The organism is Fictibacillus nanhaiensis, from assembly GCF_019801215.1.
Taxonomy (GTDB): Bacteria; Bacillota; Bacilli; order Bacillales; family Fictibacillaceae; genus Fictibacillus; species Fictibacillus nanhaiensis_C.
In genome coordinates this window covers 230,686-288,356 of record NZ_JAHVJO010000001.1, presented here as the reverse complement: position 1 = coordinate 288,356, position 57,671 = coordinate 230,686, and the positions used below count along the sequence as shown (strand labels likewise).

Genomic DNA, 57,671 nt, shown 5'->3' with positions numbered 1-57,671 from the left:
ACTCGAGTTCAACTCCATCAATATCTAATAACTTTTGATATTGTTTAACAAGAGCATTTTTAGGTTTAGTTAAGATTTCGATCAGTGCATCTTCATCTAAAGGATTTAGGTTAGAAATTACCGGTAAACGTCCGATAAATTCTGGAATTAATCCAAATCGAAGCAAGTCTTCAGGAAGTACTTTAGATAAGTATTCGCCCGCCTTCAACTCTGCTTGTTTAGAGTCGGAACTAAATCCAATAACCTTTTTGCCTAGACGGCGTTTAATGATTTGTTCGATACCATCAAATGCTCCACCACAAATAAATAGAATATTCGTCGTGTCGATTTGAATAAACTCCTGATGCGGATGCTTTCTTCCACCTTGAGGAGGAACGCTAGCTACAGTACCCTCTAGTATTTTAAGAAGGGCTTGCTGAACGCCTTCACCGGAAACATCTCGAGTTATGGAAGGATTTTCAGATTTACGTGCGATCTTATCAATTTCATCAATGTAGATGATTCCTTTTTCCGCTTTTTCTACATCATAATCAGCTGATTGAATGAGCTTTAGCAAAATATTTTCTACGTCTTCACCAACATAACCTGCTTCTGTTAGTGATGTAGCATCAGCAATTGCGAAAGGCACATTTAAAATACGAGCCAAAGTTTGCGCAAGAAGAGTTTTACCGCTTCCTGTCGGTCCAATCATTGCGATATTACTCTTTGCAAGTTCAACTTCATCCGATTTTTGTGACGAATTAATTCGCTTATAATGATTATAAACCGCAACAGATAAAGACTTTTTAGCTTGATCCTGTCCAATAACATACTCATCAAGGATCTTACGGATTTCTACTGGTTTTGGTACTTCTTTTAATTCTACATCCTCTTCTGTACCAAGTTCTTCTTCTACGATTTCTGTACAAAGTTCGATACATTCATCACAGATATATACACCTGGTCCAGCAACCAGTTTTCTTACTTGATCTTGTGTCTTACCACAGAAAGAACACTTCAATTGCCCTTTTTCATCATTAAATTTAAACAATGATATCACCCCTAAAACAATAATATGGATGAAACGCTTGACCTGTTTTCATAAATTTAAAAGCAGGCACTTTTTGATTTATTTCTACTATTTAAGCATTCCGTTGATTATGATATGGATTGTATCATACTTCCATAATAAAACGGAAATAAAAACCCTTATTCAATATGTATGGTATGGCTCTATATAAGTATGAACAATCCTGCGTGTTTTAAAACCTATTTTTCAAAGAGCAGGAGAATTTACCTAAATAATGTTATGTATTGCAAAACAAGGCACGATAAATAAGGATCGCGCCTTGTTTCTATTTGTTCTGATTCAATTAGAAATGATTAAGCCGTTTTGCTATTTTCTAGAAGGAAATCAATTGCTTTGCGTACTTTTAAGTCAGCAGCAACTGCATCGTTTCCACCTTGCATAGCAAGCATTTGCTTGATTTGTTCAACATCCATCTTGTACATTTCTGACATTTTTGCCAGTTCTGCATCAATCTCTTCTTCTGAAACTTGAATGTTTTCAGCTTCAACGATTGCTTCAAGAACTAGATTAGTGCGAACACGTTTGCCAGCATCTTCTTTCATCTGTTCACGAAGCGCTTCTTCGCTTGTTCCAGAGAACTGATAGTATAGGTCTAGGTTCATACCTTGCATTTGAAGACGTTGACCGAACTCTTGCACCATGCGGTCTAGCTCAGTATTAACCATCGCTTCTGGAATATCGATTTCTGCATTTTCAGAAGCTTTTTCGATAACCGTTTCGCGTGACTTGTTTTCAGCTTCTTGCTTCTTGCTTTCTTCAAGCTTTGCACGAAGGTCCTTCTTTAAGTCTTCAAGTGTTTCAGCATCGCCTTCAGCTTCTTTAGCAAACTCATCATTTAGTTCTGGAAGCTGTTTAGACTTGATGTCATGAATTTTAACTTTAAATACAGCAGGCTTTCCAGCTAACTCTTCAGCATGGTACTCTTCAGGGAAAGTTACGTTAACGTCCTTTTCCGCTCCTGCTTTTTCACCTACAAGCTGCTCTTCAAAACCTGGAATGAATGAACCTGATCCGATTTCTAGGGAATAGTTTTCCGCTTTTCCGCCTTCAAAAGGTTCTCCATCTACAAAGCCTTCAAAATCGATGTTTACTGTATCGCCGTTCTCAATTGCACCATCTTCTTTAACAACAAGTTCAGCTTGCTGTTCTTGTAAAGAAGTAAGTTCGTTTTGAACATCTTCATCTGTTACTTCTGTTTCAACTTTCTCAACTTCGAGACCTTTGTAATCACCAAGTTTTACTTCTGGCTTAACAATGACTTTAGCTGTGAAAACAAGGTTGCTTCCTTGTTCCATTTTTTCAATATCTACTTCTGGACGGTCAACAGGTTCGATTCCTGCTTCTGTAACCGCGTCACCATATGCTTTTGGCAATAAAATATCCAAAGCATCTTGGTAAAGAGACTCTACACCAAAACGTTGTTCAAAAAGTCTACGCGGCATTTTCCCTTTACGGAATCCTGGTACGTTAACTGTTTTTACAACCTTTTTAAAAGCTTGATCTAGAGCTGTATCTACTTCAGAAGCCTCAACCTCTACCGTTAAGACACCTTGATTACCTTCTAACTTTTCCCATTTAGCACTCATTAAATGTTCCCTCCAACATCGGTATTTCCATAACTATCATATAGATTACAACCATTCCATTATAGCATAGACATTGTGTATTTCAACAAGTTACAACACTTTCTGTTAACTCTGCAAATAAAATCTTTCCAATTCGACTAGAAGCTTTACCGCTTTTTGCAATTCTTCTTCTTCATTTTCCATTTCTTCTTCAATTCCACATAGTATGGATGCGGCTAATACAGAAGCTTCATACCATAACAGTTTATTTTCAGGCTTTGGCGAAAAAGGATAAAGAGCAAGCGTGTAATCCTTCCATACAGCAAGTGCAATGTCTAGTAATGAAGGGTTTTCTTGTTCGAGCTCGTCTTGGATTAACGTTTTTACTTCCTTATAAAAAGGATGTTCGTTTAATTCTGTAAGTTTAGCTATGTCGATTTCATCGGTCTGTCCATATTTTTCAATTTTAACGATTTTATTTATTTGGTTTTCTTTAAAATATTGAAGAATAAGACTCTTTACAGCAGGATGCTTTTTCTCATCTACTAAGAAAGATTCAAACATCGGAACGGTTATTTCAGGTCCCAGCCGTTTTAACTGTTGAACCGCAATCCACTGCGAGTCTGCTTTCTCACTTGACAGCATCTCTTTTAAAGCTAGAAAATCCGGATTAGGATTAGTCGTTGATTCCGGATCTTTTTTAACTTCTGGAACTCCCTCCTGTTCGATTACTTTTCTGCTGAATTGAAGGAGTTGGTAAAACGATTCAGCTTTGTCAGCAGGAATCTTCTGCTCTTCTAAGACTGCTTCAATTACGGAGACTACCGTTATGTATTCAGATAACTGTACTAAGATGCTTAAATAAATCTGAAGAACATCGTAATATTCCCCGATTCCTTCTTTGAGCATCCGGTCGCATCTCATTTTTGCTTCATGTAATCTTCCTAACTCAACCAAACTTAATACTAGCCCAAGGTTGCCTTGTGAATGCAAAGGATCAGAATGAAGCAATTGTTCAAAACAAGAGAGGGATTCATCGTATTTTTTGTTTTTTAATGAATCCATACCTTTTTCCAGAAGCCGTCCATTTAAATTAGGAAACCGAATGATATTGTTTTTGTTGCTCTTATCGTTTGTCATCACAACTCTCCGCTTCCGTTAATGTTTGACTAAAGAATAGCAGGTTCGTGAGGGGAACTCAAGACAGCCTAATTGCCATGTGCTCTATCAAGCGGAAATGAATATCTTTTCTAAGTGAAATAAACCTATTGTCTTAACAGATTTTCTTTATCACATAAAAAGTGGTCGACATCACATAAAAAACATCTATCATCACATAAAAAATGACTGCCATCACATAAAAATGGCACGTCATCATATAAAAAAATTTCCGTTACATGAAGAGACAGTACCCTTAAGAAAAACCCTTAAAGAAGAAAGATTCTTCTTTAAGGGCATTTTGACCTAACTTATTCTCTTCAAATTCAGCTTATCTGCCATCCCCTTGTACAAGGACCACTTTACAGGATCGACATTTCCTCCACTTACAATAATCCCTGTTTTTTGATCAAGTACAAGGTGGCTGTAAAACAGGACTGCCGCAAGACTTGCTGCGCCTGCTCCCTCCACGACCACTTTTTCTCGTTCAAGCATAAACATCATGGCGTATGCGATTTGTTCTTCAGTAACAGTGACCATTTCATCTACATATTTTGAAATCAAAGGAACCGTAATCTCTCCAGGTTTAACAACCGCGATCCCATCCGCAATCGAACTGCAGCGAGATAATGATTTTTTAGAAGTACCTGTGAAGGCTTGAAATACAGCACTGGCGTTAACAGATTGCACACCGACTACTCTCACGTCTGGTCTTACTGATTTCACTGCCAAAGCGATGCCTGCTAATAGCCCTCCACCTCCGACAGGTACGACAATCGTTTTTAGTTCTGGGTTTTGCTGAAGCATTTCTAGCGCAACAGTACTTTGCCCTGCAATCACGTCATAATCGTCAAATGGATGAACAAATACACCCTCGTTCATCGCTTTTTCTCTTTTAGCGGCTTCATATGCTGCTTGATAATTGTCACCTTCTAAGACAATATTTGCGCCATATGATTTTACTGCTTCGATCTTGGAAAGTGGTGCATTTTCCGGCATAAAGATTTTTGATTTGATGCCACGCAGTGAACAGGAAAGTGCCAATCCTTGTGCATGGTTGCCTGCTGAAGCAGCAATAACACCTCTCGCACATTCTATTTCATTTAGTGTTGAAATCTTATAATAAGCTCCTCTTAGTTTGAAAGAGCCCGTTTTCTGCATGTTCTCAAGCTTCATATACACCTTTCCACCCGTCCACTTGTTTAACGTTGTGGATTGTTTGAGCGGTGTACGGTGCGCAATCTTAGACACTTCCTCCATCGCGTGGAATAAACGTTCCCCTGTGATTGTTAAATTCCCATTGTCCGTTCACAATCCTCTCATCTTCATATTTTTTTATGTTCGCTTCCTGTTGAAGGGTTACAGATATTTCATCCCATCCGTTCAGAAGCATCTTCTTCCAATACGGGTCAAAATCAAAACGGAATATTTCTCCGTCCGCTTTCGCCACAAACTGTTCTTTCAAATCTACTTTCAGATTTTCAATAACCTGTTTTGAAGAATCTTTACCAAGCTGTTGAATTTCATTTTGCGATAGCCTGATCGGCAATATTCCATTTTTTACACAGTTGTTAAAAAATATATCAGCAAAACTTTCTGCGATAATTACTTGAAAACCATAGTCCTTTAGTGCCCATGGTGCATGCTCTCTTGACGAACCGCACCCGAAGTTTTTACCTGTAACTAAGATGGAAGCTCCTTTTGTTTCTTCTTGATTTAATTCAAAAGCCGCGTCTTCCCTCCCATCAGGGAGGTATCTCCAGTCATAAAACAAAAATTCACCGTATCCTGCTTTATCAATTTTTTTTAAAAATTGCTTTGGGATGATTTGATCGGTATCTACATGATTGCGGTCAAGGACTGCCGCACTACCAGAATGTGATTTAAACCCCGGCATAACGGTTCACCTCCAGTTGCTGATCAGAGAGGAGAGAACGAACATCTGTAAATTTACCTTTCAAAGCAGCGGCAGCGGCCATAATTGGACTAACTAAGTGCGTTCTGGCCCCTTTTCCCTGCCTGCCGGCAAAATTTCGGTTTGAAGTGGATGCACATCTTTCACCTTCTGGAACGATATCATCATTCATCCCTAGGCACATCGAACACCCTGATTCACGCCATTGAAATCCTGCATCCAAAAAGATCTTATGCAAGCCAAGTTTCTCTGCTTCTCTTTTAACCGACTGTGAACCGGGTACAACGATTGCATGAACATCTGGGTGAACTTTCGAACCCTCTACTACTTTAGAAGCTTCGATTAAATCACTGAGTCTTGAGTTTGTACAAGACCCGATAAATACATGTTGAACAGATATCTCATCTATTCTTTCATTGCCTTTAAAACCCATATAAGTGAGAGCATTATGCAAAGATTGTTTTTCTTCGCTAGAGGATGAAGGATTCTCTGCTGGTATGTGTCCACTGACCGGAAGACACATAGACGGAGTCGTACCCCATGTGACCATCGGTTCGATCTCTGAAGCATTGATTTCGATGGTATGATCAAACGTTGCTTCCGGCTCACTTGCAAGCTTACTCCAGCTCTCACATTTCTGTTTAAAATCTTGATTTTTCGGGGCAAAGCGCTTACCGGCAATATATTCATAAGAAATATCATCAGGAGAGATAACCGATGCTTTAGCACCTGCCTCAATTGACATATTACAAAGTGTCATTCTTTCTTCCATTGAGAAACTTCGGACTGTACTTCCAGAAAACTCGATGATATATCCGGTGCCCACATTGGTTCCATACTTTGCAATAAACCATAAAATCACATCTTTTGCTGTGACGCCAAAACCTAATTCCCCTTCAATTCTGACGTTCATCTGTTTCGGTTTATTCTGCCATAGAGTTTGAGTAGCAAGTACATGCTCCACTTCACTCGTGCCGATTCCAAATGCCAGTGCTCCAAAAGCGCCATGTGTGGATGTGTGGCTGTCTCCACACACGATCGTTTTACCTGGCAGAGTCAATCCCAGTTCAGGTCCAATAACGTGAACGATTCCTTGCTGTTCAGAATTTAGTCCTTCGAGCTGGATACCAAATTCTTCACAGTTTTTTTCAAGTGTTTCTACCTGCAAGCGGGATGTCTCATCTTTTATATTGAAACGGTCTACTGTCGGGATGTTATGATCCATCGTGGCAAAACATAAATCCGGTCTTCTAACTGTTCTGTCTTTTTCTCTTAATCCAGCAAACGCTTGAGGCGATGTCACTTCATGAATTAAATGCAGATCAATGTAAAGAAGGTCTGGTTTATTTTCTTCTTTTACAACAACATGGCTATCCCAAAGTTTATCTATTATTGTTTTACTCAAAGAAATTCCTCCTTACACATAAACCTCTAGAAGTGTTGCGCTTGTTGAATCCTCAAGCATTCTAAAATGTATTTGATTAACCATTTCTTTTGTCGTAACGAGAGTGCCCGTTCCATCATAAATATCCTGTGTGCGATAACCCGCTTGAAGAGTTTCAAACACAGCCAATTCTACAGCTGTCGCTTCTTTTTCTAATCCAAAGGAATGGCGAAGCATCATCCCAACACTTAGAATCATTCCAATAGGATTTGCTTTTCCCGTTCCTGCAATATCAGGTGCTGAACCATGGATCGGTTCATAAAGGCCTGGACCGTTCTCACTAAGAGAAGCAGAAGGCATCATGCCTAGGGATCCGGTAATTACAGAAGCTTCATCAGACAAAATATCTCCGAACATGTTTTCCGTAACGATTACATCGAAACTTGAAGGATCACTTATCATTCTCATAGCAGCATAGTCTACCAGCACGTGCTCTGTTTCTACATTTGGAAATTTTTTCGCCGTTTCTTCAACGATCTCTCTCCACAACTTGCTTGTTTCAAGAACGTTTGCTTTATCGACAGATGTTACTTTCCTTCTTCTCTTAGCAGCCAGTTGATACGCTTTTTCTACGATCCTCGTAATTTCTTCTCGTGTATAAGATAATGTATCAACTGCCCCGCCCACGTTCCTAGTCTTTGGTTCCGAGAAATAAATTCCGCCTGTTAGTTCTCTAACAAAAACAAAATCCGCTCCTTTTACCCTGCTCGATTTAAGAGGAGATAGATGTTCAAGACCAGGAAAGACTTGAACAGGTCTTACGTTCGCATAAACATTTAATGCTTTTCTTAATGCTAATAACCCCTGTTCTGGACGGACATTCCCTTTATCCCATTTCGGACCGCCGACTGCTCCTAGCAGAACAGCATCACTTCCTTTACAGAATTCCAATGTGTCGTTCGGCAAAGGTGTCCCTTCCTGGTCAATAGCAGCACCACCAAATACTTTAACAGTTGTATCAAATTGATGATTAAACCTCGTTCCTACACCTTCCAGCACTTGTAAGGCACTCTTGACCACTTCTGGTCCGATACCGTCACCAGGCAAAACTGCTATCTTCTTCTTCATCTAACATCCCTCCTAAATTTTAAATGCTTATTCTTTCGTAACTCTTCTTCTCTGAATGTAGCTGCAGTTTATTAAAAGCATGCACATAGGCTTTTGCCGAAGCTTCCAAAACATCTTGAGCAGTACCACTGCCATTAATTTCATGACCGTCACTTATGATCTGAACAAACACTTGTGCAAGTGCATCTCTTCCTGCACCAACAGATTGAATTCTATAGTCGGTTAGCTTGAGGGTCGAAGGCAGCATCTTGCTAAGCGTATTGTAGATAGCCTCAACACTTCCAGAGCCCGTTGCCGCGTCTTGAATTAACGTGCCATCTGGTGTTAACAGCCTTAATGTAGCTGTTGGAATTTGATTCGTTCCGTAGTTTACTTGAATATCTTTTAACTGATACAACGGCACTTCCGGCTGAATTTTATGATCGATCAACAATGCGAAGATGTCTTCTTCTGTCATCTCTTTTTTTCGATCAGCTAACTGTTTGAAATCTTCAAATAGTACTTTTAGTTTGCTGTCATCAGGATGAAATCCTAGTTTGTGCAAGTAATCCTTAAAAGCATGCCTTCCTGAATGTTTACCGAGTACTAGCTGATTTGACGGAACTCCAACAAGCTCTGGTGTAATAATCTCATACGTTGATTTTTCCTTTAATACACCATCTTGATGAATACCTGACTCATGAGCAAAAGCATTCTTTCCAACAACTGCTTTATTTGGAGGAACCGCAATACCAGTCAGTCTGCTTACAAGCTGGCTCGTGCGACTGATCTCATTTAATTTGAGGTTCGTTTTTGCTTTATAAAAATCCTCACGAATGGCTAGTGCTACTGCGATCTCCTCTAGAGAAGCATTTCCAGCTCTCTCACCGATTCCGTTAATCGTACATTCAACCTGATTAGCTCCGTTCTCGATTGCCGACAATGAGTTAGCTACTGCCATTCCAAGATCGTCATGACAATGAGCTGACAGAATAGCGTTTTCTATATTTGGAACGTTATTTAAAAGATAGCGGAAGATTTTTCCGTATTCTTCAGGATTCGTAAAACCAACTGTATCGGGTATATTAATGACCTTTGCTCCTGCTTCAATGACCTTTTCAACGATGCGAGCTAGAAACACGAGATCTGATCGACAAGCATCTTCAGCTGACCATTGAACGACCGGAAATTTTTGCAGAGCATATTTTACAGCTTCAACCGCCGTCTCTACTACTTGATCAGGTGTTTTCTTTAATTTATAGGTCATATGGATAGGAGATGTTGCAAGAAAAACATGCACTCTTGGTTCGGCAGCGTTTTTTAGAGCTTCCCATGCATAATCAATATCAGCTCTGTTGGATCTCGCTAAACCAGTAACTCTTGAGTTTTTTACAGTAGAAGCTATTTTTTTAACAGCTTCTAGATCTCCTTTTGAAGCAGCAGGAAATCCCGCCTCCATTACATCGACACCTAGTCGTTCGAGCCTTTTAGCAATTTCGAGTTTTTCAGCTGTATTCAGATTGACACCAGCTGTTTGCTCCCCATCACGCAATGTTGTATCAAAGATTTCAATTTTTCGCACTTAGGGCAGCCTCCTTCTTTCGTTTGGCTTTAACGAATGGCATCATTGCTCGTAATTCCCTCCCTACCTTTTCAATAGGATGGTTTTTCTCCTGGTTGTTCACAACATGGAATACAGGTCGGTTAGCCTGGTTCTCTAAGATCCATCCCTTGGCAAACTCACCAGATTGAACGTCCTTTAATACTTCTTTCATAGACTCTTTTACTCTTTCGTCAATTACGCGTGGTCCTGATTGGAAGTCACCCCACTGTGCCGTATCTGAAATGGAGTATCTCATACCCTCTAATCCGCCTTCATACATGAGGTCAACAATTAGTTTAAGTTCATGTAAGCATTCAAAGTAAGCAACTTCCGGCTGATAACCAGCTTCTGTAAGTGTTTCAAATCCTGCTTTTACTAGAGAAGATAACCCACCACAAAGGACAGCCTGTTCACCGAAAAGGTCTGTTTCTGTTTCTTCCTGAAAGCTCGTTTCAAGCACACCCGCTCTAGCAGATCCAATTCCTTTTGCATAGCTGAGAGCTGTTTCACGAGCAGTGCCTGTAGCATCTTGGTAAACCGCAAAGAGTGCCGGAACCCCTTCTCCCGCTTCAAATGTACGTCGCACTAGATGTCCCGGGCCTTTTGGAGCGACTAAGAAAACATCTACATTCTCAGGTGGTACCACTTGGTGATAATGAACATTGAATCCATGAGCAAATACGAGGGCATTACCTGCTGCTAGTTCTGGAAGGATCTCATTTTTGTATACTTCTGGCTGCCTTTCATCAGGAAGTAAAACCATAACAACGTCTGCAAGCCTGGCTGCTTCACGAACTGGATATACGTCAAAACCGTCTTTCACAGCTTCATCAAATGATCTACCTTCACGCACACCGACAACAACATCATATCCGCTGTCTTTTAAGTTCAATGCATGTGCATGACCTTGTGATCCGTAGCCAACTACCGCTACCTTCTTATTCTTTAACACATCATTTGTTAGTTCGTTTTCGTAATAAACTTTAGCCATTTTAATGAGTCTCCTTTACATAATAGAATAGGGGTGAAGTTCAAGTACTTTCTTTTGTGTTCCACGAGGTATAGCCGTAAGACCAGTTCTTGAAATTTCTTTGATGCCATAGGGTCGAAGCAATTCAATCAGTGCATCTATCTTTTCACTGTCACCTGTCACTTCTAAAGTGACGTTCTCTAACGAAACATCAAGAACTGTTGCCCTGAAAGGTTCGATGAGCATTTTTATTTCACTCCTAGTATCAGGAGTCGTTAATACTTTAATAAGTGCAAGCTCCCTTGAAACAAGAGCCATATTCGTTAAATCTCGAACTTTTAATATATTGATCTGCTTATGAAGTTGTTTCACGAGCTGTTCTGCTTTTCTGTCATCTTCTACCCAAACTGTCAGAGTCACTTTTGAGACAGCTGGGTCTTCTGTATGGCCTACTGTAATGTTCTCAATGTTAAATTGGCGTTTTGTCAGCAACCCGGTTAAACGGTTCAATACACCGCTTTCGTTTAGTACCGTTGCTGAAATGATGCGTCTCATCCTCTCACTCCAATCATTTCATGAAGTCCTTTTCCTGGAGCAATCATCGGATACACATTCTCGTCTGCGGTAACGATGCAATCCAGAACAAAAGGTTTCTTTGATGCAAGAGCAGAAGTTAAAGCTTCTTTTACTTCATCTTCAGTTTCAGCAAGTTTCCCATCAATTCCATAAGCAGAAGCTAACTTTACGAAGTCAGGTTGAATATCAAGAAGAGAATGTGAGAATCGTTTCTCATAAAAAATTTCCTGCCACTGTCTTACCATGCCGAGAGATTTATTATTGACAATCACGACGATTACAGGCAGCCCCCAATCTTGGAGTACACCCAGTTCCTGAAGTGTCATCTGAAATCCGCCGTCCCCAACAACTGCGATGACCGGCAGTTCTGGTTTCCCTACTTTTGCACCGATTGCTGCTGGAAAACCGAAGCCCATCGTTCCTAAACCACCTGATGTAATCCATCTGTTCGGGTCAGAAAACCTATAATATTGTGCAGCCCACATTTGGTGCTGTCCTACATCAGTTGAAACGATTGCTCCTCCTTGTGTAACTTCGTGCAGAATTTGCATTAATTTCTGTGGTTTCAGCTCTGACTCATTTGTTTTGTAAGTTAGCGGGTATTCACTTTTAAATTGCGAAAGCTGTATGACCCAATCGTTATAGTCCCCCTTTTCGTCTGCGATCTGATTTATAGCTGACAGCGTTTCTTTAGCACAACCTACAATTGGAATTTCCGTTGGAACATTCTTTCCGATTTCAGCAGGGTCAATATCAATATGAGCAATCACCGCTTTTTTGGCAAAATGATCAAGATTTCCTGTTAACCTATCATCAAATCTTGCACCCACACCTATTAAAAGATCACAATCGTAAAGGGCCATATTGGCGGCATATGTGCCATGCATGCCTGCCATACCTAAGCACAGCGGATGTTCTGCAGCAAAGCCTCCCAACCCTAAAAGTGTTTGAGCAACTGGAATCTGATGATACTCAGCAAATGCTGCTAATTCTTTTTCTGCCTTTGCTGCTAATACCCCAGCTCCTGTTAAAAGAACAGGGTTTTTAGCTTGTAGGAGCGCTTCATTTAACCTCTTAACTTGAAGGATATTAGGCTTTAACGTCGGCTGGTATCCCGGGAGATGAATGCAAGCAGTTTCTTTTATTTCAGCTGTTTTTACCGCAACATCTTTCGGTATGTCGATTAATACAGGACCTTTCCGCCCTGTATTTGCGATATGGAATGCTTCTTTCATGATTCTTGGTAAGTCCTCCGCTCGTTGGACTTGATAATTATGCTTTGTGATCGGCATCGTAATCCCGACAATATCAGCTTCTTGAAAAGCGTCAGTCCCAATTACATTCGTTGCTACCTGGCCTGTAAAGATAACAAGAGGAATCGAATCAATCATTGCGTCAGCGATACCTGTGACTAAGTTGGTCGCACCTGGTCCTGATGTAGCAAGGACAACTCCTGGTTTTCCTGTCACTCTCGCATATCCTTGCGCTGCATGAATTGCTCCTTGCTCATGTCTTGTTAGTACATGCTTCATTTCAGCTTTGTAAAGCGCATCGTAGATTGGGAGTACTGCGCCTCCCGGATAACCAAACAATACGTCTACTTCTTCATTCTGTAATCCTTGTATAAATAGTTCAGCACCAGAGACTAATGAAGTTTCAACTGAATTTTTTTCAGCCACCCAACTGGCCTTCATTTTCATTCCTCCTTTAACTTAGAACCTTTGTTATATAAAGGCTGTTTTCGCAAACATTGTTATTCCTGGAAGTAGTTGATTTCCGTTCCAGGATGCTCGCTTTCCGCGGGGCGTGCGGTGAGCCTCCTGGACGCTTTGCGCCCATAGGAGTCTCACCTGTCCCGCTGATCCCGCAGGAGTCTCGCACCTTGCTCTCCAATCAACTTTGCATTGAAGAGAATGAACCGATTCAAAAGCAACAATCTTTTTGAAAAAAACCAAATAAAAAAACTTCCCCACCCAATTGGACAGGTTAATCCTATCCAAAGGGGTGAAAAAGTTTAATTTTTTCCACGGTACCACCCTTTTTCACGGCACATGTTGTCGTTTCATATACGTGCCGCCTCGTGACGGACGAGCCGTCATTTGATAACAAGCGATAAAAATGGAGTATCGCTTGGCCCTTCCTACTTAAGATTCTTTCAAAAGGACACTCAGGAGGGATGTCCTGGTATTAGGAATAACCGGTTCACAGCAACCCCGGCTCTCTGAGTATTCCACATCTACCATTATTCTCCGTCATCGTTTTATTGTATTAAATTTTCAAGATTCCTCCAGTATTAGCAGATGTTACGAGGGCTGCATACCGAGCAAGATAACCTTTCTTGATCTTCGGCTCAGGTTTCACCCAGCTTTCTTTTCTTTCTTTCCAATCTTCTTCAGTTAATAAAACTTGGATGGATCTATTTACAAGATTGATCAAGATCGGATCTCCATTGTTTACAAAAGCGATTGGTCCGCCTTGCGCGGCCTCTGGTGATATATGACCGATAGAGATTCCTCTGGAAGCACCAGAAAATCTGCCATCCGTTATTAACGCTACTTTAGTGCTTAACCCTCTTCCTGCTATAGCTGATGTAGGAGAAAGCATCTCCGGCATTCCCGGGCCGCCCTTTGGTCCTTCATATCGAATGACCACGACATGGCCTTCTCTAACTTCTCCGTTATTGATTCCCTGTATCGCCTCTTCTTGGGATTCATAGACGATCGCTTCACCTTGAAAAGTTTTTATGGAAGGATCAACAGCTCCGACCTTAATGACACAGCCATCTGGTGCAATGTTTCCGTAAAGAATAGATAAGCCGCCAACTGGTGAATAAGCGTTCTCTTTTCTCCGAATAACATCATCATCTAAAATTTCAGCGTGACGCACTCGTTCCTCCAGCGTTTTCCCAGTAATCGTTAATCGATCGTTATGAATAGCACCTTCCATTTTGCAAAGTTCATTGATGATAGCACTTACACCACCTGCCCTATGAACATCTTGCATCGAATAATCTGAAGCTGGGCTGATTTTTGATAGATAAGGTATTCTCTCTGCGATTACATTAATTTGAGATAAGTCGTACTCAATCTCAGCTTCATTCGCTATTGCAAGCATATGAAGTACGGTATTGGTTGAGCCTCCCATCGCCATATCCAATGCAAAAGCGTCATCAATCGCCTCTTTTGTGATAATATCTCTAGGCTTAATGTCATTCTTCACAAGATCCATTAATGAAATTGCAGCCTCTTTAATCAATTTTTTCCTTTCATCTGATGTAGCTACAATTGTGCCGTTTCCTGGCAATGTAATTCCGAGCATCTCCATAATGGAATTCATACTGTTCGCGGTAAACATACCCGAACATGACCCGCAAGTCGGACAAGCACTCGTTTCAAGTTCCAGCAGTTCTTCGCGAGTCATCTTTCCGGCAAGATGAGATCCTACCCCTTCAAAGACTGAGGCAAGGGAAAGCGATTTACCAGCCATGGATTTTCCAGCTTCCATCGGACCTCCTGAAACAAATACGGCTGGTACATTCGTACGAACAGCTGCCATCAGCATACCAGGGGTGATCTTATCGCAATTTGGTATATAAAACACACCGTCAAACCAGTGGGCGTTAATCACGGTTTCTGCTGCGTCTGCAATGACTTCTCTGCTTGGGAGTGAATACCTCATTCCTATATGCCCCATCGCAATACCGTCATCTACGCCGATCGTATTAAATTCAAAAGGTATTCCGCCTGCTTCCCTAATGGCTTCTTTTACCCATTCACCTACTTTGTTGAGGTGCATATGACCCGGAATAATATCAACATAGGAATTACAAACACCGATAAATGGTTTATCCATATCCTCAGGTGCAACTCCCGCTGCGTGGAGAAGACTTCTGTGCGGGGCTCTATCGATTCCTTGTTTGATCATATTGCTGCGCATATCTGTAACACTCCTATACTTCTTTTATCCCGCTTGTACGGTTTGATTGGAATAAACTTTCACACCTTCTTCTACTACTTTTTCTCTAAAGGTTTTTAAAAGTTTATTTGTATGATTACCTGGAGTACCGGTGCCGATAACTCTGCCATCCACTTTTACAACTGCAATGACCTCAGCAGCCGTACCGGTTAGGAAAACTTCATCTGCTACATAAACATCGTGTCTCGTAAATGGCTCTTCCACCATGTTGTAGCCTTGGTCACGTGCAATCTCTACAATCGCGTTTCGCGTGATTCCTTCAAGAGCTCCTAAGTAACCGGGAGGTGTCTTAATGGTAGTTCCTTTTATAATAAATACATTGTCAGCTGAACCTTCCGCGACATAGCCTTGATCGTTTAGCATAAGTGCTTCACTTACACCTGCAAGACTCGCTTCGATCTTGACTAAAATATTGTTTAAGTAATTTAGTGATTTTACTTTAGGACTTAATACATCCGGACGATTTCTTCTGCTTGCAACTGTTATGATTTCTAAACCAGTCTCATAAAGTTTCTTTGGAAATAGAGCCAGTTGCTCTGCAATTACGATGACACCTGGTTGGCCGCATGTGAAAGGATCCAGTCCTAAATTCCCTTTTCCTCGTGAAATAACTAACCGAATATAAGCATCACGATATTTATTTTTCTGGAGCGTTTCGACAATGATGTCTGTTAACTCTTCTTTAGTGTGTGGAATTTTCAGCATAATGGATTGAGCAGATTCGTATAAACGCTGAAGATGTTCGTCTAATCGATATACATTTCCGTTGTAAACACGAATCCCTTCAAACACCCCATCTCCATATAAAAATCCATGATCATAAACTGAGACTTTTGCGTCATCCTTTAATACGTACTCACCATTAACGTAAACCCATTGCTCCTGCATCGTGATCCTCCTTTTCTTTACATTTTGAATTATTAGAATTTTTTAAATATAAGGTAATAATTGTTGACAATATTACGCCCATATTTGTGGTGGGTCAACCATGAATTTTTATGAAAACACCCAATTCTGATTTTTCTGATTATTTGTATACGCTTTCATTCCCATGGATAAGCACAATAAGAAAAATTCACCGCTTAATGTAAACATTTTTAAAGCGCTTACAATAATGTTTTTAAAAACACACAAAAAAACACGCTTCATGTCCTATAAGGGAGAACATAAAACGTGTTGAGTTATGTAGTAATTAAAAGTTATATGGCGTCCCAGGAGAGATTCGAACTCCCGACCGTACGCTTAGAAGGCGTATGCTCTATCCGGCTGAGCTACTGGGACATATGTATTTGAGCCCATTTCGCATAGCAATGGCGCTTTCCGCAATTACCATGCGCTGCGGGCACACAGTGATTTGCTCCACCTGTCGACCGTGGATACAAATATGTTTATAACATGCATTTTAAATGTAAGATCTGTTAACTTCAGATGTAACTCTTTTGTGCCATTTGAACGTGAGAAAAACAAATGGAGCGGGTGATGAGAATCGAACTCACGACCAGAGCTTGGAAGGCTCTTGTTTTACCACTAAACTACACCCGCAGACATAAAGACCTTGTCGCGACGACATAACTAAATATACACAATATCCCGACACAAGTCAACCCATTTCTTATTTTTTCTTATATTTTCTCAAGTTTGCAGCGTAAATTGCTTTGAAAGCTGCTCTATACGTCTGCCATCTAATGAGTAAAAAGAAACGTTTACTTCCTTATCATCAACTTCTAATAAAGCATATGTCTTTTCAAACGTCCCTCTCGGCAATCGTATATTGCCTGGATTAATGAACACCATACCTTCACGTTCATATGCTTCAGCTATGTGCGAATGCCCAAAGCAGGCAATGCTGGCTCCTGTTTCTTCAGCTCTATAGCCAAGAGCAAGATGTGACATTTTCACGTCATATAAGTGGCCATGTGTGATATATATACAGGTAGTATCTAACATTTCAATAGCTTCTGTTGGAAAATCTTGACCGAGATAATCCATATTTCCTTTTACAGTAACAAAACCGGACAATTCAGGGGCAGATGTTTGCAGTTCAGAATCCCCGCAATGGATCATTAAGCCAACTTCTTGTTCATGTCGCTCTTTCAGCTGAATTAATTCTTTTTTTAATCCATGGCTGTCACTAACGATCAAGGCTTTTGCCATAGCATGTCCTCCTCGCTGATATAGTCTTTCAATTTTCGTAACGCGAGTGCTCTGTGACTGATTTTATTTTTCTCTTCTTTCGATAATTCCGCCATTGATCGATTTAGATGTGGAAGAAAGAAGATCGGATCATATCCGAACCCTTCTGAGCCGCGTCTTTCTAATAAGATTTCACCCTCACATTCCCCTCTTATGACAAATGTTTCACACTCAGGTCTCGCAAACGCAAGTGCACAGACAAACCGTGCAGTTCTATTCGGTTGGGCAACTTGTTTTAATTCATCCAATACTTTATCCATATTCTGTTCATCACTCTTTTGGCTTCCCGCATATCTGGCAGAATAAACACCAGGTCTTCCTTCCAATGCATCGATTTCAAGCCCGGAGTCATCTGCAATGACGGGTATATTCATTCTTGTACTAATGGTTTCAGCTTTTAATATGGCGTTTTGTTCGAACGTTGTTCCAGTTTCTTCAACTTCCGGGCAATCTTCAATATCTAATAAGGATAATACCTCAATCCCAAATTCTTTGAACATAGATTGAAATTCATTTACTTTTCCTTTGTTTTGCGTAGCAATCAATATTTTCATTATGTAAACCTCACTTTCACATCATAAAAAAGAGACGAATCCTCGTCTCTTCACTTTATCATAAAGATATACTTATTTAAAATTCACCCGTGTTCACTTCTTTAGGACGTGAAACTGGGGCTGTAAGTTCTTTTCCCTTTTCAGTGAAGATTTTTGACTTCCCATCCACCTGAATGGCTACTTTCTTTACCTCTGATAGCTCTGTTAAGGAAAGAACAATTGAATTTAATACTTCATCCGCAATCATACTTTCTTCTTTGTTGTCTATTAAAGCACCATTGAAATTCAATGTTACTACGCCATCCTTCACAACTGGTGTGCTTAACAGCCTTACATCCGTTCTAAAATCAGTAAGAAGATTACTCTCTGCTGAAGGACCATCAATAAGATGTTCGATCGTTGCTGTAACCTTATCCGTGCTCTCTTTCGCTACACGTCTCGTTACAGGTACATAATAGGTTTGGTCTTGTGTTTGTGCTAAAAAGTAAAGAGTGACAAACTCACTGTTTGTAATATCCGCAACATTTCCGTTCTCTAGATTGATGCCATCGACCCTGCTGACCCCTTCACCTACTGGCGTGTTGTTAACAGGCATTGAATTTTGATTCTTTCCTTCAATCTGTATTTTAACCTTCTTAATATTATCAAACTGCGTAAGCGTGAACGTTATCGCTTGAAGAATCTTAAGTTCATCTTTAGCATGATATTCTGTAAATTCTTTCGAAAAGTTCGCTACAGCTGTTCCTTTTTTTATATTCACCGATAAAACTTCCGTATCTGCAGGCAGTACTGCTTGAAAGCCATTTGGAATAATATTTGTGACAGGTCCATCCTTCACGAGATATTGTAAAACCTGTTTTGCCGTCTCATCGTTTTTCGGAAGAGCTAAAACTTGAGGTACAACCATACCGTTGCTGTCAAATAGAAATAGCTGACGCTTTTGAGTCTTTTGGGCATTTACAGCCTTTTCTTTTTTATTAAGGGACTTCCCTTCTTTTACATAGTTCACCTTTGGGGGATCCAGCTCTGTTCCTGCTTTCTCTCCCCCTAATCCACACCCTGATACCAGTAATGAAACTGATAACAAAAGCAGTGGCGCTCCTGATCTTATTGTTTTGCGCATACTTTCCCTCCTCAAGTGGTTTGTACAATTATGTATACGAGCTATCCTCCTCTGTTAGACCACTTGTACAAAAATAAAAAGGAACAGAATCGTTAAAACGATTCTGCTCCCTTTTTATAATGTGATGCATTCTACTCTGTCTATTTTTCGATTGAGCCAATGGTTCGCGATCTCTAAGAAATGGCTGCTTTCTGCTGTTGCTAAAAACCTATGGTTCGGTCTGGTGATTCCTGTATTTAACAAACCACTATGATCTAATATGACAGAAACTTCACGAGCTGTTTCCGCGCCCGAACAAATGAGTGTAATATGCTTCCCCATGACCTGCTGGATAATCGGCCGTAATAAAGGGTAATGGGTACAGCCTAATATTAACGTATCGATTGAAACATCTCTTAATGGATGGAGCGTTTCTGAAACGGCATTTAAGGTTTCCTCACCTGATAGCTTTCCTTGTTCGACAAGCGGCACAAATAGCGGACATGCCAAACTTTCCACGATTACATCATTTCGAATCTGCTGTAACGCGTATTTGTATGCACCGCTAGTAATCGTTCCAACTGTGCCGATTACAGCAACATGGTTATTTCTTGTTACCTTTAATGCTGACCTCGCTCCAGGATGAATGACTCCTAAAACGGGAATATCCAGCTTCTTTTTCGCTTCTTCTAAAACTGCAGCAGTAGCCGTATTACAAGCTATTACGAGCATTTTTATATCGAGTTCCAGCAGAAAATGAATCATATCCCACGTGTACTTTCTTACTTCTTCAAAAGGTCTTGGTCCATAAGGACACCGTTTCGTGTCGCCTAAATATATAATTTCTTCTTTCGGGAGCTGCTTCATAATCTCTCTGGCAACCGTTAAGCCCCCAACTCCAGAATCTATTACTCCTATCGGTCTATTCAAAACATCGCCTCATCTCTATATACATGCTGAAAAACAAAAGGCGTTTATCATTGTTTCTATTCTGCTAATATTTTTATGAAATTGCAATGAAAATCGTTCAAAAGTCATGAGTTTTTGTGAAGATTTTGACTGCAAACGCCCTATAAAATGAAATAAAAAACGTAACGACAACGACAATTTATTTCAACATTCGACATCTAGAGGGTATGGAAAAGGACTATGGATATACCCCATAGTCCACTTTATTACGTATTAAAAGTTTGTTTCAACAAACTTTATTACGTCTTCCATTGTATCCATTTCAAGAATTTCATTGATATGCGTACTAATCTTCTCTTTAGATAGCCCTCGAATCTGGCTTCGTGCAGGGAGAACAGAAGTTGCACTCATTGAGAATTCATCCAATCCTAAGCCTAAAAGAATCGGAATGGCAATTGGATCTCCTGCCATCTCACCACACATACCTGCCCACTTACCTTCTTTATGAGCGGCATCAATCACCATTTTCACAAGTCTTAAGATAGCAGGATTGTATGGTTGATAAAGATAGGATACCTGCTCATTCATTCGGTCAGCGGCCATAGTATATTGGATCAAATCATTTGTACCGATGCTGAAGAAATCTACTTCCTTAGCAAAAGTATCGGCCATTACAGCTGTTGATGGAATTTCAACCATGATTCCTACTTCAATATTATCTGATACTTCAGTTCCCGAATTGATAAGTTTATCTTTTTCGTCCATTAAGATATTTTTAGCTGATCGGAACTCTTCAAGGGTTGCAATCATCGGGAACATGATTTTTAAGTTACCATGTTTACTTGCACGCAGCAAAGCTCTAAGCTGTGTACGGAAAATTTCTTGTTCTTCCAAGCAAAGGCGTATGGCACGGAAACCTAAGAAGGGATTGAGTTCTTTAGGGAGATTCAAATAAGGAAGCTCTTTGTCCCCGCCTATATCTAACGTACGAATAACGACAGGTTTACCTTCCATCTTTTCAAGAACCTCTTTATAAGCGCTGAATTGTTCCTCTTCTGTTGGAAGCTGGTCGCGGCCCATATACAAAAATTCTGTACGGTATAAGCCAACACCTTCAGCACCGTTTGCTAAAACACCTTTAACATCAGCTGGAGTACCGATATTTGCAGCAAGCTCTACTTGAACATCATCTGAAGAGAATGTCTTTTCGTTTACAAGCTTAGCCCATTCTTCTTTTTGTTTTTCATATTGCGCCTTTTTTTCTTGATAGGTTGCAATCTCATCTTGAGATGGATCAATGATAACATGTCCATCTAATCCATCAATGATGACCATCACACCATTTTCAATTTTTTCAGTAATAATCTTTGTTCCAACAACGGCTGGAATCTCCATAGAACGAGACATGATCGCAGAATGCGATGTTCTGCCTCCAATATCTGTTGCGAACCCTTTTACAAATTGACGATTCAACTGAGCTGTATCTGAAGGAGTTAAATCTTCTGCAAGAATGACAACCTCTTCAGAAATACTCGCAGGAGTTGTAAACTGAACGTCCAATAAATGAGCTAATACACGTTTAGATACGTCCCGGATATCTGCTGCTCGCTCTTTCATGTATTCATTGTCCATCTGTTCAAACATATTAATAAACGTTGAGGAAACGTCATTCATCGCTGATTCGGCGTTTACTTGTTCGTTTTCAATCTTTTGTTTTACAGCATCAACAAGCTCTGGATCACTAAGAACAAGAAGATGGGCAGCAAAAATAGCTGCCTTATCTTCACCAAGTTCTTCATTAGCTTTATCTTTAATAACAGAAAGTTCTTCCTTCGACGTGTCAAGCGCTGCCTGAAAACGTTCTATTTCCTTTGAAGTATCCTTGATCGATTTTTTATCAATCGTTAGTTCGGGATTTTGAAGAACGAACGCCTTTGCGATTGCAATGCCGGCTGATGCTGCAATACCTGAAATTTTTTCAGACATTACTCACCAAGTCCTTCCTTTTTCATAACATCTTCTAAAGAAGTTAAAGCCTCTTCTGCATCAGAACCTTCTGCTTTGATCGTAATTTCTGCTCCAGATTGAATCCCTAAGCTCATCACACCCATGATGGACTTCAAGTTAACGCTTTTCCCATTATAATCAAGCGTGATATCTGAGCTGAACTGGCCTGCTTGATTTACTAAAGTTGTTGCCGGGCGTGCGTGGATTCCTGATTCACTTGTTACTTTAAATGTTTTTTCTGCCATTGTTTTTTACCCCTTTATTTTTTGAATGTAATAATATTTTCTTCTTCTATGGTGACTGTTCCTGTTTTTTCAACTGAAACCGTTTCGCCAGATAAGTTTGTAAAAACAATTGGTGTAATTACAGAAGGTGCATTTTCTTTCACATAGTTTAAATCAACCTTCAATAACTTCTGACCAGCTTTCACCTTGTCCCCTTCAGAAACAAAGCTTTCAAACCCTTCACCTTTTAGTTTGACAGTGTCAATTCCAAAATGGATTAGAATTTCTTTTCCGCTATCTGACAGAATACCGATCGCATGCTTAGTCGGGAATACATTGATTATCTTTCCATTAACAGGAGATACGACTAGACCTTCTGATGGTTCGATCGCAAAGCCATCACCCATCATTTTGCCTGAGAACACTTGATCAGGTACTTCTGTTATCGGAATTATTTTCCCTTTAATAGGTGATACGAAACGTTCTTCTGAAGTAATTGAAGAAGTTGGATTAGCAACAGACTTGTCTTCTGTATCAGCTAACTCACCTTGTTCAGGAATCTTTTCACTGTTTTTAGGTTTAGCGACCGTTTTGCCTTTCATAATATCCTGTATTTCACTCTTGATCGTATCAGAGCGGGTCCCAAAAATGGCTTGAATATTGTTCCCCATCTCAAGAACACCGGATGCTCCTAATTTTTTCAACCGTGCTTTATCAACTTCTTTTGGATCATTTACAGATACACGAAGTCGTGTGATACAAGCATCAAGATTAGATATGTTAGACTCTCCGCCCAAACCTTCTAAAATATTCGCTGCTAAAGAATCTTTATTTGACGGTCCGACGTTTGTTTCAACTTCGTCATCAACGATCTCACGTCCAGGTGTTTTTAAGTTCCACTTACGTATCGCAAATCGGAAACCAAAGTAGTAGATAACAGAGAAAACTAAACCTACTGGGATAACTAGCCACCAATCCGTACGATTCGGTAGTACTCCGAACAATAAGTAGTCAATGACTCCACCTGAGAAAGTCATACCTATTTTAACATTAAGCAAATGCATAGTCATAAAAGAAAGTCCTGCGAAAATAGCATGAATACCGAAAAGTACTGGTGCTACAAAAAGGAACGTAAATTCAATCGGTTCTGTTATCCCTGTAAGGAATGATGTTAATGCCGCAGAACCCATGATACCTGCTACTACTTTCTTTTGTTCCGGACGTGCTTCATGATACATAGCAAGCGCCGCTGCAGGAAGTCCGAACATCATGAATGGAAACTTACCTGTCATGAATGTCCCGGCTGTTAATTCTGCATTGTCTTTTAATTGTGCAAAGAAAATCGCCTGATCTCCACGTACAAGTCCTTCTGCTGCTGACTTATAAGAACCAAACTCAAACCAGAAAGGTGAGTAAAAGATATGATGAAGACCAAATGGGATAAGTGATCTTTCAATTACACCAAAGATAAATGCTGCAATTGTAAGATTTGAATTAATCATACTTTCAGAGAAAGCGTTTAGCCCATTCTGAACAGGCGGCCAAATGAACGTCATTGCAATACCAAGAGCTAATGCTGATACAGCTGTAATAATCGGTACAAAACGTTTACCGGCAAAAAAGCCTAAATATTGAGGAAGCTCTATGTTATAAAACCGCTTATACAAATACGACGCCAGAATACCTACAATAATACCCCCAAACACACCTGTTTGAAGTGTCGGAATTCCAAGCACCATCGCATAGGATGGATCAGCTTCAATCATTTCAGGTTTTACACCTTCAATTACACTCATCGTAACGTTCATGATTAAGTAACCGATAATGGCTGCAAGACCTGCTACACCTTCACCGCCAGCAAGTCCAACGGCAACACCTACCGCGAATAACAACGACAGGTTTCCGAAGACGATTCCACCTGATTGTTCCATTACATCAGCTACGAGTTGGAACCAGTTCGCATCTAAAGCTGGAATTAGCTTAATCAACGCTTCGTTTTTAAACGCATTACCAAAAGCTAGCAACAAACCAGCTGCTGGCAGAATGGCTACCGGCAGCATTAGTGCCTTACCAACGCGTTGAAGTACACCAAACAATTTTTTCAACATGGGAAGTCCTCCTTTTTTTATGATAACCCTTCCATTTACTTCCGCAAAAAACAAAAAAGACATAAATAAAGAACATGCGCATAGTACCTAATCAGATATTAATATATCCTAATTAAGCAATTGCTACACTTTTGTTCCATACTTATGCCTGATCGAATCAGTAACACGTAAAAACGGTGTATCTATATTTAATTACTCGTTACGTTTTGTTTAATTGTCATATCGCGAAAGCCTTTGCAAATGCATTGTTAAATAAACTGCTTCTGCATGTGGCACGGGTTTGCTCAAGGTATTCTGCATGACCTTGATTAACTTCCACGCCAAATTGTAGCATACCGGATATTCTTCTTTCAACACTTTTGCCAACTTTTCTTGTTCTTCCATTATATCTCCAGCTGATATGCGTTCGATAGCATGCCTCAAATGCCTCACTAACCGTAAATAATTAATACTTTTCGTATCAATCGTGATGTCGAGAGAGTGCCGAATCATTTCCATTAGTGTGTTGATGAGCTGTGAATGTTTTTTTATATCTCTCACACTTTTATTCGTAATCGCACTATGAATATGAAGGGCTACGAATCCGACTTCCCCTTCTGGGAGATGAATTTGAAGCGATTTATTGATTACCTCGATCACTTCTTCGGCGACAGTATATTCTTTAGGATACAGTGTCTGTGTTTCAGTTAAAAACGGATTTTTTATATCTAAACCTTGTTGTAGCCGTTTTATAGCAAAGGCGATATGATCCGTCAACGCCACATGGATATGCTCATTTAGATCATTCTCAAAGCGGTTGCCGATATGGACAATCACATCATTGATTAGTTCAACTGTATCCTCTTCTATATAACTTAATAAAGTTTTATATTGTTCCTGCTCGTTTTCATTTTTTAAAACAAATAGCTTGTCCACTTGTTCATGGGAAATCGATTCGCCCTGTTTTTTAGCGAATCCGATACCTTTACCGATTACAATTCGTTCGTTACCCGAAAAATCGGTTACGATTACAACATTATTATTAAGTACTTTTTTAACTTGAAGGCTTTCATTCATGATTTTTCACCTTTTTCATTAGCTGGGAAAGAAACGATTAACATCGTAACTTTCATCATATCTGAAAAAAGGTATAAAAATCAATTACACTTTTTTACTGTGAAAAAACTTGGCTGACGTAAAGCACAATATAGTCAGCCATACTTGCACATATTACATATTAAATCGCCTTGTACTAGTTAAGCAGCGAAAACTTGAGAAATTTCTACATTTTAGTTTGCATACTGAAAACGGCTTTCATTTTTGAAAGCCGCTTTCTGACTAAATCTCGAGTTCTCCAAGCCTCAATAACTCTACAACGGCTTGAGAGCGTCCTTTAACCCCAAGCTTTTGCATGGTATTCGAAATATGGTTTCGAACTGTTTTCTCACTAATAAATAATTGTTCCGCAATTTCTTTTGTAGTCTTGTCTTGGACTAGTAGTTCGAAAACTTCTCTCTCTCTTTTTGTAAGTAGAGGCTTCGGTCGGTAGTGTTTATCTTTCAATGAATTCACCCCTCCTTGCTAGGGTTTAGGAACCGCCAACGAATATTGGAAGTATTTAGTCAACATATAGTATGTAAAAACACAGATGTAAGTGACTTGGTTAACTTAAAAAGTATTAATTATATGAAGGAAACAATTAAAAAAAAAGCCCATTTTTTAAATGAAGGCTTTTTGACTAAAATTTGAGAATGCCATTTTCAGATCTTCACTCCACTTTGATGGTCGCCCGGTTTGCTTAGATATTTGAACAATTGCTCCTCTACCGGTAAAAACTGGCAACTTTTCTTTATTCAAACCTAAATAATGCAAGTCAATGGAAGAAGATCCTACTTCATTCATTTTAACAAAAATTGTTAATTTCTCGTCATATCTTATTTGCGAAAGATAATCACATTGCAGATCGGCCACAACCGGGATCTCAGTGGCATCTTGCGCTCCCCAGGACTTCATGAGGTCTAATTCTTTAAAAAGTGCAATCCTTGCTTCTTCCATATAAACAAAGACATTTGTGTTGTTTACATGTCCAAACCCGTCGATTTCACCAAACCTCACATGCAGCTCATGAAAAAAGTGAAAGCCTGCTTTCCATTCATCCAAATCTAAAATATAATCTTGCCTTGCCATGAATGCACCACCTTTTTTTGAAGGCTATTTTCGTAAACTTTGTTGCTTTGAAGGAAGTTGATTTACGCTCTAAAATGCTTGCTTTCCACGGGGCGTGCGGTGAGCCTCCTTGGCGCATTGCTCCATTAGGAGTCTCACCTGTCCTGCTTATCCCGCAGTAGTCTCGCACTTTGCACTCCAATCAACTTGTCAAAGAAGAGAATAAAAAATATCACCATCAGAAACATTCTTGTAGAAAAACAGCCTTTATGAAAAAGACTCCCCCCTTATTTGAGAGAAGCCTTTTTTACTTTATTTATCGATCACTGCCAAAGAAATTTTTAAATGCTTGGAAAGTCGTGTCACGATTAAGTGCTGCAATTGATGTTGTTAATGGAATCCCCTTCGGACAAGACTGAACACAGTTTTGTGAATTCCCGCAAGATGCAAGTCCTCCGTCATCCATGATTGCATTTAAACGTTCTTCTTTATTCATTTCTCCTGTCGGATGTGCGTTAAATAAGCGTACTTGAGACAGTGGTGCTGGTCCAATGAAATCTGATTTGCTGTTTACGTTTGGACAAGCTTCCAAACAAACACCGCAAGTCATACATTTAGAAAGTTCGTACGCCCACTGACGTTTTGTTTCTGGCATGCGGGGTCCAGGACCAAGATCATACGTACCATCAATCGGTATCCACGCTTTCACGCGTTTAAGCGCATCAAACATTCTGCTTCTATCAATCGCCAGGTCACGAACAACCGGGAACGTCTTCATTGGCTCAAGACGAATAGGCTGTTCTAATTGGTCAACAAGGGCTGTACAAGATTGTCTAGGTTTCCCATTGATAACCATTGAACACGCACCGCAAACTTCTTCTAAACATCCCATCTCCCACGTTACAGGAGTCGTAGCTTCCCCTTTTGCATTAACAGGGTTTCTTCGAATTTCCATAAGAGCTGATATAACATTCATATTTGGACGGTGCGGAATCTCAAACTCTTCTAAATATGGGGCAGTTTCAGGGTTATCCTGTCTTGAGATGATGAATTTCACCATTTTTGTGCTCATACTTACACCCCTGCCTTCTTCTTAGAATAGTCACGTTTACGCGGTTGAATAAGCGAAACATCTACATCATCATACTCAAAATCCGGTCCATTTGTTGCAGGATTAAATTTCGCTCGTGTTGTTTTTAAATATTTTTCATCATTACGTTCAGGGAATTCAGGTTTATAATGCGCGCCACGGCTTTCGTCACGGTTTAGTGCACCAAGTGTAATGACGCGAGCGAGCTGCAACATATGCCAAAGCTGGCGAGTAAAGGATGCACCTTGATTGCTCCATTTAGATGTATCATTGATGTTGATGTTTTTGTAACGCTGCATCAATTCCTGAATCTTTTCATCCGTTTGCTTTAATTTATCATTGTATCTTACAACTGTAACATTATCAGTCATCCATTCTCCTAGTTCCTTATGGATGACGTAAGCATTTTCTGTTCCATCCATCGAAAGAATGTTGTTGTAAACTTCTTGATCTTTTTTCACTTGATTATCAAAGACCACAGAAGATACATCTTCAACTGTTTTTTCTAAACCTTTGATGTACTTAACTGCAGATGGACCAGCTACCATACCGCCAAAGATAGCAGATAGAAGCGAGTTGGCTCCTAATCTATTCGCTCCGTGGTATTGGTACTCACACTCTCCTGCTGCAAAAAGCCCTGGAATATTAGTCATTTGATCGTAATCTACCCACATGCCACCCATTGAATAGTGAACAGCAGGGAAAATTTTCATCGGAACTTTACGAGGGTCATCCCCCATAAATTTCTCATAAATCTCAATGATTCCACCAAGCTTAATATCGAGTTCCTTAGGATCTTTATGAGATAGATCCAGGTATACCATGTTCTCTCCGTTTATTCCAAGCTTGAGATCTACACAAACGTGGAAGATTTCTCGTGTTGCAATATCACGAGGAACAAGGTTACCATATGCAGGATATTTTTCTTCAAGGAAATACCAAGGTTTCCCGTCTTTATACGTCCATACACGCCCACCTTCACCGCGAGCGGATTCACTCATTAATCGAAGCTTATCGTCTCCAGGAATGGCCGTTGGGTGAATTTGAATAAACTCCCCATTTGCGTAATGAACACCTTGCTGATAAAGTGCGGAAGCCGCTCCACCGGTATTAATAACAGAGTTCGTTGATTTACCAAAAATGATTCCAGGTCCACCAGTTGCCATAATTACGGCATCTGCAGGGAAACTTACGATCTCCATCGTTTTTAAGTTTTGTGCGGTTACTCCGCGACATTGGCCTTCATCGTCTAAAATAGCAGATAAAAACTCCCAGCCTTCATATTTTGTAACCAGTCCAGCCACTTCATGACGACGCACTTGCTCGTCAAGTGCATATAAAAGCTGCTGACCAGTTGTCGCACCAGCAAACGCCGTTCGGTGATGTTGAGTTCCTCCGAAGCGGCGGAAATCAAGTAATCCCTCTGGTGTTCTATTGAACATTACACCCATACGGTCCATTAAGTGAATGATTCCAGGTGCGGCATCACACATTGCTTTTACTGGAGGCTGATTTGCTAAAAAGTCACCGCCATAAACTGAATCATCAAAGTGTTCCCATGGTGAATCCCCTTCACCCTTCGTGTTTACAGCACCGTTTATACCGCCTTGTGCACAAACAGAATGCGAACGTTTTACAGGAACAACTGAAAAGAGGTCAACATTAACACCAGCTTCAGCTGCTTTAATCGTAGCCATTAATCCGGCGAGACCTCCGCCAACAACAATAATTTTCTGATTACTCAATTCGTCTCACCCCTTTTAGATAAATGCAAAAATTGTACGTACACTAACAATGGCTAAAAGAACAAATACACCCAGTGTTACGTAAGTAGAAATCTTCTGTGAACGAGGCGAAACAGTGAGGCCCCAGCTGACAAAAAACGACCATAATCCATTTGCAAAATGAAAAACCGCGGACAATACACCTACTAAATAAAACGCAACCATAAATGGAGAACTTAAGATGTCTTGCATCATAGAGAAGTTAACATCAGCGCCCAATGCTGCTTGTACACGTGTTTCCCAAACATGCCATGCTATGAAAATCAAAGTGATAACACCTGTTATACGCTGAACAAGGAACATCATGTTACGGAAATACCCATAGCTGCTTACATTGTTTCTAGCCTGGAATGTAATATAAAGTCCAAACACCGCATGAAACAATAATGGTAGATAGATAACAAACGTTTCTAAAAAGAAACGAAACGGTAAATTTTCCATAAAATGTGCTGCGGCATTAAAATCATCCACACCTTTTGTTGCAAAATGGTTTACAACTAAATGCTGAACGAGAAAAAGCCCAATAGGAATAACTCCTAATAGTGAATGAATCCTTCTGTTAATAAAATCTTTACTGCCAGCCATTCTCTTGCCCCCTTTAATTTTAGCCTCTCTGGCTGCTAATCTTCTGTTTCTCTCCATCTCTCGTGTAAGCGTTTTAAGTTTCCTCTTTAAGAGGATGAGTGTTAAACAAGTAGTTTAATCAACTAGCAACATGTCCATTTTACTCCCATCGTTTGACACCGTCAAGAAAACGCTAACAAGTTAATTTAGATATCTTATTGGTACATCAACGTTTTTTGTAAGGAACATTTTCGACAAATACTGATTGTGCTATAGAGTTTGCCATGTATAGCCGTTATAATAAAAAATAGAAAGAAGGGATGCAGAATGTTTAAACAAAAGACAAAAGAAGAAAACGCCCCTGCCGAAAAGCCTTCTGTTTCAGCTTTTGGGTATGAGATTCTTCGCAGCGATCTATTACCTGAACTTCTTGGGAAACAAGAACGACATATTTTATATTGGGCAGGCAGACATCTAGCCAGAAAATACCCTTTACATACGATGGAAGAAGTACATGCTTTTTTCAATGAAGCTGGCTGGGGTAACCTTGAAATGATAGAAGCCTCTAAAACAGAAATGGTTTTTTCCTTGCATTCTATACTTATTGAACAAAGAATCGAAAATTTTCGTCACCATACCTTCAGCTTAGAGGCAGGTTTTCTCGCAGAACAAATCCAACTTCAAAAAAAATGTACAACGGAAGCGCTAGAGTCGGTAAAACGCAATAAAGTTTCCATAACCGTTCAATGGGACAAAAAGGATACCATTGAATAAGTAAAAGCCGGTATCAACCGGCTTTTTTTCTTTTGAAGAACTTATTTACTTTGCACAGGAACACGAGCATCCAACTCGAAAACATCGTGCAGCGTTTCGATTGATTTAATCATGTCGTCTTGTTTTACGACAGTTGAAACTTTAATTTCTGAGGTGCTTACCATTTTAATCATTACATCTTGATCAGATAAGGCTTTGAACATTTTAGCTGCTACTCCTGGATTGGAGATCATTCCTGAACCAACAATTGAAACTTTAGCAAGATCTCCTTCATAGCTTATAGATTCAAACCCTAGCTGATGTTGATGAGCGGCAAGTACTTCTTGTGTTTCACTTAGAGAACTTGATTCGATGGAAAATGAAATGTTTGTCTTTTCCTGGTTCATCACATTCTGAATGATGATATCTACGTTTATTCCATTACTTGCTAGTATCGTGAATAGATCCGATAAAGCATTTATTTCGTTTGGTATGTTAGAAACTGTGATTTTTGTAATATTTCCTTCAAAGGCTAATCCTCTTACCATTAAATTCTGTTCCATCGTTGCTTCCTCCTCAACTAATGTTCCCCGCTCTTCACTCATACTTGATCTGACTTCTAAAATAATCGAATAATTTTTTGCGAACTCAACAGCACGCGGATGCAGGACACCGGCTCCTAGATTGGCCATTTCAAGCATTTCGTCGTAGGAGATTGAAGGGATCTTTCTTGCTTTAGTCACTACACGAGGATCTGTCGTATAGACTCCTGTTACATCTGTATAAATATCACAGCGATCTGCTTTTAGCGCTGCTGCTAATGCCACTGCAGTTGTATCAGACCCACCTCTGCCAAGTGTGGCGATATCGTTTGTTTCTGTTATCAAGCCCTGAAAACCGGCTACCACCACGATATTTCCTTCTGCAAGCAAACTGTTAACCCGGTCTGACTGTATATTTAGAATCCGTGCATTAGCATGATTATTTTCAGTCTCAATTCCAGCCTGCCAGCCTGTTAATGAGAGTGCTTTATAGCCCTCTTGCTGCAAAGCTAACGTTAATAAGGCAATGGTGACTTGTTCGCCAGTTGTTAAGAGCATATCCATTTCTCGTTTTGATGGATTTTTACTGATCTGGCCTGCCAGTTTAACGAGTTCATCCGTCGTTTTCCCCATGGCGGATACTACTACTACGACCTCATTGTTATTTTCAACTTCTTTAATAATCTTTTTTGCAACGTTTTGAATCCGTTCTACAGAACCAACGCTTGTACCGCCAAATTTTTGTACGATTCTCCCCATGTTCTCTCTTTCCTTTCCTGATGCTATTTTTCTATCTCTCTTTTAAAACAAAAAGCAACAATAAGGAAAAAACCCTATTGTTGCTATATCCGCAGCAAGCCAAGTTTGTTTTCCCCGAGTGAGATAGTCCTCCACACAAACCCTGGGGGGATTTGAGTGACAGCTCTGTATTTATTCAATACAGGTCCAGCATAAAAAATCAGAAGTTTTTTTACACTTCGGCAAAAATCCCCTTTCCTCCATCTTCATAAGAGCTTCTTCTCTTCAGATGGTCTACTATTGGTTTTTGCTCCTCTACCATCACTTCAAATGAAGCATGGCATTTTTATAAAGTTGGGTTCATTTTAACAAAGTTGTTTCATAACTGCAACTACTCTTCAGATAAAAAAGCTTGTGTGATTTTTTCAGCTACTGTTTTGGGAACACCCGCTCCTTGAATTTCATCAACTGTCGCTTCTTTTAATTTCTTTAAAGAACCAAAATGACGGAGAAGCATTTTCTTTCTTTTATCCCCGATCCCTTCAATTCCATCCAAAGTAGATTCAAACATACTTTTGGAGCGAACTTTTCGATGAAAAGAAATCGCAAATCGGTGTACCTCATCTTGTACCCTTTGAAGCAGATAAAATTCTTGGCTGTTCCTTGGTAAATGTATCATCTTAGGTGGATCTCCAAGCCATAATTGAGAGGTACGATGTTTCTCATCTTTAGCTAGTCCTGCAACGGGAATAAATAAATTAAGTTCGTTCTCTAAAACATCTTGAGCCGCTGAAACCTGCCCTTTTCCCCCATCAATAAGGATTAAGCTTGGAAGCTCTCCTTCTTCTTTAAGCATCCTTGTATATCTTCTGCGGACTACCTCTTTCATTGACGCATAATCATCAGGTCCGTCTACAGATTTAATCTTATACTTTCTGTAATCTTTTTTATACGGTTTTCCATCTATAAATACGACCATTGCAGAAACTGGATCCGTTCCATGAATGTTTGAGTTATCAAATGCTTCGATCCGATATGGAGATGCGATTCCCATTCGTTCGCCTAAATTCTCGACCGCTTTAATTGTTCTCGCCTCGTCCTGCTCAATTAAAGCAAACTTCTCATTTAAAGCAAGTGTTGCATTTTTCGTTGCTAATTCTACAAGTTCTTTCTTTTGCCCCTTTTTCGGCTGAAGGACCTTCACTTGCAAAAGTTCTTGAACCATATGTGCATCTACCTGCTGCGGCAAAAGGATTTCTTTTGGAAGTAGATGATTTTTTTGCAAATAAAATTGTCCGATAAACGTAAGCAGGTCCTCATGGGCTTCACCGTAAAACGGAAAAACGGAAATATCCCTCGCTATGACTTTTCCTTGACGAATAAAAAAGACTTGGACACACATCCACCCTTTATCAAAGTAGTATCCGAATACATCGCGATCCACTAGATCAGATGTCATCATCTTCTGTTTTTCCATTACAGCTTCTATATGTTGAATTTGATCACGCAGCTCTTTTGCACGTTCGAAGTTAAGTGCCTCAGATGCTTCTATCATTTTTTCAGAAAGCTGACTCTTTACTTCTTGATAACCGCCATTTAAAAATTTTATAATACCTTCTACCAGTTTTTTATTTTGTTCGTCCGTTACATCATACACACAAGGTCCTAAACATTGTCCGATATGATAATAAAGACATACTCTCTTTGGCATGGTGTCGCATTTTCTAAGAGGGAATATACGATCTAAAAGTTTTTTCGTCTCTTGGGCAGCATATGCGTTTACAAAGGGGCCGAAGTACTTTCCGCCATCTTTTTTTATTTTCCTCGTATAGAGAAGTCGAGGCTGTTTTTCAGAAGTTACTTTCAAATAGGGATAGCTTTTATCGTCTTTAAGCATGACATTGTAACGTGGATCATGTTTTTTAATTAAATTCATCTCAAGAACGAGGGCTTCCATCTCTGTAGAAGTAACAATATATTCAAAATCTCTGATCTCACTGACTAATCGCTGTGTTTTCCCGTCATGTGATCCAGAAAAATATGATTTAACCCTGTTTTTTAATACTTTCGCTTTTCCGACATAGATTACTTTTCCGAATTCGTTTTTCATTAGATAGCAACCAGGCTGGTCAGGAAGCAGCATCAGTTTTTGTTTGATCGAGGTCAATGAACATCCCCCCTTTTTTGTTATCATTTTCCTCTCATCATACCATGAACGTCAACATGATTACTCCATAACAAACATCATAGCGATTATGTCTAGGATAGAAAAGGATTTCGACATTATTTCCTAGAAAATAGTTTTAAAAGCTTTTTTTACATTCTTTCTCTCGACAAATTATATTACTCTTCTCCTATCATGTCGTCATTTTCGCATCATTATAGGCTAGGTTTGCAATAAAAAAAACCTGCACATGCAGGCTTTTTTTTCTTATTCATTTATTTCATAGGTTGGATGACTTGACTGTTTTTTTACCGGCCGTCTCATTTCTTTTAAGATGCCTGGAAGTACATTGCCTAAATATTTTTTAAATGTGATAAATGAAGTTCCTGTTGTTCTTACCTTATAGGTAATTGGAACTTCTATCATTCGAAAGCCTTTACGGACAAGATTAAGCGTTAAGACTTGTGCGTAATTATAATCATGAATGATTTCGGCATCTCGCATAGCCTCTCGATTAAACGCACGCATACCTGATTGTCCATCGCGGATCCATCTTCTTAATAATACACATTGCAAAAGAGTAAAAACGTAATTTCCTAGACGACGATGAAGTTTCATACCAGAGATTGTCCCTAAAAACCGTGACCCCATTGCATAATCTGCTTTATCTCCCAACAATGGCTGAATCAATTCAGGAATTTCATCTGCTGGATACTCATTATCGGCATCTATCATGACAGCGATATCTGCTCCGTTTACATAGCAGGATTGCAATCCGGTTCGGACAGCCGCTCCTAATCCTCTGTTTTCAGAGTGGGAAACATAATGATCTGCACCAGCTTTTAGTGCAATTTCTCTCGTCTGATCCGTACATCCGTCATCAATGACCATCACTTCGACATCGACCGCAGAATGGAAGTTCCGTGGGATCTTTTGGATAACCTCTCCAATCGATTCTTCTTCATTAAAAGCAGGTAAAAAAACAATCACTTTTGTTGACTTTATCATTGTCTCATCAATCCCTGCTTTCTTTAATGGCTTGTTTTAATACAGGACCTCTGCTGTTCTTCGGAAAAGGGGCTCCTAGCAAGTGAGCAATTGTTGGAGCAAGTGACACTAAACTGTGTTTTTCATTAACGGCAATACCTTTACGTATATGCGGACCATGCATGATGAATGGAACAAAGCGTTCTCCTTCATCTAGATGTCCATGACCCCCAATACCATCAGCTTGTCCATGATCTGCACATATGATTAAAGTTGTATTCTTCATATGGCCTTCTTCATTCAGGTAATCCACAAAATCTTCAATCAGCTGATCAGCTTCATTGATCTTTTGAAGATATTCGTCATAGAAGACACCTCTGCTGTGTCCTGTTTGATCAGTTGCTATCATTTGTACAATGAGTAAGTCTGGATTCTCATTTTCCATAATTCCCTTGGCGCGCTTCATGATAGATGGATCTGCCACATCATTATTCATAACAGCGGTTACGGTTTCTACATCATTGCCCATCGCGTCAACCAAATGAGCGATTCCTAACAATTTCCCTTTTTTACCGACTTTTCGCAACGAATCAAAGATACTTTCTACTTTAATTCCTAACCTCCAAACCATATTGGATGTGATCCCATGCTCACGCGGATATGTCCCCGTAAACATGGATGAAAAGCATACGACTGTTCTTGCTGGGTAGACGGTTTCCATCTGTCTGTATTCGGTACCTTCTTCTCTTAACTTATCCAAATAAGGGGTTTTTGCTTTTTCAAAACGATCTTTTCTCATACCGTCAACTACGATTACAACCACTTTATCTGATTTTGCTTGAATTTCTTCTTTTGCAGTAAATTCTTCATACTCTGATGGTTTCCAGTCAAACAAATAACGGTGCAAAATCCATGCGAATATAGCAAATCCAATTGTAACGTATAATACCGGCGTATAATCAGAGAAAGTGAAACCGAAAGCTCCAACTTGTTGAAAAAGATAGTGCCATACGGTAAGCAACATAAATACTTTCGGCAGCTGTTCTTGTGCATTTCCACTTGTAGAATCACTGTTCTTTAGTACAAGTTTCCAAAATCTTGTGAAGTTTAGCCACGTTGTTCCAATTCTTAAATGATAATAAAGAGTTCCCCAAAAAAATACAGTGAAAAAGAAATAAAGTCCGGCAGCCAACATCCATAACGATAATGGCGGAGCATTAAGAAGCAAGAGACTTGCGATTAAAGGAATAAAAAGATAATTTCTTAAAAACAGCGGAAAATCATACACAAAACAGAGAGCGAATAATGGAAGTGTTCCCCCTAAACTTAATAAAAAGGAAAACCAAAAAGAGGTTTCATTCCATTCACCAATCGTGAACATCAAGAATACCCCCGTAGTAAAGATAGGAGTAAAGGGCTTTCCTTCGTTCAAGAGATTCCAGCAGCGAGCTGCGACTTTTTCAAATTTTGATGCTTTCTTCATGATTGTTTAACCTCTTTCTTTTGTTTCAAGCCACACTTTACGAAAAGATACAGGCGCTTTCATTAGCGTATAAGCCCCTGCGAAATATGAGAACACAAATTTAAATAAATGGCTGATGATTGCAACCTGAAGGGCGAGTTTAGGAGTAACCCCTGTCGCAGTTAAAGCGGAGGACATGGTCGCCTCGTAAGTCCCTATTCCTCCAGGAGTGAAATGAAAAACTTGACCGGCAATCGTGATTGCATTTATCCATATACTTTGCCAAACAGGTCCATCAATTGAAAACGAAAGCAATGTTCCGTAAACAACGATACTTTCAAGAATCCAGCTAAGAGCTACTATAAGGATGATGAAAGCGGATCTAACCGAAATAAATCTCAGTACTAATTTTCCCGACAACGGCTTTACTCTTAAAATCCTTGTCCTCAAAAGAAACGCAACAAAGAGAGTAAAGCAGATTACACTTACAAATATATAAAAATACTTGGGAGCTAATGCCACTCCGATCAAAGATCCAAACACCAAAGAAATGGTACCCAACACTAGCAAATCATATATCCTCATCACGATGACGGACTCAATGATTTCTTTTCTGCTTACGTTTGTCTTTAGATTGCTTAGATAACCTATTCTAAACAAATCTCCAGCTTTAACTGGCAACAGATGATTAAAGAACAAACTGTAAAACAAACCGTAGATATAATGTTTAATACTAATTTCTCTCGATAAATACATTCTCCAACTAACAGCTCTTAACCAAAAAGCTGTAAAGTAACCACCAGCCATAGTTATTAAAAGAATAGGAGATGTCGCGAGATTCATTAACCCATGTAGGAACAAATCGTAACTAAAGTAGTTCATGGTTAACCAGAAGAATAACAATAAAAGACTAATAGAAACAATCATTCTTATTGCTTTAAAACCTCTCATACCGTTTAGCCCACTCAATCGTCCGTCCGATTCCTTCTGCAAAAGAAATGGAAGGCTGGTAATCTAATTCTTCATTAGCTTTTTTTATATCAGCCCATGTCGTTTGTACATCACCTAAACGATGGGGGAAATGGATGGTTTCAAACTGAGGAAAGAACAGGCGGAACGTTTCAACAAGTTCTTCGATGGTTACAGGATTTCCACTGCCTAAGTTATACACCTGATGACCATTCGGATGCTGTATAACCGATTGAATGCCTCTTATAATATCGTCAACATACGTATAATCACGTGCAGTTTTTTTTGAGAAAATGGTAAGCGGCTCATCATTCAACAGTTTTTTTACGAATAACGGTATAGCCATGTCTGGTCTTCCCCACGGTCCATATACAGTAAAAAACCGAAGGATGCTTAAATGATAACCGTATAGATGACGATAAGCATGACAGAAGGATTCAGCTGACCATTTAGAAGCCGCGTAAGGTGATGCAACAAATCCTCTTGCATCACTCTCTTTTACAGGATGATAGCCTTGATTCCCATACACAGAAGAAGACGAAGCAAAAATAACGTGTTCAACCTTTGTAAGTCCGGAAGCTTTTAAAATGTTTACTGTGGCTTTAATATCAAGATCTATATATTCATGTGGATTTTCAATAGACTTTGGAACTCCTGGAATTGCGGCTAAGTGGATAACGGTGTGAAATTGCTTTTGTTCAAAAAGCTGAATGACTCTTTTTTCCTCCAAAAGGTCGAGCTCTATAAATTCAAAACCATCTCCAGCCATCTTTAACTGATCCATCTTCCTTTGACGGCTATAATAACCGTGAAAGGAGTCGATGCTAATGATGTGTAACTTTTTATTTTCGTTTAGGGAACGAAGCAATTGACTTCCAATAAAACCTGCTCCTCCTGTTACCAGTATATTCACGCTGGTCAATCCTCCCTAAAACTTTTTAATGATAATGATTTTCATTACCGTTGTATTATATCGATAATCCCTATTATCGTCAACTTGATGAAACAGAAAAAAGCCCGGTAGCCCGGGCTTTATAGATAGCTTACTTATGCTTGTTTAAGAGTTCTACTAACGCTTCTTTTGGTTGGAAACCTACAACTTGATCAACTACTTGACCATCTTTGAATACAAGCAATGTAGGAATACTCATAACTCCATATTTGCCAGCTGTTTCTTGGTTTTCATCAACATCCAATTTAACAACCTTTACTTCTTCAACCTCTTGATCGAGCTCTTCAAGAACAGGAGCGATCATTTTACAAGGTCCGCACCACGGCGCCCAAAAATCAGCAAGTACTAACCCTTCACCTGTTTCTGTATTAAATGTTTGATCTGATGCATTTACAATAGCCATTTATTGGCCCTCCTTTTTAATTAACAAAGTGTAAACAAAGTATATCACCACAAAATACACAGTTGCTAATAGTTTGCTCAACTTTATCGTACCCAAGTTTTATAACTGACAAACGTTAAATGGTTTGCGCTCCATCTAAATGCTTTTGACAGTTGAATAATTCGCATGACCACCGGATATGGTTATGTTTAAAAACGGATAAAGAAGTGTTATTCAATCCATACCATCTATCCGTTTTATCCTCTAAAAGATCCTTATAGATCCTCACAAGGAGTGCACCGTGTGTGACAATCAATACTTTTTGATTCTCATGGTTCAAAACGATCTCTTGAAGAACAGATTTCCAGCGATGATCAGCCTCTTCATTTCGTTCCCTGCCTAACTCCAGCTTATTCCAATCCTTTCCCCATCGCTCCACCCGCTCTTCTTCTGTTGTACCCTCAGTCTCACCAAATGAGATCTCACGGAGCCTTTCATCAGTAATCACAGATAACCCTGTAGCTTTTTCTATCGCTGTTGCAGTTTGATGGGCTCTTGATAATGGACTAGAATAGATAACATCCCATTTTTCAGCTCTAAATCTCTTAGCTAACAAATTGGCCTGATTCAAACCTTGTTCATTTAATGGAATATCCATACACCCTTGAGCTCTTTTTTGAATGTTCCAATCTGTTTCTCCATGACGGATAAAAGCAACAGTTGTCATTAATTCTCCCCCTGCATCCTTATGTAAAAAAACGTCCAGTAGATGAATGAACTGGACGTTTTAGATTCTTTAATTATACTAACACCTTTTTGAATTCTTCTGTTAACAGCGGTACAACCTCAAACAAGTCTCCTACAATTCCGTAATCTGCTACAGAGAAGATGCTTGCTTCCGGGTCTTTGTTAATTGCGACAATGACTTTCGAATTGGACATACCTGCTAAATGCTGAATTGCACCCGAAATTCCGCATGCAATATACAAATCAGGTGTTACAACTTTACCTGTTTGTCCGATCTGAAGAGAATAATCACAATAATCCGCATCACAGGCACCTCTTGAAGCACCTACTGCTGCTCCTAAAACGTCTGCGAGTTCTTGCAATGGCTTAAATCCATCTTCAGATTTCACACCACGACCACCAGCTACAATGATTTTTGCTTCTGAAAGATCTACCCCAGTAGATGCTTTTCGAACAACTTCTTTTACAATGGTTCGTAAGTCTTTAATTTCAACGGAAACCGATTTAACTTCCCCCGTACGAGACTCGTCTTTTTCTAGAGGTGCGATATTGTTTGGTCTGACGGTTACAAAAACAAGACCATCCGAAATCAGCTTTTTCTCAAACGCTTTCCCAGAAAACACTGGACGTGTAAATACTGTATTCTCACCTGCTTGCTCAAGTCCCGTCACATCTGAGATGAGGCCAGATTCTAATCGTGCCGCCAGTCTTGGGGAAAGATCTTTTCCTAATGAAGTATGACCGAAAACAATCGCTTCAGGCTTCTCTTCATCGATGATTTGTTTCAAAGTTTGAAAGTAACCATCTGTGGTATAGTTTTTGAGTTTTTCATTTTCCGCTACTAACACGCGGTCAGCTCCATAATGGATCAGATCGCTTGCAAGAGAATGTACCGAGTCACCACACAAAACAGCGAAAACTTCTCCTCCACCAGATATTTCTTTTGCTGCAGCGATTGCTTCAAATGAAACGTTACGCAGTGCACCGTCACGAGATTCTGCGAGTACTAAAACTTTTTTAGCCATGATGTCTCCTCCTTATATTACCTTTGCTTCGTTTCTTAAAAGGGATACAAGTTCTTTTACTTGGTCAGCCTTTTCACCAGATAAGATTTTGCCCGCTTCCTTTTTAGGTGGAAGATAGACTTCTACCGTTTTTGTTTTAGCTTCAACATCATCTTCATCGATATCAAGATCATCGAGTTCCAATGTTTCCAACGGCTTTTTCTTCGCTTTCATGATTCCCGGAAGAGATGGATAACGCGGTTCGTTCAAACCTTGCTGAGCTGTCACTAAAAGGGGCAGAGAAGTCTCAATTTTTTCAAGATCTCCTTCTACGTCACGTTCAATATTTACAGTCGTTCCATTCACTTCTATTTTCGTGATCGTCGTTACATGTGGGATATCAAGCAGCTCAGCTAAGCGTGGACCTACTTGACCTGTTCCATTATCAATTGCAACGTTTCCGCCTAAAATAATGTCATATTCTTTATCTTTAAAATAAGCTGCCAGAACAGATGACGTAGTAAACTGATCTTGGCTGTCCAAATCTTCATTTGAAATAAGTACGGCTTGATCCGCACCCATTGCTAAAGCGGTCCTTAGCTCTTTTTCAGAGTCTTCATCTCCTACGGTCACAACCGTAACGGTCCCGCCATGTGCATCTTTCAATGTGATCGCTTCTTCAATTGCGTACTCATCATAAGGGTTGATGATGAATTCCGCACTGTCTTCTGAAATTTTGTTGTTGGTAACTGCAATCTTTTCTTCTGTATCAAAGGTACGTTTTAAAATCACATAAATATTCATTGGTTTTCCCTCCTAATTTATCGGTCCTGAAATACAGGTTTTCTTTTTTCAATAAAAGCTTGGATGCCTTCTTGGCCATCATGGCTCTTAAACGCTTTACCGAACAGTTCTTGCTCTTTCTCTGCACCTTGTTCATATAGACCGTTTCGAGCGTAATTCAAAAGTTCTAACGTATATTTAAGGGATACAGCACTTTTCTCAGAAAAGCTTTCAGCCATTTTGTAAGCCCTTTCAAAGAGTTCTTCAGCTGGAAAAGAGTCGTTTGCTAATCCAAGGGTTACCGCTTCTTTTCCTGAAATTGGTTTACTCGTTAGAAGCATCTCACATGCTTTTGGTACTCCTACAAGTTGAGGAAGCCTTTGTGTTCCTGCAAAACCTGGTACAAGACCGAGAGTAAGCTCTGGAAGACCAAGCTTTGCATCTTCTGCAACAAGACGGACGTGGCAGCTCATCGCAAGCTCCAACCCACCACCTAATGCAGCCCCATGTATCGCAGCGATTACAGGCTTAGAAAATTGTTCTATTCGATTGAAAACATCCTGGCCTTTTTTTCCTAATAGCGCAAAACCTTTTTCATCTGGTACTTCAGTGAATTCTTTAATATCTGCTCCTGCTGAGAAGAAGCGCCCTTCACCTAAAATAACGACTGTTTTAATGGTGTTATCCTGTTCAATCTGATCAAGCGCTTGGTCGATCTCCTCGATTACGCCGGTCGAGAGGGCGTTTGCAGGTGCTCGATTTAATTTAATCGTTGCAATCTTATCCTGGATAACCACTTGCAAATTTTTCACTTTCTAGCCTCCTCTTTATAAAAATCAATCTGGATGCTGCCGCCTGACTGACAGACCGTTTACAAGCATTTGATGGATAGGCCCTGCAAGCGAAGGCAAATCATATCGATGATCATTCATCACCCAGTTTGTAGCGGTCTCATCAATTGTTCCAAATATCATTTGTCTTGCCAGCCTGTAGTCCATATCGCTTACAAACACACCTTCATTCATGCCATCCTTTAAAATGGTATCGATTAAATTTAAATATCTCTTTAATACTTCACCAATTTTAGCACGAAGCTGCCGGTTTGTTTGACGCAGCTCTAATTGAGTTACGATAGATAGTTCATAGTCAGCTGTTAATTGTTTAAAATGCATCTCAACAAGTGTTTTAAGTTTATCAATCGCTGTATCACTGCTTTTAAGCTCGCTTTCTGTTTTTGCAATAAAGGTCCCCATTTTTTCATTAAAAACAGAAACGAGCAAATCTTCTTTGTTCTTAAAATAAAGATAAATGGTACCATCAGCGACACCTGCTTCTTTAGCAATCTTTGAAACTTGGGATTGATGATAACCATGTTCCGCGATTACATTTACAGCTGCATCAATGATTTTTTCATACTTTGGACCTTTACGTTTCATAACCATCGCCTCATTTGTGTATAACACAATCGAACATTACCGAAAATGAATGATTGTTCATTCATAATTGTAAAACAAATCTTTCTTTTCTGTCAATTTCATTATGTCATTTTTTTATCAATATTGACAAGCTTTAACGTATTTTTATTATTGAGAAAGGAAAAAAACCGCATAATGGCGGTTTTTTTAGATCATTGTTTTGCTTTTTCTCTTTCCTCTTCAAGAAGTACTCTTCTTAAAATCTTTCCTACCATCGTTTTTGGAAGCTCATCTCTGAACTCATACAGTTTAGGAACTTTAAAAGATGCTAGGTGCTCTCGGCAATATGCGTTCAGTTCCTCTTCCGTGCACTCTGCTCCTTCTTTCAGGACAAGAAAGGCCTTTACTGTTTCCCCGCGATATTTATCAGGAACTCCAACGACAACAGCTTCTTTCACCTTTTCATGCTCGTATAATACCTCTTCTACTTCTCGCGGGTATATGTTAAACCCGCTTGCGATAATAAGGTCCTTTTTACGATCAACAATGTAAAAATACCCTTTTTCATCCATGTAGCCCATGTCCCCTGTAATGAGCCAATCATCTCGAAAAACAGATGCCGTTTCTTCAGGCTGATTCCAATAGCCTCTCATCACTTGTGGTCCGCGAACAGCTAACTCCCCTATCTCGCCAGGTAGAGCCCACTCACCTGTTTCTTGAGAGATAATAGCGGCTTCGGTGTTTGGCCATGGCAGCCCAATACTGCCTTTAACTTGATTACCATAGATTAAATTGGCATGGGTAACAGGAGATGCTTCCGTTAATCCGTATCCCTCAACTAACGATCCTGAAATGACAGCCTGAAACTTTTCTTGGACTTCTAATGGTAAAGCTGCCGACCCGCTGATACATGCCTGAATGGAAGACAAATCATATTTCTTAAGATCAGGATGGTTAAGGAGAGCGATGTACATAGTTGGTGCTCCTGGAAAAAGCGTAGGACGTTCTTTATGGATCGTCTTTAACACTTGAACAGGATCGAATTTAGGAAGAATAATCATTTGGGCTCTTGTGATTATGCCGAGGTTCATCACACAAGTCATCCCGTAAACATGGAAAAAAGGCAATGCTCCAAGGATTTTTTCTTCACCCTCTCGATTCTTGAACATCCATGCATTACATTGCAAAGCATTGATTACGAGATTTTGGTGTGTCAGCATTACCCCTTTAGCTGGGCCTGTCGTTCCTCCTGTATACTGCAATAAAGCAAGATCTTCATCTGGAGATATACTTACTTGCGGTTTTATAGGCTGTGAACGCTTAAGAAGCTGTGAAAAGGAATGTACCTCGTGATTATAAGAGATGTCAACAACCACAGTAGGGTTTTGCCGTTTTTGAATAAATGGATAAATCAGGTTTTTGGGAAATGGCAAATAATCCTTAATGGAAGTCATAATTACATGCTCTAATGAGGTATCCTTACGTACTGCAGAAATTCTTCCAAACAATAAATCCAATCCAACAAGCACGGTTGCACCGCTGTCAGAGAGTTGATGGCGTAACTCTCTTTCGGTATATAGCGGATTCGTCTGTACAACGATACCTCCCAAGAGCAAGGTACCATAGTATGCAATTACTGCCTGTGGACAGTTTGGCAGCATGATTGCTACCCGATCTCCTTTTTCCACTCCCAGTTGTGATAGGGAATGAGCAAACCGTAAGCTGCTTTCATATAGCTCACCGAATGTTAATGTTTTGCCTAAAAAATGTACAGCAGTATTGTCTCTTTTCTCTTCTGCTGCTGATTCTAAATACGCGAATAAAGGTTTGCTGTCGTAATCAAGATGTCCCGGAATTTCACTTGGGTAACTGTTAAGCCACCTTCTTTCCACTTGCATCTCCTCCTTTAATTCACGCCTTCCTTCAAAAATTCTATATCTTTATTCCTATTATATTGAAAACGCATACAATATTATATACTTTTTTAAAAATTTTAAATTATCGGTTAAATATGAATGCAAAAAACCAGATCTCTTTTTGTGAGATCTGGTTCATTCTAAGTAAAGAAAAGTAAATAAACGAAGCCTGCAGCAATAAATACGCCACTTAAAACAAATAATACTTTAAATAATGTTTCCATATCTTATCCCTTCAATTATTCGATTCCTTCGCCAATTACAAAAGAAAGGCCGATTGAGATAATCATGGATATAAATCCTACCGCTCTGTTATCATTTTCAATTTCTTTATCGATCTGAAATTTCGGTGTCAAAAATTCAAATATAAAATAACCGATAAGAAGCAGGATAAATCCATAAATACCCCACGTAATCATCATAAGTAAAGAATCATTTTGCGCAATGGAATAACGAAAAATATTGGCGATTCCAAAAATTTTCCCTCCAGTTGCTAAAGCTACTGACAGATTCCCCTTTTTTATTTCAACCCAGTTCTTATACCGAGTTACAATTTCAAATACTGCCAAAAACAAAACGAGGCACAGTACTACCACACTGTAGTTTGCTGCTGTTTTCAAAAAAGCATTTCCCATAAAATCCATCAACAGTTCCCCTTTATCTAAAGTAAACTTTGATTATTTTAACACAGCTACTGTTACTCCGCCTCCACCTTCACCAGCAGCCCCCATCCGAGTAGACTTCACATTTCTGTGCGATTTCAGAAGTTCTTGAACACCTTTTCTGAGAGCACCTGTTCCTTTACCATGAATAATATATACCTGATTAAAACCTGCCATCAATGCCTCATCTAAATAACGGTCAACCTCAAGCATAGCATCCTCATACCTTTTTCCTCTCAGATCCAGTTCAGGACGCGATGAATCGGTTGAACCTGTTACCTTTACGAACGATCGAGGCTCATGTTTTGCTTTAGATTCTTTTACCCATTCTAAGTCCCTTTCAGAAACATTCATCTTGAGAATGCCAATTTGAACTTGATACTCTTTATTGCTCACTTTTTCAACGATATGTCCTTTTTGCCCTACACTTAAGACCCTCACTTCATCACCAGGCACATATTCTGTTTTTGTAGAGACAGCTTTCGGCTTCTTATTCTTAGCTTTCGTTTTCGGAACTGCTTGTTCAAGTCTTTTTTTCGCTTCGATTAATTTATGCTCTTTAATTTGACCGCCTGCTTTTTGAAGTTCACGAATTTCAACAATAATTTCCTCTGCTGTTATACGTGCATTTTCAACTACCTTATCTGCTTCTTGTTTTGCTTTATCGTATAATCGTTCTTTTTCATTTTGGAAAAGCTCCATCTCACGTTCTAATTCTTCTTTAATCGCTTCTGCTTCTCGTCTTTTTAATTGGGCTTCTTCCATTTCTTTCTCTGCTTCTTTTCTGTTGTCTTCTAGCGATCTGATCATGTTGTCTATCTTGTTTTCATCTTCGCTGATTTGTGAACGTGCAGAGTCAATGATATCTTGACGAAGACCAAGTCTCTTTGATATTTCAAAGGCGTTGCTTCGACCCGGTACACCGACTAAAAGACGGTACGTTGGGCGGAGCGTCTGGATATCAAATTCAACCGAAGCATTCATAACCCCGTCACGATTATAAGCATATGCTTTTAGCTCACTATAATGGGTTGTAGCTACAACACGTGCACCTCTTGCAAAAACAAAATCTAGAATGGAGATCGCAAGCGCTGCTCCTTCTTGAGGATCTGTACCTGCACCAAGTTCATCAAAGAGAACGAGTGATTCATGGTCCATCTTGTTCAAAATATCTACAATATTAACCATGTGAGACGAAAACGTACTCAAGGATTGCTCGATTGATTGCTCATCCCCAATGTCTGCAAAAATAGTTTTAAATACAGCCATTTCAGATTCTTCCTGTGCCGGTATCTGCAATCCACATTGAGCCATTAATGTAAGAAGACCGATTGTTTTTAATGTAACAGTTTTCCCCCCGGTGTTTGGGCCGGTAATAACGAGAGATTGATATTCTCCGCCAAGCTTAACACTGATCGGAACAACCGAGTCTTGTTCAAGTAAGGGGTGTCTGCCATAGTGAAGAGATATATAGCCTTTATCGTTCATGATAGGTCTTGTACATTTTAGTTCATTCGCAAATCTAGCTTTTGCTAATATAAAATCAACCTCTGCTAAAATATCAACATTCAATAGGATATCATCAGCACTCTGTGCAACTTGCACTGTAAGTTCTCTTAAAATCTTTTCTATTTCACGCGTTTCCTTCGCCTTTGTCTCTTTTACTTGGTTGTTTATCGATACGACAGATTGAGGTTCAATAAACAATGTCGCCCCACTAGCTGACTGGTCGTGAACCATTCCGCCAAAGTTGCCTCTGTACTCCTGTTTAACAGGTATAACAAATCTGTCATTACGTATCGTGATGATAGAATCAGATAACATTTTTTGATAACTTGAAGATCTGACGATAGATTCTAGCTTTTCTCTTACTCTCGCTTCAAACGTTCGAAGCTGCTGACGGATTGCTCTAAGTTCATTGCTTGCACTATCCATCATGTGGCCGTTATCATCAACACAGCTCTTAATAGATTGTTCAAGTTCATGAAAGGGAATGATTCCTCCGGCAGCATCCTTCAGTATTTCTAGCTCAATGCCATCATCAACCAATCCCTCAATAAATCTCTTAAATCTTCTTCCGCCGTAAAGGGTAGAAGCAATATCCAAAAGGTCTTCTTCATTAAGGAGACTTCCTATTTTAGAGCGTTTGACATTTGATCGAATGTCAAAAATACCCCCAAAGGGGACTTGCCCTTTTAACCGAAGAATCTTTACGCCTTCATCTGTCGCTTCCTGTGCATCGTTCACTTCTTCTAAAGTTGTAGATGGTACAAGTGCATCGATCTTATTCATTCCTAACGTACAGCTCGCGTGTTTTTTTAATCGTTCTATTACCTTTTTTAATTCCAAGACACGTAACATTTTTTCTTGCATGTTCTTCCTCCTGATCCGAGGATATAGAGCTATTTTTTACGGTTTAAGTAGGCTTCCAATTCATCTAGTGTCATTGTGTTTAACACGGATCCTTTTTTTATAAAACCTTTACGTGCTACCGCTGCCCCAATCTCCATATGTTTCATCGTTTCTTTATAATGTGCATCCGTATTAATGCAAATTTTCACACCAAGGTCTTGCGCTTTTCTTAACCATTCATGCGAAAGGTCTAACCGGTTAGGATTTGCGTTAAGCTCGATTGCTGTATCTGTTTCATAGGCAAGCTGCAGCAATAAATCTACATCAACGTCATAACCTTTCCGTCGGCCAATCAGCCTGCCTGTCGGATGAGCAATTAAATCTACTTTTTTATGATGAAGCGCTGTTTTCATCCGCTCCATGATCTTGCTTTGATCTTGTGAAAACGCCGAATGAATACTTGCTATAACAAAATCCATTTCTTCCAAAACATCATCATCATAATCTAGTGTACCATCAGGCAGAATGTCCATCTCAATTCCTGCCAATATTTTAAAATTGCTGTACGTTTTGTTAAGCCGGTCAATCTCTTTTCTTTGCATACGAATTCTCTCAGGTGTAAGGCCATTTGCCACCTTCAGGTACTGAGAATGGTCTGTGATAGCCATATATTGATAACCGCGGTTTCTTGCTTCTTCAGCCATTTCCTCAATAGAGAAGGCCCCATCACTCCACGTAGAATGCAGGTGAAGATCTCCCTTTATATCTGATAATTGAACAAACTCATACGCTTCTTTTAACAGATCAAGTTCTTCTCCTGTTTCTCTTGCTTCTGGGGGTATAAAATTCAAGCCGAAATCATTGTAAAATTCCTCTTCAGATTGAAAGGTCCGTATTTCACCTGTCTCTGTATTTTCTACACCATACTCACTAATTTTTTCACCTCGCGCTTTAGCAAGCTGCCGCATTTTAACATTGTGCTCCATTGAACCTGTAAAATGATGCAGTGTTGTTGCAAAATGGTGAGGCTCTACAATTCTAAAATCCACAGAGACTGATATTTTTTCACCTAGCACGAGAGATACCTTTGTTTCTCCGCTGGCAATAATATCTGTCACTCCCTGCAGTTTTAATAATTGTTCTTTTACTTTACCAGGAGATTTAGTAGAAATAATAAAATCCAAATCTTTAATCGTTTCTCGATAGCGTCTAAGACTTCCCGCTCTTGAAAAGGATTCAACGTATTTCATTTTTTTGAGTTGTTGTTCAATTTCCTCTGCTATTGGAAGCATATAAGCGATTGGAAGTCTTTCGGGTCTTTTTCCTAAATCCTTTAAAGAAGCCAAGATTTTTTCCTCTGTCTTTACGCCAAAGCCAGCAAGTTCCCTGACCTTTCCTGCTTCACATGCTTCTTTTAATGATTCTATATTCGTTACGCCTAACTCTGAATAAAGTTTCGATATCTTTTTGCCGCCTAGATTTGGAACCTGCAGTAAAGGAATAAGTTCAGAAGGCACCTTTTCCTTCAGTTCAATGAGAAGATCTGACTCACCTTTATCCATCATTTCGATAATAACTGTTGCTGTTCCTTTACCGATTCCTTTTATTTTAGAAACATCGCCTATCTCATCCATCGTGTGTTCATTACTTTCAAGAGCATTAGCCGCTTTTCGATAAGCGGATACTTTGAAAGAATTTTCTCCTAAGATTTCGAGATAAAGAGCAATTTGTTCCAGTGTATGGACAATTTCTTTTTTATTAGCCATTCTATACTCCCCTCCAAAGTGCTAAGTAAAAAAACTTCTCCAAAAAGGGAGAAGTTTACGCCATATGTTTCATCCACATTTCCTTTACGGACTCAGAAAATACGGGGGTGTTTTTGACCATTCCCTGTGCGATCCATGAATTTTCATAATGCGCCTGAAAAGCCTCAAGTGGCACAAGTGTTGAAACATAAAGAAGAAGAAAAACGATTAGATACACTTCTACAAAACCTAATAGCCCACCAAGCCATCTGTTCACCGTGTGCAGAATTGGCAGATGTGCCAAAAAATCCAGCATTGAACCTATAATCTGCAGGATAATCTTTGTTGCGAAGAACAATATCGCAAAAGCAATCGCATTGTAATAAGCTTGTTCCATCGAGATGCTATTTAGCAAAAAGGAAACAGAACTATCATTAGATGAAGGATACGGCACCCATAATTCAAGCTTTGGTGCTAAATCATCATAATAGAGATATGCAACGATATAAGCTGCTATAAATCCTATCAAATGCACAAGCTGCATGATAAATCCGCGCTTTAACCCTATGAAAAAACCACCCAGTAATAAGACAAACAAAATGAAATCCAGCATGTTAACTTTCCTCTTTTCCAATTCTTTGTTGCAATTTTTTCAGCTCTTCTTTAATCTTTAAATATTCACTCATCGTATTTACTGCTGTAAGTACAGCAAGTTGTTTAGTATCAAGAGTACGGTTATGAGATTGAATTTCTCTCATCTTTAAATCTACTTTATCAGCTACTAAATGAATGTGGCTGGAAGTTTCGGTCCCTGCAACTACATAACGCTGTCCATAGATCTCGACCGTCGTACGGTTTTTATTTTTGTCTTCCGCCACGAAATAACCTCCTTATTATGAAAGGATCGTATAAAAGATTAATACTCTATTCTTTATCTTAACAAAAATCGGACATACTTGAAAATGTTTCTGTATTATTCCCATCATTTTTTTGATATTTTTGGAAAATGAATAACTACGCAGGAGGAACACCATATGGCTCATGTTGTTAAAAAAATGACTCCCTCTGAAATTTTAGCGATGAAAAAAGAACTCTCGTATGCCATTTCAGATAAGACTCCTCCAGGAGCAGTGTTTACCGCTAAATTAGTGGAGTGTACGGTGACAGCTTACAATTCGGGAAAAGTATTGTTTCAAGGTAAACAAGCAGAAGAAACTGCTCAAAAATTTGCTGGACAGGTATCTCAGGCAAAAGTAAAAAGTAAAAATACTGTTAAACCACCACATAGCTATGCACCACCTGACAATGTGGCTTCGTTATCGATAATCGGCAGCGACGAAGTAGGGACTGGGGATTATTTTGGCCCAATGACGGTAGCTGCAGCTTATGTATCCGCTAGTCAGCTTCCGCTTATAAAAGAATTAGGAGTAAGAGATTCCAAAAATCTAAATGATAAACAAATTATTCAGATTGCTAAAGAGCTTATCCACACCCTACCTTACAGCCTGCTCGTTTTGCCAAATGAAAAATACAATGAGCTTCAACAAAAAGGAATGACCCAAGGAAAGATTAAAGCGTTGCTTCATAACAGAGCACTGCAAAATGTTAGATCTAAAATTCCGAACGAAAAACTGGATGGCATACTGGTGGACCAATTTTGCGAACCTGGGGTGTATTTTAATTACCTGACAAAGGAAAAAAATCTATTAAAAGAAGGCATTTATTTTGCTACGAAAGGAGAATCTGTTCATCTAGCCGTAGCGGCAGCTTCTATATTAGCAAGATACAGCTTTCTAAAAGAGATGGATAAATTAGGATCACGCTTTCACACCGTTCTTCCAAAAGGTGCAGGGCCACACGTTGACGTTAAAGCAGCTGAGTTGGTTGAAAAATATGGTGAGGGTGTGTTTGATACCGCGACGAAAAAACACTTTGCCAACACGCAAAAAGCCTTGAATCTACTAAAGAAAAAGAGAATTTAATCAAGCTAGCGGCTGACTCGAGGAGCGCATGATTACCTTAGGATGTCAGCTTTTTTTTGTGCACATTTCATACCAAAGTTACGTTGAATCGTGTTCTTTTTCGTTTGAATACTAAAAAAATGGGGGAAACCTTAATAACAATAAAAACCAAATCGAGGAGGAAACAGAATGGTGCAAACTGTTAAAAATCAAAAAGGATACGAAAATGATGGATATGAAATGGAACAAAACAGCAAGCTTTTAAAAGGTATAGTCATTGGCGGCCTCATTGGCGGAGCATTAGCCTTAATTGATTATAATACGAGATCAAAAGTAAAAAATACAGCTGTAGGATTAAAGGATTCTTCGAACAAAATGATAACAGATGTGAGAGAGAATCCAGGTGAGGTTAAAGATCAAATGATCACCCAATTTAAGAGTGCTGCTAGAACTTTAAAAGAAGCGATTAATGATGCACAAGAACTTTACGAGCGCGTGAATGAAGGTGTCTTTGGAAACATTAATACACTTAAAGAAATATCGAATGATGCCTTTTCAACGGTAAAAGAAGCAAGAGGTGAGCTCAGCCATATCAGCTCAAAACTAAAAGAAGCAGGAACAGAATTAACAGAGAATCCCCTCAAAACAAGCCATTCATCACAAAGCAACACATTAAGCAACTATAATACCGGTTTACCTGAAAAGAACGATCAAGATGCGGTTTCAGTCGGCTCCACTTCACAAAATAATCGCAGTAATCTCTAGCATTTACTTGAAGCAGTCCACCAAAAATGCATATGGTAACAAAAAAACTGGCTCCACTAAAGGTCGACTTTTCAACCTTTGTGAGCCAGTTTCACTTTTTTATTTTCTTAATTGTGCTCCAAAGCGTTCTTCTAAACTTTTTAGTACACGGTCGTGTGCGGATACAACTTCATCATCTGTTAAGGTGCGTTCAGGATCAAAGTATTTCAACGAGAAGGCAAGTGATTTTTTTCCTTCTTCTACTTTTTCTCCTTCATACAGATCAAACAAGTTTACTTCTTTTAACAGATCACCGCCTGCAGCTTGAATCACAGTGAACAGATCACCTGCTGGCAGTTCTTGATCGACCACTAATGCAATATCTCTTGTGATCGAAGGATAGCGAGGCAGTGTTTGATAGACCATCTGTTGAATTTCAGAATCAATAAGACGTGTAGCATTTAATTCAAATACAAATGTATCTTTTACATCCAATCCTTTTTGAAGAGCAGGGTGAAGCTGGCCGACAAATCCTACTGGAATCCCATCCAATTTAACAACTGCCGTTCTCCCAGGATGCATGTTTTCGATAATTCCCGATTCATAGGTTATACGTTCAGAAAGATTGAGCTCACTCATGAGTCCTTCCAAAATTCCTTTTAACACGAAGAAATCTGCCGTTTTTCTTTCTCCTTGCCACAAATGTTCGTTGAATACCCCAGTAATAGCACCAGACACAAACACATATTCTTCAGGAAGGTCAGATAATACTTCCTGACGATTAATAAAAACAGAACCCATCTCATAAACAGCCAGATCTTCTAAAGAACGGTTACGGTTATATTGAAGAACTTCGAGCAGTTGAGGCAATAAGCTCATACGCAATGTACTACGCTCTTCACTCATCGGATGCGCGACTGAAATCGGATAGACTTGTTCTTCCCCATTGAATGAAAAATGCGTTGATTTTTCAGGAGTAGTCAAAGCGTAAGTCACCGCTTGATAAAGACCTGCTCCCTCGAGATAATTACGGATTCCACGGCGCTTTGCCTGATTCTGCGTTAAACCTCCAGGACGTGCTTCTGTTAGAAGGTATGTCGTCGGAATACGGTCATAGCCATAGATTCTGCCAACTTCTTCAATCAAATCTGCTTCTATTGTAATATCAGGTCTTCTGGATGGAACAACGACCTCAAACTCTCCATCGGCTTCTTTATAAGAAAACCCTAAACGGTCAAAAATAGCAGACGTTTGTTCTGGTGTGATTGATGTTCCAAGCAAGGCATTCATTCTTGAAACGGCCATACTCACTGTATATGATTTCACTTCACGCTTACCAGCTTCAACGATTCCGGCTGCAACTTTCCCGCCAGCGATTTCTGCCATTAACTGAGCCGCTCTTATTGCAGCAGCATAAACGCGGTTACGGTCGATACCTTTTTCGTACCTTGAGCTTGCTTCGCTTCTCAAGCCTAGATCTTTAGAAGCTGCTCTCACACGAGCTGAAGAAAAATACGCCGCTTCTAATAGAACGTTTGTTGTATCTTCTCCTACTTCACTAGTAGCTCCACCCATTACACCTGCTACAGCGATCGGTGCAGTACCATTCGTGATCACTAAGTGAGTATCTTTCAATATACGATCTTGATCATCCAAGGTTTGAATGTGTTCTCCTTCAGTTGCACGGCGTATAACAATCTCTTTAGAACCTAAACGATTGTAATCAAAGGCGTGCAGCGGCTGTCCGTATTCAAGAAGCACGTAGTTTGTAATATCAACCACGTTATTGATCGGACGAATTCCAGAAGCCATTAAACGATTCTGCATCCATAAAGGTGAAGGACCGATCTTTACATCACGAATAATCATCGCGCCATAATAAGGGTTATCCTCAAATGATTCAATGTTCACGGAAATAAAATCTTCCGCTTTCTCTTCAGTATTTGTGAAAGATGTATCCGGAAGCTTTACTTCTTCCTTTAAAATTGCTGCCACTTCATAGGCAACGCCTAATACATTCAGACAATCTGCACGATTCGGAGTCAGGCCAAGTTCCAGCACATGGTCGTTTAAGTTCAAATATTCTAAAGCATCACTTCCAGGCTCTGCGTCAGAAGGCATTACAAAAATACCAGTTGAATATTCTTTTGGTACAAGCTTCGTATCCACTCCGAGTTCTTGCAGAGAACAAATCATTCCAAGTGATTCTTCGCCGCGAAGTTTCGCTTTTTTAATTTTAAAGTTGCCTGGCAGCACAGCTCCCGGTACAGCAACGGCTACCTTTTGTCCTTGTGCCACATTCGGAGCACCACAGACAATTTGCGAGATTTCACCTTGCCCGATATCAACTTTACAGACTCTAAGCTTATCAGCATTAGGGTGCTGGCTGCATTCTTTTACATGTCCAACCACAACACCACTGATTCCTTTATTTAAAGGTTCGACCATTTCAACTTCTATGCCGCTTTTAGTAATTTTATCCGCTAGTTCAGCAGGACTAATTTCTACATTTACATAATCTTTTAGCCAATTATAAGAAATTAACATCAAATTCCCCTCCCCGATTTAAGCATTTTTGAATTGTTTTAAGAACCGAATATCATTCGCATAAAAATGACGAATATCATCTATGCCGTATTTCAGCATCGCGATACGTTCTGGACCCATCCCAAATGCAAAACCAGTGTATTTCTTTGAATCAAATCCAGCCATTTCAAGCACATTTGGATGTACCATTCCTGCTCCTAATATTTCAATCCAGCCTGTTTGCTTACAGATTGAACAGCCTTTACCACTGCATTTGAAACAAGAAATATCCATTTCTACTGACGGTTCAGTAAAAGGGAAAAAGCTTGGGCGTAAACGTATTTTACGATCTTCTCCAAACATTTTCTTAGCAAATGTTTCTAAAACGCCTTTTAAATCGCTTAAACGAACATTCTGGTCAACAACAAGGCCCTCAATTTGCATAAACTGATGAGAATGTGTGGCATCATCATTATCACGGCGATATACCTTACCTGGTGAGATAATCTTCACAGGACCTTGCCCTTCATGCTTTTCCATTGTACGAGCCTGAACGGGTGATGTTTGCGTTCGAAGTAAGATGTCTTCTGTAATAAAGAAAGAATCTTGCATATCTCGGGCAGGATGACCTTTTGGAAGGTTAAGCGCCTCAAAGTTATAGTAATCCGTTTCAACTTCCGGACCTTCTGCGATCGTAAAGCCCATGCTCAGGAACAGATCTTCAATTTCAGTAACAACAGCTGTTAATGGATGTGGATTGCCTTTTTTTACAGGTCTTCCGGGCAATGAGACATCTAATGTTTCACTCGCTAGCTTCTGAGCAATTGCGGCTTCTTCTAGTTCAGCTTGTTTCTTATCAAGTTCTTGTTGAATGCTGTCTCGAACTTCATTCGCATACGCACCGACAACGGGTCTTTCTTCTGCAGACAATTTACCCATTCCTTTTAACACTTCAGTAATGGGTCCTTTTTTACCTAAATAAGCTACTTTTACAGCTTGAAGATCTTTTAGATCAACACTTTCATTGATTTTATCGATCGCTTCTGATTTCAATGCTTCTAAACGGTCTTTCAACGTATACCCCTCCTTAAAAATATAAAAAACTCCTCATCCAATAAGGGACGAGGAGTTCGCGGTACCACCCAATTTAACAATGAAAAACACACTGTTCACTTCATTTTTAATAACGGCTCTTCACCGGTCAGCCCTACTTCAAATTGTTTCAGGTGACAACTCAGGAGTGAATTCAATAGTACCTACCAAAGAAATGCTCACAGTCCAGGACATTTCCTCCCTTTTTGGCGGAATCATTATTTACTCTTCTCCATCAATGCTTTTTCAATTATTTTCATTTATCTTGTTCCATTATATATGATAAAAATCAAGAATTGCAACGGGTCTCATCGAAAAGTGAATAAAATCCTATCTTTTTCGCTGAAGCTCATATAAAAGAATGCCCGTTGCAACGGAAACATTCAAAGATTCAGCTTGTCCGAAGATCGGAATCTTTACATTCATGGTTGATTCATTCTGTAAAGATTGCCTTACACCTTGTCCTTCATTCCCCACAATTAAGGCAAATCCCTTCATTTCTGGAATTTCTCTCATATCCACGGCGTCTGAAAGAGAGGAAGAAAGGATAGGCACTTCAAATTTTTTGCACATCTCAATAACCGTTTTTAAATCTGCTTTTACAATAGGTAGATGAAAGAGCGAACCTTGAGTGGACCGGACGGTTTTACCATTATAAAGATCTGCCGTTCCTTCACCTAAAAATACACCATCAAGTCCTGCACTGTCTGCCGTTCGAATTATCGTACCAAGATTCCCTGGATCCTGCACTCCGTCGATCAAAAGGAAACGACCATGTTCTGTAAGAATGTTTTCTTGGGTTTCCATCATTTCACATACTGCGATAATTCCTTGAGGTTTTTCCGTTTCAGAAAGCTGTTTCATTAACTTTGCAGGAACGGTCCATAAGGTAAATTTCTCTTTCAGCCATTCCTCTTTTATCTCAAAGTTTTCTTCAACCACAACATGTTGAAGCTTAGCGCCAGACGATATGGCTTCTTCAATCAGATGAGGGCCTTCTAATAGATATGTTCTTGTTTTTTCTCTTTCTTTTTTTGTATGTAATTTTTTCCATTGCTTTAAGGAAGCATTGGATTCTGATTCAATGTATTTCATTTCTGAAGTACTCCTTTAAAATGTTCTTTTTTATTGTCATAAATAATTTATTCATAAAACATGATTAGAACGTACACAATAAAAAAAGAAAAAAATTAGATAGAGGTGCTTATCCCATGAATATGGATCTAAGAAAAGCAGTGCTGCATAATGTTACAGGCAATAATAAAGAACAATTGCAAGATACGATTGTAGATGCGATTGAAAGCGGAGAAGAAAAAATGCTTCCTGGCTTAGGTGTCCTTTTTGAAGTCATATGGAAAAATTCCGATGAGCAAAAAAAGGAAGAAATCTTAACAACTTTATCAAATGGTTTAAAATAAAACCCGGTGCACCGGGTTTTTTGCTTTTTAATACCCTGTATCTTGTCGCTCATGGTTCACAAGATTTTTATCTAAATAGGCACTCTCTATTTCTTTAAAAGTAAACCCGAGCTTTAATCCAAGTCCCAAAAAATCATCAAAGAACTGGATAAAATCTTCATTTAATAAAGCTTTAGAACCCGATTGGTAGAGCGAGAGAAACATTTCGTCTAGCTCTATCTTGTCCATTTTTTGTTTAAATTCAACCTCATTTGGCAACTGAAGGTTTGTAAATCCCATATCCAATCCAATCGACAGTACAAAATGCAAGCCATCTACATATTCTTCAAGAACGATTTCCTTTTCAGAAGGAGGT

General features: G+C 39.5%; 52 protein-coding genes, 2 tRNA genes, 1 riboswitch and 1 other annotated feature (2 of these 56 only partly in view). Of the genes, 4 read left to right on the top strand and 50 right to left on the bottom strand.

Annotation, left to right across the window (positions count from 1 at the left end; all coding sequences use genetic code 11):
- The 28 genes from clpX to KUV80_RS01290 all read right to left on the bottom strand — a co-directional run.
- Window positions 1–1,030: the 5' portion of an ATP-dependent protease ATP-binding subunit ClpX gene (clpX, locus tag KUV80_RS01425; RefSeq protein WP_222460909.1), read on the bottom strand. It extends 245 nt beyond the left edge of the window; the window shows 1,030 of its 1,275 coding nt (coding positions 1–1,030); the start codon lies at window positions 1,028–1,030; the stop codon falls past the left edge of the window.
- Window positions 1,031–1,362: 332 nt separating this feature from the next.
- A complete protein-coding gene (tig, locus tag KUV80_RS01420; protein WP_222460908.1) occupies window positions 1,363–2,655 on the bottom strand; it encodes a trigger factor in 1,293 nt (430 codons plus the stop codon).
- A 105-nt stretch (window positions 2,656–2,760) separates the two neighbouring features.
- Window positions 2,761–3,774 (bottom strand): hypothetical protein, encoded by a 1,014-nt coding sequence (locus KUV80_RS01415; RefSeq protein ID WP_222460907.1) that lies wholly within the window; start codon window positions 3,772–3,774, stop codon window positions 2,761–2,763.
- A gap of 324 nt (window positions 3,775–4,098) precedes the next feature.
- Complete coding sequence (ilvA, locus tag KUV80_RS01410; protein ID WP_222460906.1) at window positions 4,099–5,052, bottom strand: threonine ammonia-lyase; 954 nt, start codon at window positions 5,050–5,052, stop codon at window positions 4,099–4,101.
- Window positions 5,036–5,689 (bottom strand): 3-isopropylmalate dehydratase small subunit, encoded by a 654-nt coding sequence (leuD, locus tag KUV80_RS01405; RefSeq protein WP_222460905.1) that lies wholly within the window; start codon window positions 5,687–5,689, stop codon window positions 5,036–5,038. The genes ilvA and leuD overlap by 17 nt, the downstream gene beginning before the upstream one ends.
- Complete coding sequence (gene leuC / locus KUV80_RS01400) at window positions 5,676–7,112, bottom strand: 3-isopropylmalate dehydratase large subunit (RefSeq protein WP_222460904.1); 1,437 nt, start codon at window positions 7,110–7,112, stop codon at window positions 5,676–5,678. Before leuC ends, leuD begins: the two co-directional genes overlap by 14 nt.
- Window positions 7,113–7,124: 12 nt before the next feature.
- Window positions 7,125–8,219 carry a 3-isopropylmalate dehydrogenase gene (gene leuB, locus KUV80_RS01395; RefSeq protein ID WP_222460903.1) on the bottom strand — a complete coding sequence of 365 codons (1,095 nt, stop codon included), beginning with the start codon at window positions 8,217–8,219 and terminating at the stop codon, window positions 7,125–7,127.
- Window positions 8,220–8,238: 19 nt separating this feature from the next.
- A complete protein-coding gene (locus tag KUV80_RS01390; RefSeq protein ID WP_222460902.1) occupies window positions 8,239–9,780 on the bottom strand; it encodes a 2-isopropylmalate synthase in 1,542 nt (513 codons plus the stop codon).
- Window positions 9,767–10,792, bottom strand: a complete 1,026-nt coding sequence (gene ilvC, locus KUV80_RS01385; protein WP_222460901.1) for a ketol-acid reductoisomerase — start codon at window positions 10,790–10,792, stop codon at window positions 9,767–9,769. The genes KUV80_RS01390 and ilvC overlap by 14 nt, the downstream gene beginning before the upstream one ends.
- 15 nt (window positions 10,793–10,807) lie before the next feature.
- Window positions 10,808–11,326: an acetolactate synthase small subunit gene (ilvN, locus tag KUV80_RS01380; RefSeq protein ID WP_222460900.1), complete on the bottom strand. Its 519-nt coding sequence runs from the start codon at window positions 11,324–11,326 to the stop codon at window positions 10,808–10,810.
- Window positions 11,323–13,041, bottom strand: coding sequence for a biosynthetic-type acetolactate synthase large subunit (gene ilvB, locus KUV80_RS01375; RefSeq protein WP_246624999.1), 1,719 nt, complete (start codon window positions 13,039–13,041; stop codon window positions 11,323–11,325). Before ilvB ends, ilvN begins: the two co-directional genes overlap by 4 nt.
- A gap of 574 nt (window positions 13,042–13,615) precedes the next feature.
- Window positions 13,616–15,283, bottom strand: a complete 1,668-nt coding sequence (gene ilvD / locus KUV80_RS01370) for a dihydroxy-acid dehydratase (protein WP_222460898.1) — start codon at window positions 15,281–15,283, stop codon at window positions 13,616–13,618.
- 24 nt (window positions 15,284–15,307) lie between these two features.
- Window positions 15,308–16,210, bottom strand: coding sequence for a branched-chain-amino-acid transaminase (ilvE, locus tag KUV80_RS01365; protein ID WP_222460897.1), 903 nt, complete (start codon window positions 16,208–16,210; stop codon window positions 15,308–15,310).
- Window positions 16,211–16,526: 316 nt separating this feature from the next.
- Window positions 16,527–16,603 (bottom strand) — tRNA-Arg (locus KUV80_RS01360).
- Between the two features lie 187 nt (window positions 16,604–16,790).
- A tRNA-Gly gene (locus KUV80_RS01355) sits at window positions 16,791–16,864 on the bottom strand.
- A gap of 90 nt (window positions 16,865–16,954) precedes the next feature.
- On the bottom strand, window positions 16,955–17,476 hold the full coding sequence (locus tag KUV80_RS01350; protein WP_222460896.1) for a metallophosphoesterase family protein: 522 nt from the start codon (window positions 17,474–17,476) through the stop codon (window positions 16,955–16,957).
- Window positions 17,461–18,072: an XTP/dITP diphosphatase gene (locus tag KUV80_RS01345; RefSeq protein ID WP_222462221.1), complete on the bottom strand. Its 612-nt coding sequence runs from the start codon at window positions 18,070–18,072 to the stop codon at window positions 17,461–17,463. The genes KUV80_RS01350 and KUV80_RS01345 overlap by 16 nt, the downstream gene beginning before the upstream one ends.
- Before the next feature lie 73 nt (window positions 18,073–18,145).
- Window positions 18,146–19,192, bottom strand: a complete 1,047-nt coding sequence (locus KUV80_RS01340) for a GerMN domain-containing protein (protein ID WP_222460895.1) — start codon at window positions 19,190–19,192, stop codon at window positions 18,146–18,148.
- A gap of 114 nt (window positions 19,193–19,306) precedes the next feature.
- A complete protein-coding gene (gene racE / locus KUV80_RS01335; RefSeq protein ID WP_222460894.1) occupies window positions 19,307–20,101 on the bottom strand; it encodes a glutamate racemase in 795 nt (264 codons plus the stop codon).
- 252 nt (window positions 20,102–20,353) lie between these two features.
- Window positions 20,354–22,066, bottom strand: coding sequence for a phosphoenolpyruvate--protein phosphotransferase (gene ptsP / locus KUV80_RS01330; RefSeq protein WP_222460893.1), 1,713 nt, complete (start codon window positions 22,064–22,066; stop codon window positions 20,354–20,356).
- On the bottom strand, window positions 22,066–22,332 hold the full coding sequence (locus KUV80_RS01325; protein ID WP_222460892.1) for a phosphocarrier protein HPr: 267 nt from the start codon (window positions 22,330–22,332) through the stop codon (window positions 22,066–22,068). Before KUV80_RS01325 ends, ptsP begins: the two co-directional genes overlap by 1 nt.
- Before the next feature lie 14 nt (window positions 22,333–22,346).
- A complete protein-coding gene (ptsG, locus tag KUV80_RS01320; protein WP_276516614.1) occupies window positions 22,347–24,416 on the bottom strand; it encodes a glucose-specific PTS transporter subunit IIBC in 2,070 nt (689 codons plus the stop codon).
- A gap of 213 nt (window positions 24,417–24,629) precedes the next feature.
- Window positions 24,630–25,475: a glucose PTS transporter transcription antiterminator GlcT gene (gene glcT, locus KUV80_RS01315; protein ID WP_222460890.1), complete on the bottom strand. Its 846-nt coding sequence runs from the start codon at window positions 25,473–25,475 to the stop codon at window positions 24,630–24,632.
- 261 nt (window positions 25,476–25,736) lie between these two features.
- On the bottom strand, window positions 25,737–25,961 hold the full coding sequence (locus KUV80_RS01310; protein ID WP_066243534.1) for a helix-turn-helix domain-containing protein: 225 nt from the start codon (window positions 25,959–25,961) through the stop codon (window positions 25,737–25,739).
- Between the two features lie 156 nt (window positions 25,962–26,117).
- Window positions 26,118–26,585, bottom strand: coding sequence for an acyl-CoA thioesterase (locus KUV80_RS01305; protein WP_222460889.1), 468 nt, complete (start codon window positions 26,583–26,585; stop codon window positions 26,118–26,120).
- Between the two features lie 295 nt (window positions 26,586–26,880).
- Entirely contained in the window at window positions 26,881–27,636 is a 756-nt protein-coding gene (sdhB, locus tag KUV80_RS01300) for a succinate dehydrogenase iron-sulfur subunit (RefSeq protein WP_222460888.1), read from the bottom strand.
- Window positions 27,637–27,638: 2 nt separating this feature from the next.
- Complete coding sequence (gene sdhA / locus KUV80_RS01295; protein WP_222460887.1) at window positions 27,639–29,399, bottom strand: succinate dehydrogenase flavoprotein subunit; 1,761 nt, start codon at window positions 29,397–29,399, stop codon at window positions 27,639–27,641.
- 15 nt (window positions 29,400–29,414) lie between these two features.
- On the bottom strand, window positions 29,415–30,023 hold the full coding sequence (locus KUV80_RS01290) for a succinate dehydrogenase cytochrome b558 subunit (protein ID WP_222460886.1): 609 nt from the start codon (window positions 30,021–30,023) through the stop codon (window positions 29,415–29,417).
- Between the two features lie 306 nt (window positions 30,024–30,329).
- Between KUV80_RS01290 and KUV80_RS01285 the strand changes: the two genes are divergently transcribed.
- Complete coding sequence (locus KUV80_RS01285) at window positions 30,330–30,776, top strand: YslB family protein (protein ID WP_222460885.1); 447 nt, start codon at window positions 30,330–30,332, stop codon at window positions 30,774–30,776.
- Window positions 30,777–30,817: 41 nt separating this feature from the next.
- Here the strand turns inward: KUV80_RS01285 and KUV80_RS01280 are convergent, their stop codons facing one another.
- The 18 genes from KUV80_RS01280 to zapA all read right to left on the bottom strand — a co-directional run bounded on the left by KUV80_RS01280 (window position 30,818) and on the right by zapA (window position 50,453).
- Window positions 30,818–32,056, bottom strand: a complete 1,239-nt coding sequence (locus tag KUV80_RS01280) for an aspartate kinase (protein ID WP_222460884.1) — start codon at window positions 32,054–32,056, stop codon at window positions 30,818–30,820.
- 116 nt (window positions 32,057–32,172) lie between these two features.
- Window positions 32,173–32,361, bottom strand: a riboswitch (Lysine riboswitch).
- A 65-nt stretch (window positions 32,362–32,426) separates the two neighbouring features.
- A complete protein-coding gene (uvrC, locus tag KUV80_RS01275; protein WP_222460883.1) occupies window positions 32,427–34,229 on the bottom strand; it encodes an excinuclease ABC subunit UvrC in 1,803 nt (600 codons plus the stop codon).
- 237 nt (window positions 34,230–34,466) lie between these two features.
- Window positions 34,467–35,207: a glycosyltransferase family 2 protein gene (locus KUV80_RS01270; protein WP_222460882.1), complete on the bottom strand. Its 741-nt coding sequence runs from the start codon at window positions 35,205–35,207 to the stop codon at window positions 34,467–34,469.
- 7 nt (window positions 35,208–35,214) lie between these two features.
- The gene (locus KUV80_RS01265) at window positions 35,215–36,669 is read right to left on the bottom strand and encodes an alkaline phosphatase family protein (protein WP_222460881.1); all 1,455 of its coding nucleotides are present in this window, start codon (window positions 36,667–36,669) and stop codon (window positions 35,215–35,217) included.
- A 6-nt stretch (window positions 36,670–36,675) separates the two neighbouring features.
- Window positions 36,676–37,599, bottom strand: coding sequence for a lysylphosphatidylglycerol synthase transmembrane domain-containing protein (locus KUV80_RS01260; protein WP_222460880.1), 924 nt, complete (start codon window positions 37,597–37,599; stop codon window positions 36,676–36,678).
- Window positions 37,586–38,530 (bottom strand): NAD-dependent epimerase/dehydratase family protein, encoded by a 945-nt coding sequence (locus KUV80_RS01255; RefSeq protein WP_222460879.1) that lies wholly within the window; start codon window positions 38,528–38,530, stop codon window positions 37,586–37,588. The genes KUV80_RS01260 and KUV80_RS01255 overlap by 14 nt, the downstream gene beginning before the upstream one ends.
- Before the next feature lie 130 nt (window positions 38,531–38,660).
- Entirely contained in the window at window positions 38,661–38,972 is a 312-nt protein-coding gene (gene trxA / locus KUV80_RS01250) for a thioredoxin (protein WP_222460878.1), read from the bottom strand.
- A 115-nt stretch (window positions 38,973–39,087) separates the two neighbouring features.
- On the bottom strand, window positions 39,088–39,678 hold the full coding sequence (locus KUV80_RS01245; RefSeq protein WP_222460877.1) for a histidine phosphatase family protein: 591 nt from the start codon (window positions 39,676–39,678) through the stop codon (window positions 39,088–39,090).
- A gap of 73 nt (window positions 39,679–39,751) precedes the next feature.
- Window positions 39,752–40,723, bottom strand: coding sequence for an electron transfer flavoprotein subunit alpha/FixB family protein (locus KUV80_RS01240; RefSeq protein ID WP_222460876.1), 972 nt, complete (start codon window positions 40,721–40,723; stop codon window positions 39,752–39,754).
- A gap of 12 nt (window positions 40,724–40,735) precedes the next feature.
- Entirely contained in the window at window positions 40,736–41,506 is a 771-nt protein-coding gene (locus KUV80_RS01235; protein WP_222460875.1) for an electron transfer flavoprotein subunit beta/FixA family protein, read from the bottom strand.
- Window positions 41,507–41,523: 17 nt separating this feature from the next.
- Entirely contained in the window at window positions 41,524–42,297 is a 774-nt protein-coding gene (locus KUV80_RS01230) for an enoyl-CoA hydratase (protein ID WP_222460874.1), read from the bottom strand.
- A gap of 24 nt (window positions 42,298–42,321) precedes the next feature.
- Window positions 42,322–42,921 (bottom strand): TetR/AcrR family transcriptional regulator, encoded by a 600-nt coding sequence (locus KUV80_RS01225; protein ID WP_222460873.1) that lies wholly within the window; start codon window positions 42,919–42,921, stop codon window positions 42,322–42,324.
- A gap of 191 nt (window positions 42,922–43,112) precedes the next feature.
- Window positions 43,113–44,798, bottom strand: coding sequence for an AMP-binding protein (locus KUV80_RS01220; RefSeq protein WP_222460872.1), 1,686 nt, complete (start codon window positions 44,796–44,798; stop codon window positions 43,113–43,115).
- 257 nt (window positions 44,799–45,055) lie between these two features.
- Window positions 45,056–45,460, bottom strand: coding sequence for a DUF350 domain-containing protein (locus tag KUV80_RS01215; RefSeq protein ID WP_222460871.1), 405 nt, complete (start codon window positions 45,458–45,460; stop codon window positions 45,056–45,058).
- 33 nt (window positions 45,461–45,493) lie between these two features.
- The gene (locus KUV80_RS01210; RefSeq protein ID WP_222460870.1) at window positions 45,494–47,851 is read right to left on the bottom strand and encodes an endonuclease MutS2; all 2,358 of its coding nucleotides are present in this window, start codon (window positions 47,849–47,851) and stop codon (window positions 45,494–45,496) included.
- Window positions 47,852–47,880: 29 nt separating this feature from the next.
- Window positions 47,881–49,596 carry a DNA polymerase/3'-5' exonuclease PolX gene (gene polX, locus KUV80_RS01205; RefSeq protein WP_222460869.1) on the bottom strand — a complete coding sequence of 572 codons (1,716 nt, stop codon included), beginning with the start codon at window positions 49,594–49,596 and terminating at the stop codon, window positions 47,881–47,883.
- A 55-nt stretch (window positions 49,597–49,651) separates the two neighbouring features.
- Window positions 49,652–50,188: a CvpA family protein gene (locus KUV80_RS01200; protein ID WP_222460868.1), complete on the bottom strand. Its 537-nt coding sequence runs from the start codon at window positions 50,186–50,188 to the stop codon at window positions 49,652–49,654.
- 1 nt (window position 50,189) lies between these two features.
- Entirely contained in the window at window positions 50,190–50,453 is a 264-nt protein-coding gene (gene zapA, locus KUV80_RS01195; RefSeq protein WP_222460867.1) for a cell division protein ZapA, read from the bottom strand.
- A gap of 156 nt (window positions 50,454–50,609) precedes the next feature.
- Here zapA and rnhC point away from each other — a divergent pair, with 156 nt between their 5' ends.
- Together rnhC and KUV80_RS01185 are read left to right on the top strand one after the other, a co-directional pair.
- Window positions 50,610–51,557, top strand: a complete 948-nt coding sequence (gene rnhC / locus KUV80_RS01190) for a ribonuclease HIII (RefSeq protein WP_222460866.1) — start codon at window positions 50,610–50,612, stop codon at window positions 51,555–51,557.
- Between the two features lie 168 nt (window positions 51,558–51,725).
- Complete coding sequence (locus KUV80_RS01185) at window positions 51,726–52,301, top strand: hypothetical protein (protein WP_222460865.1); 576 nt, start codon at window positions 51,726–51,728, stop codon at window positions 52,299–52,301.
- A gap of 99 nt (window positions 52,302–52,400) precedes the next feature.
- On the opposite strand, the gene pheT is transcribed toward KUV80_RS01185, so the two are convergent.
- From pheT to KUV80_RS01170, 3 genes are all read right to left on the bottom strand, one after another.
- Window positions 52,401–54,827, bottom strand: coding sequence for a phenylalanine--tRNA ligase subunit beta (gene pheT / locus KUV80_RS01180; RefSeq protein WP_222460864.1), 2,427 nt, complete (start codon window positions 54,825–54,827; stop codon window positions 52,401–52,403).
- An 18-nt stretch (window positions 54,828–54,845) separates the two neighbouring features.
- Entirely contained in the window at window positions 54,846–55,880 is a 1,035-nt protein-coding gene (pheS, locus tag KUV80_RS01175) for a phenylalanine--tRNA ligase subunit alpha (protein WP_222460863.1), read from the bottom strand.
- Window positions 55,881–55,920: 40 nt separating this feature from the next.
- Window positions 55,921–56,146, bottom strand: a binding site (T-box leader).
- Window positions 56,147–56,228: 82 nt separating this feature from the next.
- Window positions 56,229–56,993 (bottom strand): TrmH family RNA methyltransferase, encoded by a 765-nt coding sequence (locus KUV80_RS01170; protein WP_222460862.1) that lies wholly within the window; start codon window positions 56,991–56,993, stop codon window positions 56,229–56,231.
- 116 nt (window positions 56,994–57,109) lie between these two features.
- On the opposite strand from KUV80_RS01170, the gene sspI reads away from it, so the two are divergent.
- Window positions 57,110–57,316, top strand: a complete 207-nt coding sequence (gene sspI, locus KUV80_RS01165; protein WP_222460861.1) for a small acid-soluble spore protein SspI — start codon at window positions 57,110–57,112, stop codon at window positions 57,314–57,316.
- A gap of 27 nt (window positions 57,317–57,343) precedes the next feature.
- Here the strand turns inward: sspI and KUV80_RS01160 are convergent, their stop codons facing one another.
- Window positions 57,344–57,671, bottom strand: partial view of a dUTP diphosphatase gene (locus KUV80_RS01160; RefSeq protein WP_222460860.1) — the 3' portion only. 167 nt of this gene lie beyond the right edge of the window; 328 of the gene's 495 nt are visible here — the last part of the coding sequence; its start codon lies off the right edge, out of view — the gene reads right to left on this strand; the stop codon is at window positions 57,344–57,346.

Coding starts and splice junctions, on each gene's coding strand:
- sspI (WP_222460861.1), top strand. CDS start 57,110: ATGAATATGGATCTAAGAAAAGCAGTGCTGCATAATGTTACAGGCAAT.
- KUV80_RS01245 (WP_222460877.1), bottom strand. CDS start 39,678: ATGACAACTGTTGCTTTTATCCGTCATGGAGAAACAGATTGGAACATT.
- ilvE (WP_222460897.1), bottom strand. CDS start 16,210: ATGCAGGAGCAATGGGTTTACGTTAATGGTGAGTACGTATTAAAGGAT.
- KUV80_RS01280 (WP_222460884.1), bottom strand. CDS start 32,056: ATGGGGAGAATCGTACAAAAATTTGGCGGTACAAGCGTTGGTTCTGTA.
- pheT (WP_222460864.1), bottom strand. CDS start 54,827: ATGTTAATTTCTTATAATTGGCTAAAAGATTATGTAAATGTAGAAATT.
- KUV80_RS01235 (WP_222460875.1), bottom strand. CDS start 41,506: ATGAATATTTATGTGATTTTAAAACGTACCTTTGATACAGAAGAAAAG.
- KUV80_RS01240 (WP_222460876.1), bottom strand. CDS start 40,723: ATGGCTAAAAAAGTTTTAGTACTCGCAGAATCTCGTGACGGTGCACTG.
- KUV80_RS01305 (WP_222460889.1), bottom strand. CDS start 26,585: ATGGCAAGGCAAGATTATATTTTAGATTTGGATGAATGGAAAGCAGGC.
- ilvC (WP_222460901.1), bottom strand. CDS start 10,792: ATGGCTAAAGTTTATTACGAAAACGAACTAACAAATGATGTGTTAAAG.
- trxA (WP_222460878.1), bottom strand. CDS start 38,972: ATGGCTATTGTAAATGCATCAGATCAAACATTTAATACAGAAACAGGT.
- KUV80_RS01290 (WP_222460886.1), bottom strand. CDS start 30,023: ATGGCTGGCAGTAAAGATTTTATTAACAGAAGGATTCATTCACTATTA.
- sdhB (WP_222460888.1), bottom strand. CDS start 27,636: ATGAGCACAAAAATGGTGAAATTCATCATCTCAAGACAGGATAACCCT.
- uvrC (WP_222460883.1), bottom strand. CDS start 34,229: ATGATAACAAAAAAGGGGGGATGTTCATTGACCTCGATCAAACAAAAA.
- ptsP (WP_222460893.1), bottom strand. CDS start 22,066: ATGTCTGAAAAAATTTCAGGTATTGCAGCATCAGCCGGCATTGCAATC.
- glcT (WP_222460890.1), bottom strand. CDS start 25,475: ATGAATGAAAGCCTTCAAGTTAAAAAAGTACTTAATAATAATGTTGTA.
- rnhC (WP_222460866.1), top strand. CDS start 50,610: ATGGCTCATGTTGTTAAAAAAATGACTCCCTCTGAAATTTTAGCGATG.
- ilvN (WP_222460900.1), bottom strand. CDS start 11,326: ATGAGACGCATCATTTCAGCAACGGTACTAAACGAAAGCGGTGTATTG.
- KUV80_RS01200 (WP_222460868.1), bottom strand. CDS start 50,188: ATGCTGGATTTCATTTTGTTTGTCTTATTACTGGGTGGTTTTTTCATA.
- KUV80_RS01260 (WP_222460880.1), bottom strand. CDS start 37,599: ATGAGAGGTTTTAAAGCAATAAGAATGATTGTTTCTATTAGTCTTTTA.
- KUV80_RS01185 (WP_222460865.1), top strand. CDS start 51,726: ATGGTGCAAACTGTTAAAAATCAAAAAGGATACGAAAATGATGGATAT.
- polX (WP_222460869.1), bottom strand. CDS start 49,596: ATGGCTAATAAAAAAGAAATTGTCCATACACTGGAACAAATTGCTCTT.
- KUV80_RS01265 (WP_222460881.1), bottom strand. CDS start 36,669: ATGAAGAAAGCATCAAAATTTGAAAAAGTCGCAGCTCGCTGCTGGAAT.
- KUV80_RS01170 (WP_222460862.1), bottom strand. CDS start 56,993: ATGAAATACATTGAATCAGAATCCAATGCTTCCTTAAAGCAATGGAAA.
- ilvA (WP_222460906.1), bottom strand. CDS start 5,052: ATGGAGGAAGTGTCTAAGATTGCGCACCGTACACCGCTCAAACAATCC.
- KUV80_RS01210 (WP_222460870.1), bottom strand. CDS start 47,851: ATGCAAGAAAAAATGTTACGTGTCTTGGAATTAAAAAAGGTAATAGAA.
- KUV80_RS01220 (WP_222460872.1), bottom strand. CDS start 44,798: ATGCAAGTGGAAAGAAGGTGGCTTAACAGTTACCCAAGTGAAATTCCG.
- leuD (WP_222460905.1), bottom strand. CDS start 5,689: ATGCCGGGGTTTAAATCACATTCTGGTAGTGCGGCAGTCCTTGACCGC.
- ilvB (WP_246624999.1), bottom strand. CDS start 13,041: ATGAAGGCCAGTTGGGTGGCTGAAAAAAATTCAGTTGAAACTTCATTA.
- KUV80_RS01225 (WP_222460873.1), bottom strand. CDS start 42,921: ATGAAACGTAAAGGTCCAAAGTATGAAAAAATCATTGATGCAGCTGTA.
- KUV80_RS01285 (WP_222460885.1), top strand. CDS start 30,330: ATGTTTAAACAAAAGACAAAAGAAGAAAACGCCCCTGCCGAAAAGCCT.
- ilvD (WP_222460898.1), bottom strand. CDS start 15,283: ATGCGCAGCAATATGATCAAACAAGGAATCGATAGAGCCCCGCACAGA.
- KUV80_RS01350 (WP_222460896.1), bottom strand. CDS start 17,476: ATGGCAAAAGCCTTGATCGTTAGTGACAGCCATGGATTAAAAAAAGAA.
- KUV80_RS01340 (WP_222460895.1), bottom strand. CDS start 19,192: ATGCGCAAAACAATAAGATCAGGAGCGCCACTGCTTTTGTTATCAGTT.
- leuB (WP_222460903.1), bottom strand. CDS start 8,219: ATGAAGAAGAAGATAGCAGTTTTGCCTGGTGACGGTATCGGACCAGAA.
- KUV80_RS01325 (WP_222460892.1), bottom strand. CDS start 22,332: ATGGCAGAAAAAACATTTAAAGTAACAAGTGAATCAGGAATCCACGCA.
- KUV80_RS01215 (WP_222460871.1), bottom strand. CDS start 45,460: ATGGATTTTATGGGAAATGCTTTTTTGAAAACAGCAGCAAACTACAGT.
- tig (WP_222460908.1), bottom strand. CDS start 2,655: ATGAGTGCTAAATGGGAAAAGTTAGAAGGTAATCAAGGTGTCTTAACG.
- KUV80_RS01415 (WP_222460907.1), bottom strand. CDS start 3,774: ATGACAAACGATAAGAGCAACAAAAACAATATCATTCGGTTTCCTAAT.
- KUV80_RS01270 (WP_222460882.1), bottom strand. CDS start 35,207: ATGATAAAGTCAACAAAAGTGATTGTTTTTTTACCTGCTTTTAATGAA.